The sequence below is a fragment of the Priestia sp. TGN 0903 genome, from assembly GCF_050846855.1.
Classification (GTDB): Bacteria; Bacillota; Bacilli; order Bacillales; family Bacillaceae_H; genus Priestia; species Priestia zanthoxyli.
Genome location: NZ_JBOZGL010000004.1, coordinates 576,717 through 618,197, shown reverse-complemented (window position 1 = coordinate 618,197; position 41,481 = coordinate 576,717). Strand labels below are relative to the sequence as shown.

The following is a 41,481-nucleotide window of genomic DNA, read 5'->3' as shown; positions in this document are numbered from 1 at the left end:
CAGTCACCGGTACAATATCGGCAACTGGTCGTTTAAAAGGTGTTTTGATCCCTGTCTCAAAAACAGGGGTCAGTCCCTAAAAACCGCAGCTTTTATTCGTTTAACCGAAAAAATTATGTGAGAGATGCTTACAAAGCAAGAGATTTTTCAGTGGGAAATTGATAAAGTAAAAATAAGAGAAATCAGTGGACAGAAAAGCTTTTAGCGGCTGGCCGCTTTTTATTCAATATGCAAGGGTTAGGTAGTGAGATTAAAAAAATAGCGATGAATACGTATTGTTATTGTAGATGAAGTGCTAAGGTCGCTCTATCTGCAATTATGTAGAATCTTCGCGCGCTTATAGTCTGTTTTACGGAACGAAAAAGCTGCGGAATTAGAAGAACTCCTTCTATTTCTGCGGTTTTTTTTATAAACAAGAAATAAATTCACTTATCGTACGGAGGCGATGCAGATGATTAAAGATTTAGTATTGGCTAAGGAATGGCTGCCTGCAGCTTATTCACATGATTTAACAGATCAGCCCTTGCAAGTAACGATTTTAGAAGAGCGAGTTGCGCTGTTTCGCACAACTAATGCCATTAAAGCATTTAAAGATTTGTGCATCCATCGCGGTGCAGCGTTATCTCTTGGGAAAGTAGTAGATGATTGCATTGTGTGCCCTTATCACGGATGGAAATACGATGGTGCCGGGGCTTGTGTGAAAATTCCTCAACAGCCGCCGGGAAGAGCGATTCCTTCAAAAGCAAAAGCACAGGTATATGATTGCGTTGAAAAGCATGGGATTATATGGGTGAAGATGAACAGCGAGGCAAGTGATATTCCTCTTCCTCAGTATGACGAATACCTTAACTCCGGATTTAAAACGGTTTGCGCCAACCCTCATACTCTGCAGGCAGCAGCTCCTCGTGTCGTAGAAAACTTTCTAGATGTAAGCCATTTGGCTTTTGTTCACGAAGGAAGCCTTGGACACTCGGATTACGCCGAAATTCCTGATTATAAGGTACATTGGAAAGATAACCGATACATTTCTGACGAAATCGCTGTGTACGCAGATGCAGATGGTACGGGTAACTTTGCGACTATTTATTATACTTTTGAAATTCTTCGTCCTGCCGTTGCAAGGTTGAAAAAAGTGAACTATGAAACGGGTGAAATCTTTTCGATGCTGTTTGCGGTTTTACCTGAAGAGGAAAGAAAGTCGACTGTGTTTGCATTGGTTTCTAGAAACTATTCGTTTGATGCACCTGATCAATATTTCCGTGATTTTCAGCAGCTTATTATTGAACAAGATACGAGCATTGTAGAAAGTCAAAAACCCGAAGAGCTGCCGCTTGACTTACAAGCAGAGCTTCATTTGAATCCGGATCGACTGAGTATTGCCTATAGAAGATGGCTCGGTGATTTAGGAGTGACCTTTGGAAGTGACGTAGGAACAAGATTAAAAAAAGCTGCTCAATAAAAAAGAAGAAAGGAGTCTCCTTTCTTCTTTTTTATGTATGTTCACGGATAAGCTGATGATAGCTATTAAAAAGGGTAGGATATGTTAAGCGGCTTAAGATGACGCAGGAAAGCGTAGCAGAGGCTAGGATAGTAAAAACGATGAGCAGCTGGAATTTGACTGCTTGTATCGGATCTGCCCCTCCAATAATCTGGCCTGTCATCATGCCGGGAAGCTGAACGAGTCCAATTGTTTTTTGGCTTTCTACAGTAGGAATCATGCTAGCTTTGATTGCGGCATTTAAAATACTATGAATAGCTTGTTTAGGAGTTCCGCCAAGCGCCAGAATCAATTGAATTTCGTCTCGCCTTCTATTTACTTCAGCGTCTAACCGATTTAAAAATAAATTGGCCAAAATCATCGAATTTCCAATAATCATACCGCTGACAGGAATGACATATCGCGGAGTAGCAGGGATAATATGTAGGCCCAGCATAACGCTTTGGGTCAGGATTTCTACAATAAAAAGAGTGACAAATACACGAAAGAAAGCTTTAAATCCCTGCTTTTTTTTCTTTACAACATTTTGGGAAGCGACCGTCAGCATCACGAATAAAATGAGAATCATAAAAGCTGGGTGATTCGCGTCAAAAATAAAAGATAAAACATATCCGATCACTAACAGCTGAACGGCTGCTCGAATACTGGCAATGATAATATCTTTCTCGAGTCCTATACGAAAAGATTTTGATAAAAAAAGAGCAATAAAAACAAAAACGATGGTAAAAATCAGTGAAAGTGAACTCATAGAAAGGCTCCTTCAATAAATTGTTTTGTTTCAGCTTTTACAGGAGCATGAAAAAAGGTCTCCGTCTTCGCTTTTTCTACAATCACTCCGTTCATTAAAAGCCAGACTTCCTCTCCTAAACGTTTGGCTTGTTCTAAATTATGGGTAACCCAAATAATCGTTTTATTCTGCTCTTTATGTAAATGAGAAATAAGCTGTTCAATTTCATGAGCAGAAGTGGCATCCAAAGCGGAAGTGATTTCGTCTAAAAGCAAAAGGTCAGATCCGTTCGACAGCGTGCGCGCTAATGATAACCTTTGTCTTTGACCACCGGATAAATCTCTTGCATCCTGCCCTAACAAGTCAGGGGAAAGACCGGTTAAGGCACAGAGTTCTTCAGGCATAATATCCTGTTTGCCGTGCAGCTTTTGAACAAGCATCATATTATCTCGCACTGTTCCATCAATAACAGGAGCTGATTGAAAAGCGATGCCCACTTTTTTTCGCAAATCAGAAATATTCCATTTGCTAATGTCTTTTCCATATACTTCAATACTTCCTTCATCAGGTGCAGAAAGTAAATTGCACATGGAAAGAAGGGTGCTTTTTCCGGATCCTGATGGTCCTACCATCATGACGAGCGAGCCTTGCATCACTGTACCCGATATGCCTTTTAAAACACTATGTTCTTTATCTTTAAATGTTTTATGAACGTCTGTAAATGTAATGGCAGGTATTGAATTGAACGTGTTCATAGTAACTCCTTTTTCATTCGTTTTGTTTATTGTAGCATAAGCGAAAGTATAAAAAGTTATTGGACGATATAAAAAAAAGCTGTGAAAAACCACAGCTTTTAAACAGTTGTATTCACTTTTTGGCTGGCTTTTAAGGCATAATCTAAATCTTCAAGAAGGTCGTCGATTGCTTCTGTTCCAACCGACAGACGAATGAGTTCTGGCGTCACACCCGAAGCTTTTTGTTCGTCTTCAGATAGCTGTTGATGAGTGGTGCTTGCCGGGTGAATAATGAGTGATTTAGAGTAGCCAATATTGGCTAAATGAGAAAATAACTGAACCGAATCAATTAACTTAGCCGCAGCGTTTTTTCCTCCCCTGACACCAAAGGTTAAAATGGCTCCTTGTCCTTTAGGCAAATATTTTTGTGCCAAAGAATAGGAAGGGTGGGAAGGAAGCCCCGCATAATTTACCCATTCTACTAATTCATGCTGCTCTAAAAATTTCGCTACCTTTAATGCGTTTTCGCTGTGACGCTCTAATCGCAGATGGAGTGTTTCTACTCCTTGAAGAAGTAAAAAGGAATTAAAAGGTGATAAAGCAGCTCCAATATCTCGTAAAAGCTGAACGCGCGCTTTTGTAATATAAGCAGCTTCACCGGCAGCTTCTGTGTATACGAGGCCATGATAACTTGGATCTGGAGTTGTTAAGTCTGGAAATTTTCCGCTCGCTTCCCAATTAAATTTTCCACTGTCTACGATAACACCGCCAATTGCTGTTCCATGCCCTCCAAGAAACTTAGTAGCAGAATGAACGACAATATCTGCTCCAAAATCGATGGGGCGAAGAAGGTAAGGGCTTGGAACGGTATTATCAATAATAAGAGGAATTCCATGTTCGTGGGCAATGTCTGCAACTGCCTCGATGTCTAGCACATTTCCCTGTGGATTTCCAACGGATTCAGCATAAATTGCCTTTGTTTTGGAAGTGATTGCACTTCTAAAATTTTCTGGATTATCGGCGTTTACAAATTTGACGGTAATGCCCAGTTTAGGAAGCGTAGACGAAAAGAGGTTATACGTTCCCCCATATAAACTGCTTGCTGATACAATTTCATCTCCTGCGGAAGCGATATTCAAAATGGAAAAGGTAGTAGCCGACTGACCTGAAGCTACTCCTAGAGCACCAACTCCGCCTTCTAACTCAGCAATTCGCTGTTCAAAAACGTCCGTAGTAGGGTTTACAATTCGAGTGTAGATATAGCCTTGTTCACTTAAATTAAATAAAGACGCAGCATGCTCCGTATCTTTAAATCCAAATGAGCTTGTTTGATAAATAGGTACGGCACGCGAAAAAGTAGCTGGGTCAAGCTGTTGACCAGAATGGATCGCTTTTGTTTCAGGACGAAATGGTTTCTTAGCAGACATTGAAACTCCTCCTTGGATATAAAACTTATAAAAAACATAGGAATAATAAACTTTAATCATAATATACGAATTCTATTGAATGATGTCAAATGATAATTAGAATATTTAGAAAATATAAAAAATATTAATAATGTAATTTATCATTAAGACATCTCTTTAATTGTTAAAAATACCATAAAAAATATTAAATGTAAGAAAAATGTAAATTAATTTGTATAATTATGTTAGAATATTAGGTGTTTGAGAGTTTCTTAGAGAGCCAATTTTGCTAGAAGACTTTAAAAAATAGTAAAAGGTGGGTCTTAAGAGCTACTAACGAAACAAAATAAAAGGAGTTTGATTATGAGCACAGAAGTCAATGTATCTTCGGAAGTTCAAGAGAAAGGAAAGCCTTCTATTTTTGGTTTTATTACGAGTCCGGTTGTACAGTTTGAGAAAATGAAAAGCAATCCGGTCATCTGGGGACCTCTTTTACTTATCCTCATCTTAACAGCTGCAACAACGATTCTAGCCGTCTATACCCCTCAGGCACAAGAGGCGCTGCAACAGCAAAAAGAAGCTGGTATTGAAGTGAATTCAACATTTAGTATGATTGGCGGAGCGATTGGCGGAGTTATTGCAGTAGTTGCTACACTGGCATTCACAAGTTTGATTCTGTTTTTAATTGCAAAGTTAGGAACTGGAAAAACAACGTACCGCCAAATGTTTAGTTTGAATTTGTTTGTTACGTTCATCACAGTAATCGGTCAGCTAATTAATACGGGAGTCGCTGCACTAGCACATACTTCAGCGAATGTGACTTCGTTAAATGGAATGGTTGATGCTAAAGGTGCTATGGGAGGAGTATTTAACTCCATTGAAATCTTTTCTATCTGGGGACTTATTCTGACAGCAGTAGGACTACAAAAAGTGGCGAATGTATCAAAAGCTGCTTCTATTATTACAGTGATTATTTTATTCATCTTAGGAGCGGCTATTTCAGGAGTTGGAGGAGCTGCTTCAGAAGCGCTTAAAGGAGCAGGGTTGTAAATGAAAAAAGGAATAATTATTACAGCTGTAGCAGTTGTTATTGTTGCGGTTATTGGGATTAACGTATATCGTGCACAAAGTGTAAGTGGAAAAGCAGTCAATGTTCACGTAGCCAATCTAAAGGAAAAAAAGTTAAGAAATACAGTTATGGTTCCGGGTACGTTAAAGCTTGCTGATGAGCAATATGTCTATTTTGATGCTGAAAAAGGCGAGGTTGAACGATTTCACGTAACAGAAGGCTCCCGTGTACAGCAGGGAACTTCTCTTGTAACGTACGAAAGCGATGCGCTTGATTTAGAGCAAGAACAAAACAAATTAGAAAAAAAATCCAGTCAACTGCAAATTGACTCCGTAAGCAAACAGCTTTCTAATTTAAATAAAAAACAAAAAGAATTGGAAAAAGAAATGAGTAAGCAAGAAGCGAGAGATCAAATTGACACAGAGCGTACGCAGCTCAATCTCGATTTAGAGACCGCTAAAATTGATTTAGAACGAAACAAACTAGAAGCCAAATCAATTGCTAAAAAAGAACGTAATTTAGACGTAGCGAGTGATATTAATGGGACGGTGCTAGAAGTAGATAAAGAAGCGGTTAATAACACAAGTGACGTTCAAAAACCGCTTATACATATTGGTAATACCGATGAATACTTGGCTACTGGTGTGCTGTCTGAGTACGATGCGTTAAAAATTAAAACCGGTCAAGCTGTCAAAATTACATCAGATGTTTTGCCTGATAAAGAATGGGCAGGTAGCGTAAAACAAATTGACTATCTACCTCAGCAGCAGGCATCAGCAGAAGCCGGCAATGATGCGGCTAATCAATATCCAGTTGAAGTAAAAGTAGATGACCAAGATATCACGATGATTAAGCCGGGATTTAAGCTGCTGCTCGAGATTGAAACAAGCAGTAAAAAAGCTTCATCACTGCCGATAAAAGCAGTTGTAAATGAAGACGGAGAAAAATTTGTATACGTCGTGAAAGATAAAAAGGCGGTTCGTAAGGAAGTAAAGATTGGAGAAACAACAAATAAATTTATTGAAATTAAAAGCGGCGTATCTTCTAAAGACAAAGTTATTACAAATCCTTCAAAGGACTTAACTGACGGTGCGGAAGTGACTGTTCAATGATTGAGCTTGTAAATATTCATAAAAGCTATCATCTTGGCAAAGAGGAAGTACCGATTTTAAAAGATATTAATTTGAAGATTTATGACGGTGAGTTTGTTGCGATTATGGGTCCTTCAGGCTCCGGAAAATCAACGCTCATGAACATTATCGGATGCTTAGACCGCGCTTCTTCAGGCTCCTATTTATTAAATGAACAAGAAATCTCTACTTACAGCGATGAGCAGCTGGCAAAAGTAAGGAATATCCATATCGGCTTTGTTTTTCAGCAGTTTCAGCTGCTGCCGCGTTTATCAGCTGTCGAAAACGTAGAGCTTCCAATGGTATATGCCGGCGTATCGCGTAAGGAAAGACGAGCCAGAGCAGAAGCTGCGCTTGCAAAAGTAGGGCTGAGTGAGCGAATGAAACACTTGCCGAGCGAGTTATCAGGAGGGCAAAAGCAGCGTGTTGCTATTGCTCGCTCTATTGTTAACAATCCGACGCTTATTTTAGCCGATGAACCCACAGGAGCCTTAGATACAAAAACGAGTGCTGATATTATGGAGCAATTTTCTAAGCTAAATGCAGATGGGACAACAGTTGTAGTTATTACTCATGAACCTGAAGTGGCAGAGTACACATCGCGTACAGTTATCGTTCGTGACGGTAAGGTATTAAGTCATAGCGACAAGGAGAACGATAGCTTATGAGTTTAATAGAAAATATTCGTATGGCTTTTTCCTCGGTTCTTGCTCATAAAATGCGCTCTATTTTGACAATGCTTGGTATTATCATTGGCGTAGGGGCGGTTATTATCGTTGTTGCTATCGGCCAAGGCGGAGAACAGATGATTAAGTCAGAAATAACAGGAGCAAGCAATACAGTTGATGTCTACTATCAGCCTCCTGAAGACGAGATGCAAGCTGATGACCTTTCCATGACGGGGGAGCCGATCTTTACAGAGGATGATATTAAAGCTCTTTCGACTATTCCCGGCGTGAAGAATGTGGTGGCTTCTAGCTCAATGGGAATGGGAATAAGATATAGAGACAAAGAATCAGATACGACTGTTAACGCAATTAATGAAGGGTATATTGAGGTTAATCAGCTTGAAGTTTCAAAAGGAAGAATGTTAGACAGCTCTGACTTTTTATCAGGTAATCGAGTAGGTGTGATCACAAGCGATATGAAAAAAGAGCTGTTTGATAAAAAGGAAGCCCTTGGACAAGTAGTATGGGTTCAAGGACAGCCTATCAAAATTATTGGTGTGACAAAAAAGCCAACGGGCTTTTTAGCATTTGAAATGCCAACTATTTATATTCCAGATAATACGTATAAATCAAGCTTCGGTAAGCTTGACTACACAAACCTTAGCGTTCAAGCAAAAAGCTCTGATCAACTGAAAAAAGTAGGCAATGACGCAACGGATTTGTTAAATAATTTGCATGATGCTGAAGATGCTTACCAAGTGCAGAACTTAGAAGAAATAGCAGATAGCATTGGAAATGTAACGCGAATTATGACAACGATTATTGGATCGATTGCAGGCATTTCCCTGCTTGTTGGCGGGATTGGCGTTATGAACATTATGCTGGTTTCTGTAACGGAACGTACAAGAGAAATTGGTATTCGTAAAGCATTAGGAGCCTCTAAAAGACAAATTTTAACTCAGTTTTTAATTGAATCTATTACGCTCACGCTTATTGGTGGTTTGCTTGGCATCGGCCTCGGCGCAGGCGGGGCAGCTCTTGTTTCATTATTTGCTGGATGGCCATCATTAATTTCGTGGCAAGTGGTGCTCGGAGGAGTATTGTTCTCCATGACGATTGGTATTGTATTCGGTATGCTTCCTGCAAACAAAGCGGCGAAGCTAGATCCAATCGAAGCATTAAGATATGAATAAAGACATGCGTTCGCATGTCTTTATTTCAATTTAACGAGAACCAAGAAGATTTCTCGTTTTTCTTATTTATTACTTACTAGGGTTGATACGGGCTACGTTAATAATATCATGTATTTTCTCTACCAAATCGAGCATGAGAAATCCGTTTCCTTCAGAGCTTTTTCGATATCCAAGAGGAAGCGTCCTTCTTACAAGTTGAGCATAGATTTCGGCTTCGATTAGAGAGCGGCCAAATTCCTTCTCACATAAGTTAATTAATAAAGCTAAAGCTCCTGCCACGTGAGGAGTTGCCATTGAAGTTCCTGAAAGAGTCGCATATTTACCTTCTAAAAAAGTAGAGATGATGTTAACTCCCGGTGCCACTAAATCCACTTCTTCATTGACGTTGGTAAAAGGAGCCAAGCTTAAGCTGTTGTCCACTGCTCCTACTTGAATGACTTCGTTGTAACTTCCTGGATATGAATATTCAAAAGTTTCTTCGCGATCATCACCTTCATTTCCAGCCGCAACAACGACAGAAACATCTTTATTCACAGCATTTTGAACAGCTTCGTGCAGTTCTGGAACGTCTTGTGGTCCCCCGAGTGACATGGAAATAACTCGTGCTCGCTCATTGTTAGGACCTCGCCATTCGACGGCGTAGTTAATAGCGTCAATAATCCATTCGTAATTTCCCGATCCTTCACCGGTAAGTACTTTTAAGCTTAGGATTTTTGCTTTGGGTGCCACCCCTACTACCCCTTCATTATTGAGCGCAGCAGCAATGGTACCAGACACGTGAGTGCCGTGCCCATTATTATCTTCAAATACAGAAGAATCTCCGTCATAATCCGAAGTGAAGTTTCTTCCTCCGATAATACAATCTTTTAAGTCAGGATGATTTGTGTCAACACCAGTGTCGATAACTGCAATTACAATGCCTTCTCCTTGATTGCTTTGTTCCCAAATAGCAGGTGCTTGAATTAAGCTTACTCCTTTAGGCGTTTCGTTTGTTGAGTCGATAATCGACTCAATTGTATAAGGGATTAATTTGACTTGTAACGGTTGTTGAGTCATAGTCATCCTCCTTAAAATGAATTCCATAAAAAATGGAAGTTACTTAATTATAAATTCCCAACTATTGCTATAAATTAAACGCTTTTAATGTGAATCCTTTCTTTTTGAATAAAAAGACTCACAAAAGATGTGAGAAGAGGAAAAAAGACCCTGAAGACAAGCCCGATAGAGATTTTTAATGTTATCTGTGTATTCACTTTTAATGTTTATCTCACACTATATAAGAAAGAAACTCCAAGAAAAATCACATAGGACTGGTGACTTTTGATATAATTACGAACGGTATGACATTCTCAAAATACATGATATTTATAAATATATATTAATTTGCAAATTACGAAGGGGCTGAGGATAGTGTCAACTTTAACGTCTCAATCCGTCATTAAATGCGGAAAGTATGAGCTGAATTATGCGGATCGTACGCTTATTATGGGGATTTTAAACGTAAACCCGGATTCATTTTCAGACGGCGGAAAATACTACGATGTAGATAAAGCAGTTGCTCATGCTGAGGAAATGGTAAAGCAAGGAGCAGATATCATTGATATCGGAGGAGAATCAACTCGTCCTGGTTATACAAGAATTAGCGATGAAGAAGAGATTAAACGGATTGTGCCCGTTATTTCTGAAGTGGCTAAGCGCGTAGAGGTGCCGATTTCCGTAGATACATACAAATCGGAAGTGGCCAAACATGCGCTAGAAGCAGGAGCACATATTATTAATGATATATGGGGTGCAAAAGCCGATCCTAAAATGGCTCAAGTTGCAGCTGATTATAATGTGCCCATTATTTTAATGCACAACCGTCATGAGCCCAACTATACAAATCTGATTACAGATATGATAAGTGATTTAAAAGAAAGCATCTCCATTGCAAAAGCTGCCGGAGTTCGCGACGATCAAATTATTTTAGATCCAGGCGTTGGCTTTGGAAAAACGGCTGCCCATAATGTAGAAGCAATTCAGCATTTAGATCAGCTGACGAATATGGGTTATCCGGTGCTGCTTGCTACTTCTCGTAAAGGATTTATTGGACAAATAGTGAATGCTCCTCCTACGGAAAGAATGGAAGGAACCGCAGCTACTGTATATGCTGGGATTGCACAAGGCGTTCAAATAGTTCGTGTTCATGACGTATTAGAAATCAAGCGCTTCGTAAAGATGGCAGATGTACTGGTAGGAAAACATGTCTTTCAGTTTTAATAATCATTAAAGCAGATGCGTAAGCGCTGCTTTTTTATTTTTCCTTGATTTATCCGGATAGAATACATGCCTTTAGATAAATTTAAGTAGCATCAAGGTTTCAAAACTGGAGGGTGAAAATGAAAGCGGTAACGTATCAAGGGCCTAATCAGGTAAAAGTAGAAGAAGTAGAAGATGCGAAATTAGAGAAGAAAGATGACATTGTCATTAAAATAACGTCAACGGCTATTTGCGGTTCTGATCTGCATTTATATCAAGGAAGCATGCTATTGCCTCACGGTTATATTATTGGTCATGAACCAATGGGAATTGTGGAAGAAGTAGGGCCGGATGTTACAAAAGTAAAAAAAGGCGATCGCGTTATTATTCCGTTTAACGTAGCGTGCGGACAGTGTGCCTACTGTAAGGATGATTTAACGAGCCAATGTGACAATTCTAATCCACATTATGATTCTGGGGGGCTATTTTGGATATACTGAAAAGTTTGGAAATCATCCAGGAGGTCAAGCTGAATATTTAAAAGTGCCGTTTGGGAATTTCACACCGTTTGTGATTCCAGAATCGTGCGAATTAGAAGATGAATCGCTTCTTTTTTTATCAGATGTGCTTCCAACTGCTTATTGGAGTGTAGAGCATGCGGATGTTAAAAAAGGAGATACCGTTATCGTACTCGGCTGTGGGCCAGTGGGGTTAATGGCTCAAAAGTTTGCTTGGATGAAAGGTGCCAAACGGGTTATCGCAGTAGATCATGTTCCATACCGAATGCAGCATGCAAAGAAAATGAATGCCGTAGAAACCTTTGATTTTACAGAATACCCAGATATGGGAGAGCATTTAAAAGAAATCACAAAAGGCGGAGCTGATGTGGTGATTGACTGTGTAGGTATGGATGGCAAAAAGTCGCCCCTTGAATACATTGAACAAAAATTAAAGCTTCAAGGCGGAACGCTCGGACCTATTCAAATTGCGACAAAAGCCGTTCGTAAATGTGGAACCGTCCAAATCACCGGGGTATACGGAAGCAACTATAACAGTTTTCCGTTAGGAGCATTTTTTGCTCGAAATGTAACTCTCAAAATGGGGCAAGCTCCTGTCATTCCGATTATGCCAAAATTATATGATCAAATTGTAAAAGGAGAATTCGATCCAAAAGAAATTATTACTCATAAAGTCGCTTTAGAAGACGCAGCTAATGCCTACAAAATCTTTAATGATCATCAAGATAACTGCATTAAAGTCATTTTAAAACCTTAAAATGTCATGTCTATTAGATAAAGATTCCTGAGCAGTGAAGCTCGGGAATTTTTTATGTATGTAAAGTGGCGGAGGAAAATAATGCACGATTGGATGGTTGATTTTACATAATTTAGCTTTATGATAGAAAGAGAAGATATAGCGCTTTCATATTCTGATTAAATTGTGCTGCTTAAAATGAAATAAATAACATCTTGGTATTTAGTCTTATTCAATCACCGAAATATGGAGGAGAGAAGAATGAAATTAGCATTGCTTCTTGTCATTATTATCGGCGTTGCTGCCCTTGCAGGTACTATCAGTGCTGCAAAGAAAGTAGATGAAGATTACGGGAAATCTAAAAAGAAAAGTATAGTGAATTTATCTATTATTTACGGAGTTGTATTCATAGGATCAATCGTAGGAGTAGCATGGTATATTGCAGTGAGACCATAAATAAAGAGGTTGAGACATAACTAAATGAACCGAATCTAAAGACGAACAAATGAGATACATGAGTTGGACTGCTTATTACACCGCAGTTGATTTCCGGGCAAGGCTTCGCTTTCCGCGGGCGGACGCTGAGCCTCCTCGTCGCTTGCCCTCCAATCAACTACTAGAAAAAACGAAACAGGTAAAACGATGTTCACCACAACAAAAAACGAACCATTAATCAAATATGTTGATTAATGGTTCGTTTTGCAATTGAGTTAAAATACTTTTGTCCTAGCCTCTTTATTTTGATTCCAAGGTTAATTCTCCGCTTGAAACAGCTATATCGATAGGGTATTTTCCATTTCCGTATTTTCCTTTTAATACATTCTCTGTTATCGTTGCATTGTTTAACTTAAAATTGTTGTTAATGTCACCGCTGCTTACTTTTCCATTCATTTTAAAACCAGCGCTTTTCGGAAGAACCAGCACGGCATCTCCGGATCCTACATCTACAGAAACGGCCTCTTCTAGCTTTTTAAAATCCATATAGAGATCACCAGATCCAATGCGCGCCTGAAGTTTTCCTTGATAGTTTGTTCCTTTAATTTCCCCAGAGCCGACAGCAAATTTAGCCGTTTGGGTCTCGACATTACTCAGCTGTAAATCTCCAGAATTAACATCCGTACGAAGAGAGGTGCTCATCAAGTTTGAAATGCTTGCATTTCCAGAACCTACTTTAATCGAAACATCTTTCAGCTGAAGCGCTTGTTCAGGATGTGTAGCAATTTGAAGGTCCCCCGAACCTACGTTAAGCGCAAGGTTATGGTGATAATCTTTAGGAATGTAGATTGTTACTTTTGTGTTTGGAAAAATAGAAAGCCATTGAAAGGGACTTTTTTGATACGCGACAACTAGGGTGTCTCCATTTTGCTTTACATCTATTTTTCCTTTACCTTCTACTTTTGTTTTAATATCTTGACGATCTTGCGGAACGACCGTTGTACTAATGCTTGGAGAGTCGATTTGAATACGCTGAATATCACTTGATAATGCCGCTTCAGACTTGGACGTCTTGAATGAACTTAACGACCAGGAGGAAGGCGCAAACGCAGTAGAAAAGAGGACTGCCGTACCACCTATCACTAAAATAAAAGCCAATATTTTTTTCACGTTATAACCCGCTTTCTATCTATAATTAAATTTGTTTTCTTCTACCATAAAGTGTAAAATGAAAACCGGTTAATTTCAACGAACAGCAGGATTATTTTTTTCTACGTCTCAAGTCGTAAAAATGAAATGTTTTTTGTGAGGAGTTAAATGAAAAGCGAAGTAGAGATTTAAACATACTCATCAAAGAATTAATTTCTTTATTTCAAAAACAGGAAAATAATTGAGTTAAAAGAATGATTAAATTCACTTTTTTTGTGTGATTTTCCGATGAGTAGTTCAAAAGAAGTAATAAATAAATAGAATTTTCATACCAATTTTATTATTCCGAAAAACTTTTAAAGTGTTGATTATTAAAAAAATAAAGGGTAGAATTTGTTCATATCAATTGAATACAGCTAAGATTACGATCTTGTATATTATCAGTAATATGGTCTGATAGTCTCTACCTAGTAACCGTAAAAAACTAGACTACAAGAAAGTTTGGATATAAGCAGCAAAAAGAAGGGCGTATTATCATAGATACAGCCTTCTTTCAAAGCTCTTACTTTTCATACTTTCTGTTATTGTCAGAATTTATGAAAAGTAAGAGCTTTTTTTGTTTTTCAAATACACACCTGGGAGTGGCTTGCATGTACTTTTTATTAAATTTATTAGGCGTTTTTGTAGTAATGGGCGTCGTCTTCTTATGTTCTCCTAAAAAGAAAGAAATAAAGTGGCGTCCGATTGCTTCACTATTAGTCGTTGAAGTCCTCATTACTTGGTTTATGTTAGGAACTTCAATCGGAACATGGATCATTAATAAGATTGCTTCGTTCTTTACTTGGCTGATTTCCTGTGCCAACGATGGAATTGCCTTTGCGTTTCCATCCGTAATGGGAAATCAAACGGTTGACTTTTTCTTCAGTGCATTACTGCCTATCATCTTTGTCGTGACGTTCTTTGATATTTTATCTTACTTTGGTATTTTAACGTGGATTATTGATAAAGTAGGCTGGGTCATTTCGAAAGTTTCTCGCTTGCCTAAATTAGAAAGCTTTTTCGCTATCCAAATGATGTTCTTAGGAAATACGGAAGCATTAGCAGTTATTCGTAATCAGCTTTCTGTGTTAAAGGACAACCGTTTGCTTACGTTTGGAATTATGAGTATGAGCAGTATTAGCGGATCTATTATCGGTGCTTATTTAACGATGGTTCCCGCTACGTACGTGTTTACAGCAATTCCACTGAACTGTTTAAACGCGCTTATTTTAGTGAGCTTATTGAATCCAGTTCATGTTACAAAAGAAGAAGATATGATTTACGTACCGCCAAAGTCAGAGAAAAAAGACTTTTTCTCTACCATTTCAAACAGTATGTTAGTCGGAATGAACATGGTAATTGTTATTTTAGCGATGGTTATTGGATATGTAGCTCTTACATCTGCGCTTAACGGTATTTTAGGCGTTATTGTAGACGGCTTGACTGTACAAAAGATTTTCTCTTACATCTTTAGTCCATTTGCATTCTTACTAGGGCTAACGGGACATGATGCCATGTACGTAGCTCAGCTGATGGGTATCAAGCTAGCAACAAATGAATTCGTGGCGATGATGGATTTGAAGAAAAATCTAGATACACTTCCACCGCATACGATTGCAGTTGCTACAACATTCTTAACATCTTTTGCTAACTTCAGTACGGTGGGTATGATTTATGGTACGTATAATTCTACGTTATCAGAAGGTAAATCAACGATTATTGGAAAAAACGTATGGAAACTGCTTGTGAGCGGTATCGCTGTTTCTTTATTAAGTGCTATGATTGTTGGATTGTTTGTTTGGTAAAAAGTGAAAAAGCTGTGCTTTCGTCTTCGAAAGCACAGCTTTTTTCTTGTTGTATCATCTATTCATTTGAAGAAAAACGCTTATGAATATCAACAGTAAAAGGAAATCACACTATTCAAGAAAAATTCATTTTACTTTTGCAGAAAAACATTTTAAATCTAGTGAGCATTATGTTAAGATTACAAAAGGTTGTTTCATTTAAATTGAGAACACCGCATAAATATGTAAGTAAATATGCATAGAAAACAAAGGTTTATTAATTTTTTCTAGGTAATATCTCGTAATAAATAGGTTGAAAGGAAATGTCGTTAATATGATAGAAGGACAACAGCAAACAAATGAATTAAAAAAGACGATGAAAAGCAGACATTTGTTTATGATTTCGCTCGGCGGGGTTATCGGTACAGGTTTCTTTTTAGGAACAGGATACACGATTAGCCAAGCAGGGGCGATTGGAGCTATCCTTTCGTTTATCGTAGGTGGCTTCATTATGTACTTAACAATGCTTTGCTTAGGGGAACTTGCAGTAGCAATGCCAGTTTCTGGTTCGTTTCAGACATATACAACAAAATTTATTGGCCCTGGCGTTGGTTTTGCTTTTGGATGGTTATATTGGTTGGGCTGGGCTGTAACGGTTGCATTAGAATTTTTGTCAGCAGGTCAGCTTATGCAAAGATGGTTTCCTGATTCTCCTGTATGGATCTGGTGTGCTATATTTGCGCTTTTATTATTTTCATTAAATGCACTGTCAGCTAAAGCGTTTGGTGAAGCGGAGTTTTGGTTCGCCAGCATTAAAGTGTTAGCTATTATTTTATTTATCGTACTTGGTGGAGCTGCTATGTTTGGTTTTCTTCCATTAAGCAATGGAGACAGCGCGCCGCTTTTCTCTAACTATACGGCTCACGGCGTGTTCCCTCACGGAATTAGTGCCGTGCTGATTACGATGATTACAGTTAACTTCTCATTTCAAGGTACGGAGCTTATCGGTGTAGCTGCTGGGGAAAGTGAAAACCCAGACAAGACTGTACCAAGAGCCATTAAACAAACGGTATGGAGAACGCTTGTATTTTTTGTACTAGCTGTAGCTGTCTTAGCGGGGATGATTCCGCTTGAAAAAGCAGGCGTAGTTGAAAGTCCATTTGTTGTTGTATTTGACCAAATTGGTATCCCATACGCAGCGGACATTATGAACTTTGTTATCCTAACGGCACTGTTATCTGTAGCTAACTCAGGTCTTTATGCAGCAACGCGTATGCTGTATTCATTGTCAAAAGATAACATGGCAAGTTCAGCTTTCATGAAAGTAAATAAACGCGGTGTGCCGATGAACGCCTTGCTTTTAACATTAGGCATTGCACTTTTATCTTTGCTTTCAGGATTCTTTGCTCAAGAAACAGTATTTGTATGGCTTATTTCTGCAGCGGGTTTAGGTGCACAAATTGGCTGGATTACAATCGCTGCATCACTGCTTGCATTTAGAAAAAGATATATAAATCAAGGAGGGCAAATCGAGGATTTAAAATTCAAAGTCCCTCTTTACCCGGTATTACCTTTAATCGCATTAGTATTAAATACGATTGTACTTGGAAGCATGGCATTTGATGCAGAGCAGCGAATGGCACTGTATGTCGGTATTCCACTAGCGCTGCTGTTTTATGCTTATTATCATGCACGTGTAAAAAAGAAAGTTGATTTATCTATCAGCCGTCAAGAAGTGCAGCTTAAAGACGACAAAAAGGTAATTTTATAAAAATCAAAAAGACGCAAAAGCCCAGGTTTTTGCGTCTTTTTTTATATCTTATTTGTAAACTTAAATTAAAATTAAGTTGACAAATAAAAAGAGATTATTGCAAACTTAAAGCAGCGAACAGAGAAAGGAGGGTGAACATGAAAACGAGAACAATGGCGTATGTTTCTTTATTTGCTGCTTTAACGGCGATTGGTGCATTTATAAAAATTCCTATTCCCTACATACCGTTTACTCTTCAAATTGTTCCTGTCTATTTAGCCGGGGCGCTGTTAGGACCGCGTTTAGGTTTGTATAGTCAGCTATGCTACATAGGTATCGGGTTAATCGGTGTTCCGGTTTTTGCAGAAGGAGGAGGTTTAGGGTATATCTTCAAACCAACGTTTGGCTATTTAATTGGCTATGCTGCAGGGTCATTTATGAACGGCTACCTTATTCAAAAATATGACTTAAAGAAACCTTTTTCTATCTTTTTAGCCAACTTATCTACATTGGTTATTGTGTACGTATTCGGGTGCGTTTGGCTTTACGGAGCAATGAAATGGATAATTGAAAAGCCACTTTCACTGAGTGATACACTTCTTTTTGGAGCTGTTTTGCCAATGCCTGGAGATCTTTTATTGTGCATTTTATGTTCAGTGCTGATTCACCGAATGAAGCCTCAATTTAGCCGTTTATCATCAAAGCGGGCTAAAGCGGGGTAATGAAGACATAGAAAAAAGAGGAGGAAAGAAAGTGGGCAAAGCGTATTTTATTACGGGAACTGGAACAGATATTGGTAAAACGCTGGTGACAAGCATTTTGTATAAAGTACTTAGCCGTCTAGGAATAAAAACGACAATTTGCAAACCGTTTCAAACCGGCTACCAAGATGAAATCGGAGGTTATCCAGATATTCACTGGTTTGAAACAAGGCTCGGAGTAGCAAATACAGGTATTTATCAGTTAAAGCCAGAGACGTCTCCTCACTTGGCTATTAAACTGAGCAATAGGCAAGTAGAGCCTTCAATCGTCTTAAAGCGCATTAATGAATTAAAAAAGGCATTTGACGTAGTACTCGTGGAAGGAGCGGGAGGACTTGCCGTACCTTTAATTGAAGAGGAAACAACGTTTTATATGACAAAAGATTTGATCCTAGATGCACAAATGCCGGTTATTGCTGTTGGAACAACGGAATTAGGAGCTATTCACGATGCGCTTTCTACCTTTTCATATGCAAGTGAGCATCATCTTAAAATCAACGGACTCATTTTTAATCGTTTTAATCACAGCAGTATCATTCATAAAGACAATGTTCGAACGATTGAAAAGCTGCTTCAAGTCTCTTCTTTAATGACTGTACCTGTATTTACTCATATCGATGAAGAGTTAGAAGCATATATTGAGAAATTGGTGAGGCAAAAAAGTGTGATTCAACATATTGAGGAGGTGTTTGACTGTGTCGTATCAAAAAGCTGAGCTGGAAAAATGGGATAAAGAATATGTATGGCATCCCTTTACACAAATGAAAGCTTACCGTGAATCGAATCCCCTTATCATTGAAAGAGGAGAGGGAAGCTATTTGTATGACGTAGCGGGAAACAAATATTTAGATGGATACGCTTCTCTATGGGTGAACGTGCATGGACATAATGATCCGGAATTAAATACAGCTTTACATATACAAGTGGAGAAATTAGCGCATTCTACACTGCTTGGATCGGCAAACGTTCCATCCATTTTGTTAGCTAAAAAGCTAGCGGAAATTACTCCTGGCAGCTTATCGAAAGTATTCTATTCTGATACAGGCTCTGCCGCTGTTGAAATTGCGTTGAAAATTGCCTATCAATATTGGCAAAATCTCGACTCTGCAAAGTACAAAAACAAAAGTAAATTTATCTCATTGAATGAGGCATATCACGGAGATACAATCGGGGCAGTCAGTGTAGGAGGCATGGATTTATTTCATCGCATCTTTAAGCCTTTACTGTTTGAACGCATTCCCACACCTTCTCCTTACATCTACCGTATGGACGGGTTCGAAACCGAAGAGCAAGCTTCAGCTTACTGTATTCACCAGCTGGAGAAGCTCTTGCAGAACAACGGAGAAGAAGTAGCCGGCTTGATTATTGAACCGCTTGTGCAAGGAGCAGCGGGTATTATTACTCATCCTCCCGGTTTTTTAAAACAAGTAGAGCGTCTGTGCAAAGCGTACGGGGTATTGCTCATTTGTGATGAAGTAGCTGTCGGATTCGGGCGAACAGGAACGATGTTTGCATGTGAACAAGAAGACGTAGTACCAGACATTATGTGTGTAGGAAAAGGGATCACAGGAGGATATATGCCGCTTGCTGCTACGTTAACAAGCGAACAGATATTTAATGCTTTTTTAGCTCATCCAGATGAAAATAAAACGTTCTTTCATGGACATACGTATACGGGAAATCAATTGGCCTGTACAGTAGCGCTTAGAAATATTGAACTGATAGAAGAAAGAGAGTTAATCCGTAGTGTAAAAGAAAGGTCGAAAGTTTTTAAACGTTATCTATTAAAGCTTTATGAACTGCCTAACGTGGGAGACATTAGACAAAGAGGATTAATGGCAGGAATCGAGGTTGTCAAAGACCGCCAAACAAAGTCTATTTTTGAAGATAAAAAAGTGATGGGAGATATTATTTTAGCGGCTCGCCAAAAAGGTTTAATTATCAGAGAGCTAGGTCCTGTAATTACGATGATGCCTATTCTTTCAATGACGGACGAAGAATTAAAAACAATGGTTGAAATTGTATATGAATCAATTAAAGAAGTAATCGCACGCTATACAGTGAGTTAAATAAAAAGAGACTAAGACAAAAATATTTTATTTAATTGAAAAAAGATCCGAACGATTTATCGTTCGGATCTTTTTTCAATCAATAAATGTTTTTAATACTTGATAGTCGCAGTGATCGCACATGCTGATTTTCATCTTTTAATAGAAGAGTTTGTTCGAGCAAGTTTAAGTTTTGAATATAACCTTTGACCGTTTGAACAAAACCGTTGTTTTGATAGTTAATAGTTAGTAATTTATTCGTTTTTAATGCTTTTAAAATCATACCTGTTTTCTCCCTTCTTATATCGCAGTTGACGAAAAACTACAAAATAATGAAGAAGCATTGGAGGCTTGTATTATTTATAAAAATTACTCTATTTTTTATAAATGCTCTCCTGCTACTAATAGTAGAGAATGATGGTGAAAAACAGATGAAAGATAAAGAATAAGGTTTGATTTATTGTAATGAACTGACTTTTCCTTTACAAATACCTATTTCAAATTTCTTTTTAGTGATAAAATACTGTTAGTGAAATAACTACTTCTTTTCATTAAAGGGTAAGAACGGGTTATATTGATAGAGTTTTAGTTCTCTATTTCTAGTAATGAAATAAGAGATAGAGAAATAGACTAATAAAAATCAATCAAGGAGTTTTTGTATGGATCAGAGTTTTATTTTAAATCTTTTAGAAATTTTACTCATTAACATTGTACTAAGTGGCGATAACGCAGTCGTGATTGCTTTAGCTTGTCGGAATCTTCCGGACGAGCATCGAAACAAAGCGGTTGTTTTCGGTACATTAGGAGCGGTTGTATTACGTGTAGGGCTAACGTTTGTCGCTGTATATTTATTAACAATCCCATTTTTAAATTTCATCGGAGGTCTGCTGCTTCTATGGATTGCGATTAGTCTTTTAAAAGGGGAAGATGACGGAGATATTAAAGCGAATTCAACTCTAGCAGGTGCTATTAAAACAATTATCATAGCGGATCTTGTTATGAGTTTAGATAACGTAGTAGCGGTTGCGGGTGCGGCCAACGGCAGTATTCTACTCATTATCCTTGGTCTTGTTATCAGCATTCCGTTAATCATTTGGGGAAGTCAGCTTTTAATGAAAATCATGGAAAAATTCCCGATTATCATCATTGCCGGAGCAGCGCTTCTTGGCTATACTGCTGGTGAAATGATCTTTAAAGACAAAGCGGTAGGACATGTATTAGAAGGGTTAAATCCGCATTTGCATACAATTGTTCCTATTTTGTTAGCTATTTTAGTTGTTGTTGTTGGGAAACTTAGCGGACGTTCTAAAAAAGAAACTCATTAATCCTAAAAAAGAGGCTGGGACAAAAGTATTTAAGATGAAATGAAAAACGAACCACTAATCAATTTTGATTGGTGGTTCGTTTTTTTGTTGTGGTGAACGTAGGCTTCATTTGTTTAGATCCTTCTAGCAGTTGATTGGAGGACAAGGCGAAGACTCCTGCGGGAAAAGCGGAACAGATGAGACCCCGCAGGAGCGTACGCGACGAGGAAGCTCATCGGCCGCCCGCGGAAAGCGAAGTCTTGTACGGAAATCAACTGCGGTGTCATAAGCGGTTCAGCTCATGTATCCCATTTATTCGTCTTTAGATTGGATTCATTTGGCTATGTCTCAACTTCTTTTTTATTATTTAGCTAATGGAGGTGCGGAATTAACGTCTTGTATCGTCTCTACAGGAGGATGAAATTCATTTTCCATTTTCGATACAACTACAGTTGCTACACCATTTCCAATTAAGTTTGTAATGGCACGAGCTTCCGACATGAAGCGGTCTACCCCGATTAACAGCGCGATTCCTTCAACTGGAATCATTGGGAATGCAGCAAGCGTAGCTGCTAGTGTAATAAATCCAGAGCCAGTAACTCCGGCCGCTCCTTTAGACGTTAGCATTAAAATACCAAGTAGCGTAATCTCTTGCATTAACGACAAGTCGACTCCATACGCTTGAGCGATAAAGATAGCAGCCATGGATAAGTAGATTGCTGTTCCATCTAGGTTAAATGAGTAACCAGTTGGAATGACAAGTCCTACTACAGATTTTGAACATCCGTACTTCTCCATTTTGTCCATCATTTTTGGCAGTGCAGATTCCGAAGAAGACGTACCTAATACAAGTAGAATTTCTTCTTTAATAAAAGCAATGAATTTAAAAATATTAAATCCATAAATCTTAGCGATGGTTCCAAGTACAAATACAATAAATAAGAACATAGTAATGTAAACAGATCCCATTAAGAAACCGAGTTTTTGAAGAGAGCCTATTCCAAAGTTACCGATCGTATAAGCCATCGCTCCGAACGCCGCAATAGGTGAAAGTTTCATAATCATATTAACAATGCCAAAGAAAATATCTGTACAGCGTTCAAAGAATGTAATGACAGGAGCCGCTTTTTCGCCGAGTGTAGCTGTAGCCATTCCAAATAGTACGGCAAAGAATAAGATTGGCAATAATTCACCATTTGCCATTGCGCCAAATACGCTGTCTGGAATAATTCCCATGATAAACTCCATAAAGCCATGCTCCGCTTCAGCTGCTTGCTGCGTATATTGAGTAACATCAGCTCCGCTTGCGCCATTGATATTAAAGCCAGCCCCAGGCTTGATAAAGTTTACAACGATAATTCCAATTGCTAAGGCAAAAGTAGTGACAATCTCAAAGTATAAAAGAGCTTTACCTCCAATTCGTCCCACTTTCTTTAAATCTCCCATGCTTCCGATACCGATGACCACTGTTAAGAAAATAATTGGGGCAATCACCATCTTAATTAATTTAATGAAGATATCAGCCAATACTTTTAATTTAGCTCCAAATTCAGGAAACATAAAGCCAATTGCAATACCAAGAAGGATACCAATGACAACTTGAACGGTTAGGTTTTTAAAACTTAATTTCATATGTAATGCTCCTTTCGAGAATGTTTTTGTTAACGCTTACATTATTATTATCCTTATATTAACTGATAATTTTAACTATTTATATTTCTGGTGATAATGTTCTTTTTGGTCATTTTGGTCAAAAAAAGTGATGAACATATAGTCATCACTTTTTGCTTTCGATATTTTTTATTTGCTGAATGATATCAAGCGTTTGTTTTGTTGCATTGGCTTCAAACGATTGATAAAGAGAGTTAAACTGCTTTTTCCATTCGGCTTTCTGTGTATCATTTAAGTAATAAACGCGCATGCCAGATTTATTTTTTATTTGCTGCAGCTGTTCATCGTTCATCATTTTTGATTGAGTCCAAATCCAGTTCGTTGTTTCTACCATGGCATCACTTAATAGTTGTTTTACATCTTCAGGGAGGCTGTCCCAATATTTTTGATCCATTAAAACAGCATAGCCCAAGTATCCATGGTTGCTGATGGTCATATATTTTTGCAGCTCGTACAAACGTTTTGAATAAATATTAGAAATCGTATTTTCCTGTCCATCAAATTCCTGTCGTTCAAGGGATTGATATACTTTATTAAACGAGACAGCCTGAGGCTTAGCGCCAAGAAGTTCGAATTGTTTTTTGATTACTTCACTTGGCATAATGCGAAATGTTTGACCTTGAAAATCTGCTGGATGGAGCAAAGGTTTTGTATTGCTGGTCATTTGTTTAAAGCCGTTGCTCCATAAAGCAAGCCCTTTAATGTTTTTCTCTTGCAGCGTACTCAACAAATCCTGTCCGATTTTCCCGGTAAACACTTGTTTTGCCTCGCTGTAATCATCGAAAATGAAGGGGAGATCAAAAAGTTGCCACGTAGGGGAAAGGTCGGTTAGCTTTGAAATAGAAGGCGCAATCATTTGTACATCGTTTCGGCGCAGAGCGGCAAGTTCTTCGTCGTCTGAATACAACACACCGTTTGAATATACTTCAATTTTAACTTTACCATCCGATTTTTGATTAACGATTTCAGCGAATTTTTGAGCGGCTAAGCCTTTTGGAGTGTTCTCAGCTACAACGTGGCTAAAATTAATCACAATTTGCTTATTTAATCCTTTTTGCTCATCGTCATGATACACATTATCCTGATTTATAACCGTATACTGCAAAAAAACATAGATCATCAAGAAAACGCTAACAATGATACTTGCCCCTATAAACATCTTCAAAATGTCCAACCCCGCGATTCAATAATTTTTCTCTACAAATATTCTAACACGCAATTTCTCAACGTGGTAAAATTAAAATAAACTTCAATCAGCAGTAGGTGTTCCGCTATGATGCGCTTATCGATGCAAACGAAAATGACGGGGCTAATCTTTTTTATCGTGGTCTTTTCGTTGTTTTTAGCAAGTATTGTCGTGATTAATAATTTTGTGCAGTCAAAAGAAAATGATTTAGAGCAAAGGGCTTTGATCACTTCGAGAACAGTTGCTGAAATGCCTGAAATTCGAGAAAAAATTGAAAAAGATAGCAAGAACATTAATCAAATTGTAGAGCCGATTCGCATTATTCACGGTGCTTATTATGTAGTGGTGATGAATATGAATCACGAACGTTTGTCTCATCCTTTGCAAAGCATGATTGGGAAAATTTCTAAAGGAGAGGACGAGGGCCAGGCGTTTGCAGAACATACTTATACTGATAAAGCAAAAGGAGAAGGCGGGATGGTCATTCGTTCTTTTGTTCCCGTTGTAAACGATCAGCATGAACAAGTAGGAGTCGTTGTCTCAGGCTACCTTCTTCCGAAATTTACAGAGGTTATTTTAAGTTTGAAAAAAGAAATTTTTCTCATCTCAGGTCTCGCTCTTTTTTTTGGAGGATGGGGAGCGTGGGCGCTTGCATCTCGTATTAAAAAAGAGATGTTTGAGCTTGAGCCTCATGAAATTGCTCGTTTGTTTGTAGAACGAACGGAGACTTTTAATGCCATGCATGAAGGAGTCATTGCCATTGATAAAGAGGAGAACATCACTATTTTTAATCATAAAGCGAAAATTATGATGGATGTACCCGATGAGGTAATTGGGAAAAAGATCTATGATGTGATTCCAGATACAAGACTGCCAGAAATTCTGCAGCTTAATCAGCCTGTTTATAATCGAGAGCTTCAAGTTCGCAATTTAAATATTTTAAGCAATCGTGTGCCGATTAAGGTTAATAATCACACAGTCGGTGCGGTCGCTATTTTTCAAGACAGAACAGAAGTTAAAAAATTAGCTGAAGAGTTAACAGGGGTTAAATCATTTGTAAGCGCTCTTAGAGTTCAAAACCATGAATACATGAATAAACTTCATACCATTGCAGGGCTTATCCAACTTGGAAATAAAGACAAGGCTCTTCAGTACGTTTTTCAAGTGTCTGAACAGCAAGAAGAGCTCACCCAGTTTCTTCATAAACATATTAAAGATGAAAGTATATCGGGATTGCTGTTAAGCAAAGTCAGCCGTGCCAAAGAACTTGGAATTGAGTTAGCTATCGATCGCCACAGCGAGCTTCACTCATTTCCTCCTTACTTAGATCATCATGATTTTGTGATTATTATTGGTAACTTAATTGAGAACGCTTTTGATTCGTATCATCATATGGAGCGTCGTGAACGGAAGGTCTATATAAGTATGGAACAAAATGACGGCATTCTTTCTATATTAGTTGAAGATAACGGATGTGGCATGAATGAGGATCAAGCAGAGAGAATCTTTGATGAAGGTTTTTCAACCAAAGCAAAGGAAACTAGAGGAATTGGTTTGCATTTAGTAAAACAAATTGTTGAAAAAGGAAACGGTCAGATCGAAGTAGAGTCAGAATTAGATGTTGGCACGACTTTTATCATTACATTCTTTTTATAGGGGGAGTGGGAAATGAATAAAAAAGAATGGACGGTGCTTCTCATAGAAGACGATCCTATGGTACAAGAAGTGAACCGCCAATTTATTGAACAAGTTGAAGGATTCATCGTTATCGCGGCAGCTTCGAATGGTTTAGAAGGTATACAGCTCATTAAACAGCATCAGCCTGATTTAACGATTATTGATATGTATATGCCTAGTCAAGATGGCCTAACCACCTTACAGCAAATTCGAGCAAATGGCTATAAAACAGACGTGATAGCAGTTACGGCTGCAAGTGATATTGAAACCGTACGAAAAGTTCTTCAGTACGGCGCGGTGGATTATATTATGAAACCGTTCAAGTTTGAACGAATGAAGCAAGCGCTTGAGCAGTATCGTTCGTTTCAAGTTAAAATAAGTCAAAAAGAATATATTACTCAGTCTGAATTAGATTCTATGCTGTTTCAGCAATTCGAAGAAAAGGCCGATTTTCTTCCAAAAGGGCTAAATGCGGTTACGTTAAGGAGGATACAACAATATCTTTCCGAACAGAAGCATCCGATTTCTGCTGAAGAAGTGGCGGACGGCGTAGGAATTGCGCGTGTTACGGCAAGAAGGTATTTAGAGTTTTTAGAACAGGAAAACGAGCTGAAATTATCAGTTGAATACGGCAGAGTGGGGAGACCTATTAATCGCTATATGTTAAAAATAAATTAAATCATACAGAACAGCTTTTATTTGGAAAAGCTGTTTTTTTGCGTTAGAAAGTATATCTTTTTCTCTCCTAGAACAAATTAAGGTATACAGTTTTCGCTATCCAAAGAATACTTCGTGCGGTCATTAATTCATAAAATGTCCCTGAAAAAGGATTAATGGCGGAAAAATTGGGGAATATGCATTTTGACATTTAATTTTAGCACAGGAAGGTTTTGAAACATGGACATATTTTTAGCTGTCTTACCAGCCATATTTTGGGGAAGCATTGTGCTTTTCAATGTGAAACTAGGCGGAGGACCTTATAGCCAAACGCTTGGAACCACGTTGGGAGCTTTGATTTTCTCTATCGGTATTTATATTTTTGTACACCCTACGCTTACACCTTTAATCTTTGGCGTTGGAGTTGTATCGGGATTATTTTGGGCAGTTGGACAAAGTAATCAGCTGAAAAGTATTGATTTAATCGGAGTTTCTAAAACGATGCCTATTTCAACTGGGCTTCAGTTAGTTTCCACTTCATTATTTGGAGTAATTGTGTTTCACGAGTGGTCTACAAAAACTTCAATTATTCTTGGTGTGCTCGCTCTTATCTTTATTATTGTAGGGATTGTTTTAACATCACTTCAAAGCAAAGAAGAGAAAGAGGCTGAAGAAGGAAAAGGAAACTTCAAAAAAGGAATTGTTATTTTATTAATTTCAACCGTTGGTTATTTAGTTTATGTTGTAGTAGCCCGTCTATTTAATGTAGACGGATGGTCGGCTTTATTACCTCAAGCAATTGGTATGGTTATTGGAGGAGTATTGCTGACGTTTAAGCATAAGCCATTTAATAAATATGCAATTCGCAACATTATCCCAGGTCTTATTTGGGCCGCTGGTAATATGTTTTTATTCATCTCGCAACCTAAAGTAGGCGTAGCGACAAGCTTTTCGCTTTCTCAAATGGGAATCGTCATTTCAACACTAGGCGGGATCATTATTTTAGGTGAGAAGAAAACGAAGCGTCAGTTAGTTGGGATTATTATTGGAATTATACTGATCATCATAGCAGGAGTCATGTTAGGGCTCGCCAAAAGCTAACTAGGAGGGTATTAACAATGTATAAAGATTTAGAAGGAAAAGTAGTGGTCATAACAGGTTCATCTACAGGTTTGGGAAAATCAATGGCGATTCGTTTTGCGACAGAAAAAGCCAAAGTAGTTGTGAATTATCGTTCTAAGGAAGACGAAGCTAACAGCGTTTTAGAAGAAATTAAAAAAGTTGGCGGAGAAGCAATTGCTGTCAAAGGTGATGTAACAGTTGAGTCTGACGTTATCAATTTAGTTCAATCTGCTATTAAAGAGTTTGGAAAGCTAGACGTTATGATTAACAACGCAGGGTTAGAAAATCCGGTTTCATCTCATGAAATGTCTTTAAGCGATTGGAATAAAGTCATTGATACGAACTTAACGGGAGCTTTTTTAGGCAGCCGTGAAGCGATTAAATATTTTGTGGAAAATGATATTAAGGGAACAGTTATTAACATGTCGAGTGTTCACGAGAAAATTCCTTGGCCATTATTTGTTCATTATGCAGCAAGTAAAGGCGGTATGAAGCTTATGACTGAAACACTGGCATTAGAATACGCTCCAAAAGGTATTCGTGTAAATAACATTGGACCAGGAGCGATTAATACACCGATTAACGCTGAGAAATTTGCTGATCCTGAGCAGCGTGCAGATGTAGAAAGCATGATTCCAATGGGATACATCGGAGAGCCGGAAGAAATTGCAGCAGTTGCTGCATGGCTAGCTTCTTCAGAGGCGAGTTATGTAACAGGAATTACGCTCTTTGCTGACGGCGGTATGACACAGTACCCATCATTCCAAGCAGGACGCGGATAAGAAAAAACGCACTCTATGATAGAGTGCGTTTTTTAGTTTTCCTGAGCTTTTTTTTGGTTCTTAGGAGCTGACTGGTGTTGAATGCGTAAGAAAAGCAAGATTAAAACGATAACGCCAGTGATGCTGTACATCCCAAGAATAAGGGGCTGCTGTGTATCTGTTCCGGAAGTAATGCCGTGATACAGTGCTAGCAAATAGCCTGGAAAAGCAAGAAAATGAATGGCTTTCCATGCTTTTCTCCCAAGCTGTTTTATAAAGTCGGATGTAATAATTAGTACCAATAAAATGTAGAGTGAAATAGTACCAAGACCTGTACTAATCGGTTTGTAATCGGAAGTGAACGGAATTAAAATGTCAGAAAGTGAAAAATGAACAGATTGATCAAATGATAAAACAAGTCCGTGAATCATGCCAAACAATAACCCAAACCACCCTGATGATTGATGGACCAGCAAAAGCTGTTTTTTTCGTTTTGGTTTAAAAAACGAAAAGCTGTGAGAAATGCCAGCGGCAACCGATACAAACATTAGTAAATAAGAACTTAAGCCGGCTGCCCGAATGGTGTTCCATACGGGAAAATGAGCACTAAATTGCGCGAGGAGAGTAGCCATAATGGTATACCTGACCTTTCACATGTTTTTCGATTAGTACGTTGCCTTCTTTTGTAACCGCAATTACTTCTAAAGAAGGGTGATGCATTTTAGCTAACCTTAATCCAGCGTCCCAGCCGAGAATAAGTATGCACTTTGCATAGACTTCAGAAATGGTCAAGTCTTCTGAAACGACCGTTACTTGCAGAAGCTCTGATGAACTAGGCTTGCTATTTCTGCCGTCAATAATATGATGGTGAGTGTGTCCGTTCACTTTCCACGAACGCTTGCCTACACTGCTTGTGGCAATACCGCTGTTGCTTTTTACTTTAATGGTCGTGAGCTTTTTTGATGCATCAAATGGATGAGAGAGAGAAATGGACCAGTGCTTGCTAGCGGGCCCCCACGTTACAATATCTCCGCCTCCATCGATTGCTCCAAGTGAAGTTCCTTTTTTCTTTAATTGATTCGCCATTTGCTGAATGCTCCAACCTTTTGCGATTCCTCCTAAATCCAGACCGATATTAGAAGCAAGCTGAATACTTCTCATTCCTTTATGAATCATAATAGGGTTAACAGCATCAAAAGCTGCTACTTCTTGAGGTAGCTGATTGTTAGGCAGTTGTTCAAAGCTTTGGTCATATCCTAGAGTTTGAATAGAATGATACAGAAATGGGTTGAAAATTCCGTTTGTCTCATTGTAATAGTAATAGGCTGCTTTTACAGCTTCATACAGCATTTTTGACGGTAGAAATAATCTTCCGTTCAGCGAATTAAGCTGTGAAAGCTCGCTTGTTGGAAGAAAGCGGCTTAGGGTTTCTTCTACAAGATAACACCAGCTCTCTACTTTTTGGCTGACAGATGTTTCAAGCTGATATACATTAAATGTGGTATTCATCGCTTTAAATGAGTAGCTCATTTCATCACATCCTTAAGAAGGTCTTGTTTGCATAGAAGAATCATTATTGTTGCCCCAATTATCCTGACCATTTGTGGAATCATCATTTGACCACTGATCATCTTCACTGCTTGAATTATCGTCTGACCACTGATCATCTTCACTGCTTGAATTATCGTCTGACCATTGATCACTTTGTTTGCTAGAACTGTCATTTGACCATTGATCTTGCCCGTTAGTTCCATTGTCCGTATTGGAGTCAGATCCTGAATCTGGAAATAGATCCGTCTCATCTTCCGTTTGAGTTTGCGATGAATTATTGGCGGATGTATCGTTATTTAGTGCTGTAGATGTTGAATTTGTTTGATCATATTTTTGAGAAAGCCCTACAAATGTTGTAAATGCAGCAACGCTCGATAAACCAACCATCCATTTTGTCCATTTATTAGCTGCCATTGATATGCTCCTTTTATCTTTCCTATTTTGCAACTGAACACTGAAGAAAAACTGAAGTGGAAGGTAACATACATCGTTCAATTGTTATAGTTCAATATAGACAGAAAAAATGAAAAAATAGTGAAATAGATGTAGGTTGGATTATTTTTGTGGGGAATTCAATGAATTATTAGATTAAAAAAGGGTTGTTCTTTTTAGAACAACCCTTTTTTATTCAGCGATAAATCTTACTAATTGATACGTAATAAACCGTTAACTGTACAAGCAAAAGAAGCAAAATAACGGCAACGGGGTAAAAGCGAAAAGAATTCGATAAGAGCGGATAGAGAGTCATCAAACCCCCACCAATAGGAAAGGAAAACAAAAGAAAAACAAAGGCTTTTTTACAAGCTTCTGCTGTCATCATTTTTTCACGCTCATCATCTTCTGCAAACTCAAACGGAAATAGTAAAAGGGAAACGTTCTTTGTCTTTTTACGTGCGCGGTAATAAAAAAATATCACGATTAAAAGAGCAATAAAAGAAGCGAAGGAACTTATAGACATAGTAGCTTCCCAAGGCGGCTCAGGGTGCTTCATAATTTCACTTAATTGAGCATTTAAATTTAGCACATCATACAAAACCCAACCTGCACATAACAGAGACACTACATTCAACAAATAAGATTTAATAACATTACTCAACATTTTTCTCCTCCTTTTGAAGTGTAAAAACATCTTCCATTTTTAATTGAAAGACATCACAAATTGTTAAACCAAGTAGTAGGGAAGGAACGTAATTTCCCTTTTCAATAGCTGCAATGGTTTGGCGAGTGGCTCCAACTTTTTCAGCTAAATCTCCTTGCGTATATCCATGTTTAGCTCTAAGCTCTTTTACGTGATTAATAAGAGTCAATATGATCACCCGCTGCCTTTTTAATAAATTTGTTAAGTTGATTTAACATTATGTAAAGTTAATTTAACATCAATTGGATGATTTTTCAATATATAATGGATAAAAAATACAAAAAAGATCCTAGAAGAATTCTTCAGGATCTTTTTTGTTAATAAATTTCTTTAATGCCAGACAAACGAATGGAAAAAATGTTTTGTTTTTCATCTCGTAGGGAGAGGGTTTGGTCGGTTAGGTTTAAATTTTGGATTTTTCCTTTGAAGGTTTGAAGCAGGCCATTTTCGTAATAATTCACGGTTACATGTTTGTTTTTCTTTAACGCTTTTAAAATCATTTATTCATCTCCTTTCATGTGTGCATCTGTTATGAAAAGAAAGCTGTGGCTTAAGCATAAGAATTTGGAGAATGCTCAAGGCAGAATTATTATTATACAGCAAGATGAGAATAGTTTGTAGATAAATTGTGAAAAAATGCACAAGTTTGCAGTGCGGGTGTTGCAACAGAATACAGTATATGAGGAGAGGAGGGGTTTTATGATAAAAAAGGTGATTTTAGTTTATTTATTTGTGGGTATTAGGTAAACTAGTAGATGAATTTAAAGAATCTATCTATAGTTGTGAAGGCTAGGATTTCATTTAATTTTCATTTTCTATGAGTATAATGATAAAGGTTTTCTATATGTTCTTTGTGAATCTACTCATAAACTAATCGAGAAAGGAAAATCAAAATGAAGCGAATCGTTTCTAAGCCGCTGCACTATTTCATATTAGCCGCTGTTTTAATGTGGATAAAGTCGTATGTGGCTTATAAAACTGAATTTAACTTAGGCGTAAGCGGCGTAATGCAGCAAATGCTGCTGTTTATAAACCCTGTAAGTTCAGTGCTGATTTTTTTAGGAATCGGCTTATTTTTTAAAGGAAAGAAAGCAGGAGCTTGGATTCTTGCAGGCAGTTTCATTATGACGCTGCTGTTGTACAGCAACATTCTCTATTATCGTTTTTTTAACGATTTTGTAACTCTTCCCACACTGTTGCAGACAAGTAATGCAGGAAGTATGGGTGGAAGCATTATGGATTTATTAAAAGCACATGATGTTTTTTATTTTGTTGATTTTATTATTTATCTTTTCTTCTTTTTTAGTAAAAAAATTGACTGGCATAATGAAAAAGTATCGGTTAAGAATGCTGTAACCATTCTTTCTTTAGGATTCATGTTTTTTTCTGTCAACTTAACATTAGCAGAAATTGATCGCCCGCAGCTTCTATCTCGAACTTTTGACCGCAATTATCTAGTAAAGTATTTAGGCGCCTATAATTATACGATGTATGACGGTGTTCAGACTGCTCAAAACTCTAAACAGCGAGCTTTTGCAAGCAGCAATGACTTAACGAACGTCGTTAATTTTAAAAACAGTCACTATGCGGAGCCTAATTCCGTTTACTTCGGAAAAGCTAAAGGGAAAAATATTATTAAAATTCATTTGGAATCATTTCAGTCTTTTTTAATTGATTACAAATTAAATGGCCAGGAAGTGACACCGTTTTTAAATTCGTTGGCCCATGGAAATGACTTTACGTATTTTGATAACTTCTTTCATCAAACAGGACAAGGAAAAACATCAGATGCTGAGCTGATGATGGACAACTCTCTATACGGCCTTCCTCAAGGTTCTGCCTTTGTACTAAAAGGAAGCAATACGTATCAGGCAGCACCAGCTATTTTAGATCAAAAAGCTGGCTATACGAGCGCTGTACTGCACGGAGACTATAAGACGTTTTGGAACCGTAACGAAATTTACAAGCAGTTCGGTGTGGATAAGTTTTTTGATGCAAGTTATTACAATATGACGGGTGAAAATAAAATTAATTATGGCTTAAAAGACAAACCGTTCTTTAAAGAATCTGTTCCAATGCTGCAGTCTTTACCACAGCCGTTTTATGCGCATTTAATTACGTTAACAAACCATTTTCCATTTTTACTTGGAAACAATGAGGCAAGCATACAGCCAGCTAACACGGGCGATGCGACAGTTGACCGCTATTTCCAAACGGCTCGTTATTTAGACGAATCATTGCAATCTTTCTTCCAAGAACTGAAAGCTTCTGGGCTTTATGATAATTCTGTGATTATGATTTATGGAGATCACTACGGTATTTCTGAAAATCATAATGCGGCAATGGAAAAAGTAATGGGAAAAGAAATTACACCTTATGAAAATGCTCAGCTGCAGCGTGTACCTCTATTCATTCACGTTCCTGGAGTAAAAGGCGGAGTTAATCATACGTACGGTGGAGAAATTGATGTTGTGCCAACTCTTCTTCATTTAGTAGGGATTGACAGCAAAGAGTTTATCCAATTTGGTACAGATTTATTTTCTAAAGGTCATGATGATGTAGTAGCGTTCCGCAATGGCAACTACGTATCTCCGAAATATACACTAGTGGATGGAACGTATTATGATTCTAAGACAGGCCAAGCGCTTAAAGAAAATAATCAAATGAAAGCTTATAAACAGAAGGTAGCGAAAGAACTGGAGTTATCTGATCAGGTGCTTTATGGAGACTTACTTCGTTTCCACAAGCTGAAGGATTTCCAAACAGTCGACCCTTCGAAATATATGTACGGGAAAGAAGAAACAGAAACATCAGCTAAATAAAGCTAAAATCAAAAGAACATGATGACTTCTGCAAAGCAGAATGAGCATCATGTTCTTTTTTACTGTAAACTATTCATCAATAAATTTCTTTAATTCCCGATAAGCGAATAGAGAAAGTATTTTGCTGTTCATCTTTTAATGAAAGCGTTTGGTCTGTTAAATCTAGGCGCTGTACTTTTCCTTTAAACGTTTGAAGCAAACCGTTTTTATAATAGTTAATTGTAACGGCCCCGTTTTTTCTTAATGCTTTTAAAATCATTTTCAAAACTCCTTCCATATTTAAAATGTGTATGATTAACGAGCTGTAACATTCATTTTCATTTGCATATTTTTATTATACACAAAAATAGAAAGCGTTTTCACTAAAAGTTTGAACACTTTGTGAAAACTTTAACAGAGAATGTGACAAATACATACAGAAACTGATTTATTTGTCGTATTCATCATAAAACACATTTATGAAAGGAGTGTTAAGAACGTGTTAAAACTTTATGGATGGAAAAATATTATAAGATGTCGTTTGAAATGTCGTAGTGAATCCATTCACCGTTCGTTACATTTCCTCCGATTTTTCTGTAAAGCGTTTGAGCTCTTGTATTATCATAAGCCGTTTCCCAAGACATGGCTGCATACTGATGTTCTTTTGTATACTGGTGACTAATCGAAAATAACTTTTCCCCAATTTTTTGACCTCTTGCTTTTTCAGTAACGTACAAGTCATTTAAAATCGCTACAGGCTTTACACGCGTGGTGCTAAATGTAAAATAAAGCGTTGAAAAACCTACTGCCTCGTCATTTTGAGTCGCGATAAACTGGACGCCAGTATCGGGACGTTGAAACAAGTGATCAATTAAATTTCTCAGCTGTTTTTTGGCAGGCTGAGGGCGCTTGTAAAAATCAACAATGTATTCGTTCATTAATGAAATAAGTGCTTCCATGTCAGCAGCATTAGCTTGACGAATTGTAATAGTAGTAGTCATTAAATCTTCTCCTTTTTAATTAGATGATCTACACTTATAGTAAAAGAAATGTATCCCCTCTAAAAGAGCCAGATTTAAAGAATAAGATAGGGACAGATGAAAGGAGCTAGCGTGAAGTTCACACCTTTATTAAACCGAAGGAATGATATGCCTTTATATCACCAGCTATATGAATATATAAAAAAAGAAATTGTATCCGGCAGGGTGAAAGTAAATGACAAACTGCCTTCTATCCGGTCTCTTGCTGATTACTTAAACGTAAGTCGAAATACTGTAGATATGGCCTATCAGCAGCTTTTAGCTGAAGGATATGTAGAAAGCAAGCCCAAAAGTGGACTGTACGTAACGAATACACAGTTTGATTTACTGCAAACAGATAGAAAGCCGACTGTATTTTTACAACCTCACTCAGAAACAAAGTCGTGTACCTATGATTTTCGGTATGGAAAAGTTGATAGCCGTTTGTTTCCCTTAAATGAGTGGAAAAAACGATACAATGAAAGTCTTCAAACTTATAAAGAAGCGCTGTTCACGTACCAAGAAACTCAAGGAGAAGAATCACTGCGAGAAGAAATTGCGACGTACCTTTATCAGTCAAGAGGAGTGGTTTGTTCGAAACATCAAATTATTATCGGAACAGGTACTCAGCAATCACTCAGTTTGCTAGCGCAGATGTTAAAGCCAAGCATCAGAGATATTGCCTTTGAAAATCCTTGCTATGACGGGGCTAGCTTTGTATTTAAACAGCATGGATTCTCCTTAAAACCTGTGTCACTTAATAACAGAGGCATAAACATCCAAGAGCTTTATGATAGCCAAGCACGCGCTGTTTATGTCACACCATCTCATCAGTTTCCATACGGAATGATCATGCCTGTTTCAAGAAGAATAGAGCTTCTTACATGGGCGAATGACTGCAGTGGATTTGTTATTGAAGATGATTATGACGGAGAATTTCGTTATAAAGGAAGTCCCATTCCTTCATTGCAAAGCTTGGATACTAAAGGGCGCGTCATTTATACAGGGACATTTTCAAAATCTTTTATGCCTTCTTTAAGAATCAGCTACCTTGTATTACCGGAAGTGCTTCTAAAGGAATATCATGAACGTTTCTCTTTATACGAGCAAGCTGTTCCAGCCCTTCATCAGTGGACGCTCGGACTGATGATGAAAAACGGAGAGTGGAGTAAGCATTTAAGAAGAGTGAGAACTGCTTATCAACTCAAACACGGTACTCTTTTAGCAGCTTTACAGAAGGAGTTTAACAAAAACATCACGGTGTCAGGAGAATATGCAGGTTTGCATATCCTTGTCCGCGTGCACAACGATATGAACGAACAGCAGTTAATTAACGCAGCTCAAAAGCAAGATGTCTCTGTCTACGGCACTTCTCGTTATTGGCTTACGGAATCACCTCAACAAAAGACTCATCTATTATTAGGTTTTGGAAGTTTGGAGAGAGAAGAAATAGAAGAAGGAATAAGGAGGTTGAAAAATGCTTGGTTATAAGCCTCTCCTCATTTCTTCGATTTCTTGACAAAAGCTGCCTAGTCCTTTAGACTTTTTTGCATATATTTTAAATTATCTGAAAGGAGGATAGGGTAATCGAAGCTAACTGCTAGTGGACAACCCTAGATCAAACAATGAATCCTATCCAACAAATTTTACATACATTTCCTGTGATTGTACTAGATGGTGCAATGGCAACTGAACTGGAGAGATATGGCTGTGATTTGAACGACAGCTTATGGTCTGCAAAAGTGCTTATGGAGCAGCCGGAATTGATTAAGAGAGTGCATCAAGATTACTTTGCAGCAGGAGCTGACTGTGCAATTACTGCAAGCTATCAAAGCACGTTTGAAGGTTTTGCAAAACGTGGTTTAAGTGAAGCAGAGGCGCGCGAGTTAATTCAAGCATCTGTAAAAATTGCGGCTGAAGCAAGAGATGAATTTTGGCAGAAAGAAGAGAATTGTCTTAATCGCCCAAAACCAATTGTCGCCGCTTCGGTAGGTCCTTACGGAGCATTTTTAGCAAACGGGTCGGAATATACTGGACAGTATGACGTAACAGAAGAAGAGTTAATGGAATTTCATCGTCCTCGTATGAAAGCATTAATTGAAGCAGGAGCAGATGTGTTAGCTTGTGAAACCATTCCTAATCTAATGGAAGCAAGAGCCATTGCGAGGCTGCTAGAAGAATTTGAAGGAGCGTACGCATGGATTACGTTCAGCGCAAAAGATGACCTGCACATTAGCAGCGGAACATTAATCTCGGAGTGTGCACGCTATCTGGATTCCTATAAGCAAGTAGCAGCTATTGGAGTTAACTGTACGCCGCCTCAATATATTTCTTCACTTATTAAAGAAATTAAATCTCAAACGGATAAGCCAGTCATTGTGTATCCAAATTCAGGAGAGCATTATGATGCTGAATCTAAAACATGGAACGGGACATCTGCAGGCGAAACGTATGGCTGCAGCGCTCACAGCTGGTATGAAGCAGGTGCTCAGTTAATCGGAGGGTGCTGTCGCACAACTCCAGATGATATCAAAGGCATTACAAAATGGGCTAGAAAATAACGGATTGAAAGAAAAGAAGATTCATTGTAATCTTCTTTTCTTCTTGTAAAATAAAAGAAGAAAAGTTGAAAAGGGTTTATTTTAACGAAAGAAGGGATGATGAAAGTGAAAGATATTAAAAATATTTATTGTGTAGGCCGAAACTACGCACTGCATGCAAAAGAATTACATAATGATATTCCAACATCACCTTTTTTATTTTCCAAACCTACTCACGCTCTCGTTGAAGCAGCTGGACAATCAATCACTCTTCCTCGCGACCAAGGAGAGGTGCACTTTGAAACCGAACTGATTCTTCATATTGGACAACTTTACAAAGAAGGTATAACAGTGGATGAACTTGTTGACGAGATGACGATTGGATTAGATTTGACGCTTCGGGATGTGCAGAGCGAATTAAAACAAAAAAAGCACCCTTGGCTGCTTGCAAAAGGATTCAAACATTCAGCGGTCGTGGGAAACTTTATTCCGTTTGAAGGAGTAGAAGCATCTAAGCAGAAAGACTTTTCGTTAGTGAAAAACAATGAACGCGTTCAGCTGGGAAATATCAAAGATTTGATTTTTGACTTACAAACGATTATTGATTTTACAGGAAAACATTTTGGTCTTGATAAAGGAGATCTTATTTTTACAGGTACACCTGAAGGAGTAGGTCCGCTTTCACATCAGGATCATCTTTCACTTAAATGGGGGCAGCAAGAGCTTGGTTCTTGCATCGTTTCCCTTCATTAACAAAAAGAGCTTGAAACAAAGGTAGTTTAGTTGAAGGAAGATCCGAACGGTGAATCGAGATTCTTGATAGAGAATCCAACTCGTTCGGATTTTTTATTGTGATGGTGAATGTAGGATTCACGTATTGCGTTGTTTCTAGAGGTTGATTGGAGGGCGAGACGAAGACTCCTGCGGGAAAAGCGGAACAGGTGAGACCCCGCACAGGAGCGGAAGCGACGAGGAGGCTCACCGGCCGCCCGCGGAAAGCGAAGTCTTGCACGGAAATCAACACAGGTGTAACAGGCGGTTCACCTTATTTATCTCATTTGTTCGTATTTAGATTGGCTTGACTTCGTTATGTCTCCATCTCTTTTTTTACGAAGTCTTAGTTTTTTAGCCTTCAGAATGAATTTAATATCCAATGGGAAAGCTGTTTTTATCTCCTATAGGAAACGAGGTCCTCATTATGGTGCTCTTAATCCTTACAACGGTGATTTCTATTCTGAGTGTACTAGTTATGCCAAAGCGCATCAGCTGGATAGAAATGTACACAACTTCTTTGTTTGTTATGTTTTTAGGATCGGTAGCAGATATATATCTTGATGTTAAATATAATCTTTATGGCTTTTTTAAAACAGGAGTAGATTTTGAATATCTTTTAGTCTTTATTTTTATTTATCCTGCGACGAATAGTGTATTTTTAAATTTTTATCCTGGGAGCAAGAGTTTGGCTAAAAAAGCTTTATACATTACAGTGTGGGTAATTCTTACAACACTGTTTGAATACATTTCTGCCCAAACAGAAGTGTTTTATTATAACGAATGGAAGACGCTATACTCGTTTTTTTGCTATCCTTTTCTTTATATAGCAATGGCTTTAAATTTAAAAATGATACGCAGGCTCCAGGTTATCGATAAGCAAAAATAGAAATAAAAAAAAGTAATGATAAATCATAAAAAAATGATATTTTATTAATGGCTACATATGTAATATAGTAAAAATAGAAAATAAACGAGGCAGCATATAAGCAGGGTTAAAAAACATCAAAACGGGAATCTTGACATTAACTTCATGTTTTTAACCATGTATTGTGAATGAATATACTTAATGCTAAATAATATGTTGTAGAAGGAATTTAGTAAAGGAGGGAAGAAGATGTTTAAGCGTAGTGAAAAAATCCAAATTCATGGCGTAACGTTTCATGGAGTCATGAGTGCGAAGCAAAAAGCGGCCCTGCACGAAATTGCTAATGTAACAGACGAAAAAGACTGGGATGGGCTAAAAGGTGTGTACTGCTTAGGCAGTGTAAAGGTGCAAGGAAAAGATGTGTTAGGTGTGTACTATGGCCAATTTAATGATAACCTTCCAAAGGAGAAGCGCAAACTTCAGTTTGAAATTGACTATATTAAATATACAGTAACGGAATGTCCCATTGTCTTTATCGATACAACAAAAAACAAAAAGCCTCATCAATTTGCTTTTATCATTCTGCATGAATTAGGCCATCATGTGGATCGTATGACAAATGGAACGCTTTTAAAAGAAGGAAATAGAACGCAAGAAATGTTTGCTAATACGTATGCCTTAGAAAAATATTCAAAAATAGAAAAGTTCCAAACAAAGAAGTTAAAAAAGATTCCATTTTTAGAGGAATCTCTTACTCAGTGGAATAAAACTCCTCATCCTGGAGCATATTCTCTTAGAGTTCAAATTGAATAATTCACGAGAATAGTTCCTCTCTCTCCGTTTTTTATTTTCCTACCTTTTTCCTCTTCCTGTCTTTTATCCTCCCAATGAACAAAAAGGATTTAATTACCCATAAAGTTTTAAAAGTTTTTATAGTACGAATTATTTACACTATACCCTCCTGTAAATTATGATTATTTTAAGAAAAAACAGAAAATTTTAAAGTTTTAAGGTACAACTTAATAGTGAACAAGCGATGTTGTAATCGTATAGACGAACTGGCATACATATGCGAGTCATACATACAAACGAATCGCTTCCACTGTTATGAAAGCGGATTCAAAAATAGGAGGGGTAATAATGTTAGCTATTCTTGGGTTTTTGATGGTTTGTACATTTATGTTTCTGATTATGACAAAACGATTAACGCCGCTTATTGCTTTAATGGTTATTCCAGTATTGTTTGCAATCATAGGGGGATTCACAAGCGGTATTGGAGAAATGGCTTTAAATGGTGTAAAAGAATTAGCACCTACAGGCGTTATGTTAATGTTTGCTATTTTATATTTTGGGATTATGATTGATGCTGGTTTGTTTGATCCAGTTGTAGGAAGAATTTTGAAAATCGTAAAAGGTGATCCACTAAAAATCACAATTGGTACAGCTATTTTAGTTCTTATTATCTCATTAGACGGAGACGGAACAACAACATATATGATTACGCTTTCAGCGATGCTTCCGCTTTATAAAAAGCTAAACATGAAGCCAATGATTTTAGCCTGTATCGCCATTATGGGTAGTGGAGTTATGAACTTAACACCTTGGGGTGGACCTACTGCTCGTGTGATGAGTGCATTGAAGTTAGATGCTTCACAGGTGTTTACACCACTGATTCCAGCCATGATTGGCGGAGCTGTTTGGTTGTTATTCACGGCTTACTATTTCGGGAAAAAAGAGCGCCAGCGCTTAGGTGTTATTGATATTCAAGACGTTACAAATGCTCAAGTAGCTTTTGCAGAAGCAGCAGCCGCTGAAGGAACCGAGTACAAGCGTCCGAAGCTTTTATGGGTAAACTTTGCTTTAACAGCTCTATTATTAGTAGGACTTATCACAGCAGTTATGCCGCTTCAAATTCTATTTATGATTGGATTTGCAATCGCTATCATGATTAACTATCCAAATTTAGAAGTTCAAAAAGAGCGTATTACTGCACATGCTGGTAACGTACTTGCTGTTGTGTCTCTTGTATTCGCAGCAGGCGTATTCACGGGTATTTTATCAGGTACCAAAATGGTAGATGCAATGGGTAATAGCTTAGTAGGATTAATTCCAGATGCGTTAGGGCCTTACATGTCTGTGATTACTGCCATCACAAGTATGCCATTTACATTCTTTATGTCAAATGATGCTTACTACTATGGGATTTTACCAATTATTGCTCAAGCAGCTTCAGCATACGGTATTGATGCTGCAGAAATTGGCCGTGCTTCATTGATTGGTCAACCTGTTCACTTACTAAGTCCTTTAGTTGCTTCTACGTATTTATTGGTCGGTATGGCAAAAGTCGAGCTTGGTGAATTTCAGCGCTTTACTTTAAAGTGGACGATTGGAACAGCTATGGTGATGCTTTTAGTAGCTATTATTACAGGAGTTATTACGCTGTAAAGATCAGGAAACTAAAAACTTATCAATTCCGCTTTTGGGATTGATAAGTTTTTTTGTCTAAAAAGCTTTTGGAATAAGGAGCGGATA

At 37.9% G+C, this 41,481-nt stretch carries 42 protein-coding genes, 1 pseudogene and 1 riboswitch; of the genes and pseudogenes, 27 read left to right on the top strand and 16 right to left on the bottom strand.

The genetic code is table 11. The features are described from left to right. Positions 1–451 precede the first annotated feature (451 nt). Positions 452–1,459, top strand: a complete 1,008-nt coding sequence (locus tag ACRPLY_RS17480) for an aromatic ring-hydroxylating oxygenase subunit alpha (protein WP_033578107.1) — start codon at positions 452–454, stop codon at positions 1,457–1,459. A gap of 31 nt (positions 1,460–1,490) precedes the next feature. On the opposite strand, the gene ACRPLY_RS17475 is transcribed toward ACRPLY_RS17480, so the two are convergent. The 3 genes from ACRPLY_RS17475 to ACRPLY_RS17465 all read right to left on the bottom strand — a co-directional run bounded on the left by ACRPLY_RS17475 (position 1,491) and on the right by ACRPLY_RS17465 (position 4,386). Next, on the bottom strand, positions 1,491–2,246 hold the full coding sequence (locus ACRPLY_RS17475) for an ABC transporter permease (protein WP_033578108.1): 756 nt from the start codon (positions 2,244–2,246) through the stop codon (positions 1,491–1,493). Further along, positions 2,243–2,980 carry an ABC transporter ATP-binding protein gene (locus tag ACRPLY_RS17470; protein WP_048020062.1) on the bottom strand — a complete coding sequence of 246 codons (738 nt, stop codon included), beginning with the start codon at positions 2,978–2,980 and terminating at the stop codon, positions 2,243–2,245. Before ACRPLY_RS17470 ends, ACRPLY_RS17475 begins: the two co-directional genes overlap by 4 nt. 98 nt (positions 2,981–3,078) lie before the next feature. After that, positions 3,079–4,386 (bottom strand): homocysteine synthase, encoded by a 1,308-nt coding sequence (locus ACRPLY_RS17465; protein ID WP_432232069.1) that lies wholly within the window; start codon positions 4,384–4,386, stop codon positions 3,079–3,081. 342 nt (positions 4,387–4,728) lie between these two features. On the opposite strand from ACRPLY_RS17465, the gene ACRPLY_RS17460 reads away from it, so the two are divergent. From ACRPLY_RS17460 to ACRPLY_RS17445, 4 genes are read left to right on the top strand one after another with little or no spacing between them, the layout of a single operon-like run. Continuing rightward, positions 4,729–5,415, top strand: a complete 687-nt coding sequence (locus ACRPLY_RS17460; protein ID WP_047751610.1) for a Yip1 family protein — start codon at positions 4,729–4,731, stop codon at positions 5,413–5,415. Next, positions 5,416–6,546, top strand: coding sequence for an efflux RND transporter periplasmic adaptor subunit (locus ACRPLY_RS17455; protein ID WP_274863290.1), 1,131 nt, complete (start codon positions 5,416–5,418; stop codon positions 6,544–6,546). Continuing rightward, positions 6,543–7,232, top strand: coding sequence for an ABC transporter ATP-binding protein (locus tag ACRPLY_RS17450; RefSeq protein WP_028412098.1), 690 nt, complete (start codon positions 6,543–6,545; stop codon positions 7,230–7,232). The genes ACRPLY_RS17455 and ACRPLY_RS17450 overlap by 4 nt, the downstream gene beginning before the upstream one ends. Beyond that, complete coding sequence (locus ACRPLY_RS17445) at positions 7,229–8,425, top strand: ABC transporter permease (RefSeq protein WP_048020066.1); 1,197 nt, start codon at positions 7,229–7,231, stop codon at positions 8,423–8,425. The genes ACRPLY_RS17450 and ACRPLY_RS17445 overlap by 4 nt, the downstream gene beginning before the upstream one ends. A 69-nt stretch (positions 8,426–8,494) precedes the next feature. Here the strand turns inward: ACRPLY_RS17445 and ACRPLY_RS17440 are convergent, their stop codons facing one another. Next, positions 8,495–9,481: a S8 family peptidase gene (locus ACRPLY_RS17440; protein WP_080754379.1), complete on the bottom strand. Its 987-nt coding sequence runs from the start codon at positions 9,479–9,481 to the stop codon at positions 8,495–8,497. Between the two features lie 354 nt (positions 9,482–9,835). On the opposite strand from ACRPLY_RS17440, the gene folP reads away from it, so the two are divergent. The 3 genes and pseudogenes from folP (at position 9,836) to ACRPLY_RS17425 (ending at position 12,373) form a co-directional block, all read left to right on the top strand. Then, positions 9,836–10,684 (top strand): dihydropteroate synthase, encoded by an 849-nt coding sequence (gene folP / locus ACRPLY_RS17435; RefSeq protein ID WP_080963425.1) that lies wholly within the window; start codon positions 9,836–9,838, stop codon positions 10,682–10,684. A 119-nt stretch (positions 10,685–10,803) separates the two neighbouring features. Beyond that, a pseudogene (locus ACRPLY_RS17430) lies at positions 10,804–11,938 on the top strand (zinc-dependent alcohol dehydrogenase). Positions 11,939–12,178: 240 nt separating this feature from the next. Beyond that, on the top strand, positions 12,179–12,373 hold the full coding sequence (locus ACRPLY_RS17425) for a hypothetical protein (protein WP_013055532.1): 195 nt from the start codon (positions 12,179–12,181) through the stop codon (positions 12,371–12,373). Between the two features lie 279 nt (positions 12,374–12,652). Here the strand turns inward: ACRPLY_RS17425 and liaG are convergent, their stop codons facing one another. Beyond that, positions 12,653–13,522 carry a LiaG family protein gene (gene liaG, locus ACRPLY_RS17420; RefSeq protein ID WP_165635494.1) on the bottom strand — a complete coding sequence of 290 codons (870 nt, stop codon included), beginning with the start codon at positions 13,520–13,522 and terminating at the stop codon, positions 12,653–12,655. 389 nt (positions 13,523–13,911) lie between these two features. Beyond that, a riboswitch (purine riboswitch) is annotated at positions 13,912–14,013 on the top strand. A 138-nt stretch (positions 14,014–14,151) separates the two neighbouring features. Here liaG and ACRPLY_RS17415 point away from each other — a divergent pair. The 5 genes from ACRPLY_RS17415 to bioA all read left to right on the top strand — a co-directional run bounded on the left by ACRPLY_RS17415 (position 14,152) and on the right by bioA (position 19,904). Beyond that, positions 14,152–15,345: a NupC/NupG family nucleoside CNT transporter gene (locus tag ACRPLY_RS17415; RefSeq protein WP_028412102.1), complete on the top strand. Its 1,194-nt coding sequence runs from the start codon at positions 14,152–14,154 to the stop codon at positions 15,343–15,345. Between the two features lie 313 nt (positions 15,346–15,658). Then, positions 15,659–17,095 (top strand): amino acid permease, encoded by a 1,437-nt coding sequence (locus tag ACRPLY_RS17410; RefSeq protein WP_013055535.1) that lies wholly within the window; start codon positions 15,659–15,661, stop codon positions 17,093–17,095. 137 nt (positions 17,096–17,232) lie between these two features. Further along, positions 17,233–17,796: a biotin transporter BioY gene (locus ACRPLY_RS17405; RefSeq protein ID WP_033578115.1), complete on the top strand. Its 564-nt coding sequence runs from the start codon at positions 17,233–17,235 to the stop codon at positions 17,794–17,796. A 31-nt stretch (positions 17,797–17,827) separates the two neighbouring features. Then, complete coding sequence (bioD, locus tag ACRPLY_RS17400) at positions 17,828–18,550, top strand: dethiobiotin synthase (RefSeq protein WP_047751605.1); 723 nt, start codon at positions 17,828–17,830, stop codon at positions 18,548–18,550. Further along, the gene (gene bioA / locus ACRPLY_RS17395) at positions 18,531–19,904 is read left to right on the top strand and encodes an adenosylmethionine--8-amino-7-oxononanoate transaminase (RefSeq protein ID WP_028412105.1); all 1,374 of its coding nucleotides are present in this window, start codon (positions 18,531–18,533) and stop codon (positions 19,902–19,904) included. The genes bioD and bioA overlap by 20 nt, the downstream gene beginning before the upstream one ends. Before the next feature lie 79 nt (positions 19,905–19,983). On the opposite strand, the gene ACRPLY_RS17390 is transcribed toward bioA, so the two are convergent. Then, positions 19,984–20,166, bottom strand: a complete 183-nt coding sequence (locus tag ACRPLY_RS17390) for a YolD-like family protein (RefSeq protein ID WP_013081858.1) — start codon at positions 20,164–20,166, stop codon at positions 19,984–19,986. A 376-nt stretch (positions 20,167–20,542) separates the two neighbouring features. On the opposite strand from ACRPLY_RS17390, the gene ACRPLY_RS17385 reads away from it, so the two are divergent. Then, on the top strand, positions 20,543–21,208 hold the full coding sequence (locus ACRPLY_RS17385; RefSeq protein WP_028412106.1) for a TerC family protein: 666 nt from the start codon (positions 20,543–20,545) through the stop codon (positions 21,206–21,208). 130 nt (positions 21,209–21,338) lie between these two features. Then, positions 21,339–21,476, top strand: a complete 138-nt coding sequence (locus ACRPLY_RS17380; protein ID WP_165573229.1) for a hypothetical protein — start codon at positions 21,339–21,341, stop codon at positions 21,474–21,476. 74 nt (positions 21,477–21,550) lie between these two features. Here the strand turns inward: ACRPLY_RS17380 and ACRPLY_RS17375 are convergent, their stop codons facing one another. Both ACRPLY_RS17375 and ACRPLY_RS17370 read right to left on the bottom strand, forming a co-directional pair. After that, on the bottom strand, positions 21,551–22,819 hold the full coding sequence (locus tag ACRPLY_RS17375; protein WP_013055541.1) for a dicarboxylate/amino acid:cation symporter: 1,269 nt from the start codon (positions 22,817–22,819) through the stop codon (positions 21,551–21,553). A gap of 145 nt (positions 22,820–22,964) precedes the next feature. Continuing rightward, positions 22,965–24,023: a DctP family TRAP transporter solute-binding subunit gene (locus ACRPLY_RS17370; RefSeq protein ID WP_033578117.1), complete on the bottom strand. Its 1,059-nt coding sequence runs from the start codon at positions 24,021–24,023 to the stop codon at positions 22,965–22,967. Between the two features lie 108 nt (positions 24,024–24,131). Here ACRPLY_RS17370 and ACRPLY_RS17365 point away from each other — a divergent pair, with 108 nt between their 5' ends. The 4 genes from ACRPLY_RS17365 to gdh all read left to right on the top strand — a co-directional run bounded on the left by ACRPLY_RS17365 (position 24,132) and on the right by gdh (position 28,282). Then, positions 24,132–25,700, top strand: a complete 1,569-nt coding sequence (locus tag ACRPLY_RS17365; protein WP_098113700.1) for an ATP-binding protein — start codon at positions 24,132–24,134, stop codon at positions 25,698–25,700. Between the two features lie 12 nt (positions 25,701–25,712). After that, complete coding sequence (locus ACRPLY_RS17360; protein WP_098113701.1) at positions 25,713–26,399, top strand: response regulator; 687 nt, start codon at positions 25,713–25,715, stop codon at positions 26,397–26,399. A 219-nt stretch (positions 26,400–26,618) separates the two neighbouring features. After that, on the top strand, positions 26,619–27,479 hold the full coding sequence (locus ACRPLY_RS17355) for a RhaT/GlcU family sugar-proton symporter (RefSeq protein ID WP_098113702.1): 861 nt from the start codon (positions 26,619–26,621) through the stop codon (positions 27,477–27,479). Positions 27,480–27,496: 17 nt separating this feature from the next. Next, positions 27,497–28,282, top strand: a complete 786-nt coding sequence (gene gdh / locus ACRPLY_RS17350; protein WP_033578120.1) for a glucose 1-dehydrogenase — start codon at positions 27,497–27,499, stop codon at positions 28,280–28,282. Positions 28,283–28,314: 32 nt separating this feature from the next. Here gdh and ACRPLY_RS17345 read toward each other — a convergent pair whose 3' ends face one another. From ACRPLY_RS17345 to ACRPLY_RS17320, 6 genes are all read right to left on the bottom strand, one after another. Beyond that, positions 28,315–28,893: a ferric reductase-like transmembrane domain-containing protein gene (locus ACRPLY_RS17345; RefSeq protein ID WP_028412113.1), complete on the bottom strand. Its 579-nt coding sequence runs from the start codon at positions 28,891–28,893 to the stop codon at positions 28,315–28,317. After that, positions 28,868–29,791 carry an FAD:protein FMN transferase gene (locus ACRPLY_RS17340; RefSeq protein ID WP_028412114.1) on the bottom strand — a complete coding sequence of 308 codons (924 nt, stop codon included), beginning with the start codon at positions 29,789–29,791 and terminating at the stop codon, positions 28,868–28,870. Before ACRPLY_RS17340 ends, ACRPLY_RS17345 begins: the two co-directional genes overlap by 26 nt. Before the next feature lie 12 nt (positions 29,792–29,803). Next, on the bottom strand, positions 29,804–30,226 hold the full coding sequence (locus ACRPLY_RS17335) for a hypothetical protein (protein WP_028412115.1): 423 nt from the start codon (positions 30,224–30,226) through the stop codon (positions 29,804–29,806). Between the two features lie 214 nt (positions 30,227–30,440). Next, positions 30,441–30,911 carry a hypothetical protein gene (locus ACRPLY_RS17330; protein WP_028412116.1) on the bottom strand — a complete coding sequence of 157 codons (471 nt, stop codon included), beginning with the start codon at positions 30,909–30,911 and terminating at the stop codon, positions 30,441–30,443. Further along, positions 30,901–31,119 carry a helix-turn-helix transcriptional regulator gene (locus ACRPLY_RS17325; RefSeq protein ID WP_013081870.1) on the bottom strand — a complete coding sequence of 73 codons (219 nt, stop codon included), beginning with the start codon at positions 31,117–31,119 and terminating at the stop codon, positions 30,901–30,903. The genes ACRPLY_RS17330 and ACRPLY_RS17325 overlap by 11 nt, the downstream gene beginning before the upstream one ends. A gap of 148 nt (positions 31,120–31,267) precedes the next feature. Next, on the bottom strand, positions 31,268–31,450 hold the full coding sequence (locus ACRPLY_RS17320; RefSeq protein ID WP_013081871.1) for a YolD-like family protein: 183 nt from the start codon (positions 31,448–31,450) through the stop codon (positions 31,268–31,270). Positions 31,451–31,843: 393 nt separating this feature from the next. Here ACRPLY_RS17320 and ACRPLY_RS17315 point away from each other — a divergent pair, with 393 nt between their 5' ends. Further along, a complete protein-coding gene (locus ACRPLY_RS17315; protein WP_289578726.1) occupies positions 31,844–33,772 on the top strand; it encodes an LTA synthase family protein in 1,929 nt (642 codons plus the stop codon). Positions 33,773–33,848: 76 nt separating this feature from the next. On the opposite strand, the gene ACRPLY_RS17310 is transcribed toward ACRPLY_RS17315, so the two are convergent. Beyond that, positions 33,849–34,049, bottom strand: coding sequence for a YolD-like family protein (locus ACRPLY_RS17310; RefSeq protein WP_074893948.1), 201 nt, complete (start codon positions 34,047–34,049; stop codon positions 33,849–33,851). 229 nt (positions 34,050–34,278) lie between these two features. Next, entirely contained in the window at positions 34,279–34,752 is a 474-nt protein-coding gene (locus tag ACRPLY_RS17305; protein WP_432232068.1) for an N-acetyltransferase family protein, read from the bottom strand. A 147-nt stretch (positions 34,753–34,899) separates the two neighbouring features. Between ACRPLY_RS17305 and ACRPLY_RS17300 the strand changes: the two genes are divergently transcribed. The 7 genes from ACRPLY_RS17300 to ACRPLY_RS17270 all read left to right on the top strand — a co-directional run bounded on the left by ACRPLY_RS17300 (position 34,900) and on the right by ACRPLY_RS17270 (position 41,394). Beyond that, complete coding sequence (locus ACRPLY_RS17300; RefSeq protein ID WP_223546323.1) at positions 34,900–36,261, top strand: PLP-dependent aminotransferase family protein; 1,362 nt, start codon at positions 34,900–34,902, stop codon at positions 36,259–36,261. A 134-nt stretch (positions 36,262–36,395) separates the two neighbouring features. Beyond that, positions 36,396–37,331 carry a homocysteine S-methyltransferase gene (mmuM, locus tag ACRPLY_RS17295; protein WP_098999800.1) on the top strand — a complete coding sequence of 312 codons (936 nt, stop codon included), beginning with the start codon at positions 36,396–36,398 and terminating at the stop codon, positions 37,329–37,331. A 99-nt stretch (positions 37,332–37,430) separates the two neighbouring features. Next, positions 37,431–38,063: a fumarylacetoacetate hydrolase family protein gene (locus ACRPLY_RS17290; RefSeq protein WP_098113707.1), complete on the top strand. Its 633-nt coding sequence runs from the start codon at positions 37,431–37,433 to the stop codon at positions 38,061–38,063. Between the two features lie 142 nt (positions 38,064–38,205). Further along, the gene (locus ACRPLY_RS17285; RefSeq protein ID WP_176521449.1) at positions 38,206–38,382 is read left to right on the top strand and encodes a hypothetical protein; all 177 of its coding nucleotides are present in this window, start codon (positions 38,206–38,208) and stop codon (positions 38,380–38,382) included. Positions 38,383–38,508: 126 nt separating this feature from the next. Further along, positions 38,509–38,970 carry a CBO0543 family protein gene (locus ACRPLY_RS17280; RefSeq protein WP_272816096.1) on the top strand — a complete coding sequence of 154 codons (462 nt, stop codon included), beginning with the start codon at positions 38,509–38,511 and terminating at the stop codon, positions 38,968–38,970. A gap of 228 nt (positions 38,971–39,198) precedes the next feature. Then, on the top strand, positions 39,199–39,762 hold the full coding sequence (locus tag ACRPLY_RS17275) for an ImmA/IrrE family metallo-endopeptidase (protein WP_028412123.1): 564 nt from the start codon (positions 39,199–39,201) through the stop codon (positions 39,760–39,762). 327 nt (positions 39,763–40,089) lie between these two features. Further along, the gene (locus tag ACRPLY_RS17270) at positions 40,090–41,394 is read left to right on the top strand and encodes a CitMHS family transporter (RefSeq protein WP_432232067.1); all 1,305 of its coding nucleotides are present in this window, start codon (positions 40,090–40,092) and stop codon (positions 41,392–41,394) included. Positions 41,395–41,481: the final 87 nt, after the last annotated feature.

Coding starts and splice junctions, on each gene's coding strand:
- ACRPLY_RS17480 (WP_033578107.1), top strand. CDS start 452: ATGATTAAAGATTTAGTATTGGCTAAGGAATGGCTGCCTGCAGCTTAT.
- ACRPLY_RS17475 (WP_033578108.1), bottom strand. CDS start 2,246: ATGAGTTCACTTTCACTGATTTTTACCATCGTTTTTGTTTTTATTGCT.
- ACRPLY_RS17470 (WP_048020062.1), bottom strand. CDS start 2,980: ATGAACACGTTCAATTCAATACCTGCCATTACATTTACAGACGTTCAT.
- ACRPLY_RS17465 (WP_432232069.1), bottom strand. CDS start 4,386: ATGTCTGCTAAGAAACCATTTCGTCCTGAAACAAAAGCGATCCATTCT.
- ACRPLY_RS17460 (WP_047751610.1), top strand. CDS start 4,729: ATGAGCACAGAAGTCAATGTATCTTCGGAAGTTCAAGAGAAAGGAAAG.
- ACRPLY_RS17455 (WP_274863290.1), top strand. CDS start 5,416: ATGAAAAAAGGAATAATTATTACAGCTGTAGCAGTTGTTATTGTTGCG.
- ACRPLY_RS17450 (WP_028412098.1), top strand. CDS start 6,543: ATGATTGAGCTTGTAAATATTCATAAAAGCTATCATCTTGGCAAAGAG.
- ACRPLY_RS17445 (WP_048020066.1), top strand. CDS start 7,229: ATGAGTTTAATAGAAAATATTCGTATGGCTTTTTCCTCGGTTCTTGCT.
- ACRPLY_RS17440 (WP_080754379.1), bottom strand. CDS start 9,481: ATGACTCAACAACCGTTACAAGTCAAATTAATCCCTTATACAATTGAG.
- ACRPLY_RS17425 (WP_013055532.1), top strand. CDS start 12,179: ATGAAATTAGCATTGCTTCTTGTCATTATTATCGGCGTTGCTGCCCTT.
- ACRPLY_RS17415 (WP_028412102.1), top strand. CDS start 14,152: ATGTACTTTTTATTAAATTTATTAGGCGTTTTTGTAGTAATGGGCGTC.
- ACRPLY_RS17410 (WP_013055535.1), top strand. CDS start 15,659: ATGATAGAAGGACAACAGCAAACAAATGAATTAAAAAAGACGATGAAA.
- ACRPLY_RS17405 (WP_033578115.1), top strand. CDS start 17,233: ATGAAAACGAGAACAATGGCGTATGTTTCTTTATTTGCTGCTTTAACG.
- ACRPLY_RS17390 (WP_013081858.1), bottom strand. CDS start 20,166: ATGATTTTAAAAGCATTAAAAACGAATAAATTACTAACTATTAACTAT.
- ACRPLY_RS17385 (WP_028412106.1), top strand. CDS start 20,543: ATGGATCAGAGTTTTATTTTAAATCTTTTAGAAATTTTACTCATTAAC.
- ACRPLY_RS17375 (WP_013055541.1), bottom strand. CDS start 22,819: ATGAAATTAAGTTTTAAAAACCTAACCGTTCAAGTTGTCATTGGTATC.
- ACRPLY_RS17365 (WP_098113700.1), top strand. CDS start 24,132: ATGATGCGCTTATCGATGCAAACGAAAATGACGGGGCTAATCTTTTTT.
- ACRPLY_RS17360 (WP_098113701.1), top strand. CDS start 25,713: ATGAATAAAAAAGAATGGACGGTGCTTCTCATAGAAGACGATCCTATG.
- ACRPLY_RS17355 (WP_098113702.1), top strand. CDS start 26,619: ATGGACATATTTTTAGCTGTCTTACCAGCCATATTTTGGGGAAGCATT.
- gdh (WP_033578120.1), top strand. CDS start 27,497: ATGTATAAAGATTTAGAAGGAAAAGTAGTGGTCATAACAGGTTCATCT.
- ACRPLY_RS17345 (WP_028412113.1), bottom strand. CDS start 28,893: ATGGCTACTCTCCTCGCGCAATTTAGTGCTCATTTTCCCGTATGGAAC.
- ACRPLY_RS17340 (WP_028412114.1), bottom strand. CDS start 29,791: ATGAGCTACTCATTTAAAGCGATGAATACCACATTTAATGTATATCAG.
- ACRPLY_RS17335 (WP_028412115.1), bottom strand. CDS start 30,226: ATGGCAGCTAATAAATGGACAAAATGGATGGTTGGTTTATCGAGCGTT.
- ACRPLY_RS17330 (WP_028412116.1), bottom strand. CDS start 30,911: ATGTTGAGTAATGTTATTAAATCTTATTTGTTGAATGTAGTGTCTCTG.
- ACRPLY_RS17320 (WP_013081871.1), bottom strand. CDS start 31,450: ATGATTTTAAAAGCGTTAAAGAAAAACAAACATGTAACCGTGAATTAT.
- ACRPLY_RS17315 (WP_289578726.1), top strand. CDS start 31,844: ATGAAGCGAATCGTTTCTAAGCCGCTGCACTATTTCATATTAGCCGCT.
- ACRPLY_RS17310 (WP_074893948.1), bottom strand. CDS start 34,049: ATGGAAGGAGTTTTGAAAATGATTTTAAAAGCATTAAGAAAAAACGGG.
- ACRPLY_RS17305 (WP_432232068.1), bottom strand. CDS start 34,752: ATGACTACTACTATTACAATTCGTCAAGCTAATGCTGCTGACATGGAA.
- ACRPLY_RS17300 (WP_223546323.1), top strand. CDS start 34,900: ATGCCTTTATATCACCAGCTATATGAATATATAAAAAAAGAAATTGTA.
- mmuM (WP_098999800.1), top strand. CDS start 36,396: ATGAATCCTATCCAACAAATTTTACATACATTTCCTGTGATTGTACTA.
- ACRPLY_RS17290 (WP_098113707.1), top strand. CDS start 37,431: ATGAAAGTGAAAGATATTAAAAATATTTATTGTGTAGGCCGAAACTAC.
- ACRPLY_RS17280 (WP_272816096.1), top strand. CDS start 38,509: ATGGTGCTCTTAATCCTTACAACGGTGATTTCTATTCTGAGTGTACTA.
- ACRPLY_RS17275 (WP_028412123.1), top strand. CDS start 39,199: ATGTTTAAGCGTAGTGAAAAAATCCAAATTCATGGCGTAACGTTTCAT.
- ACRPLY_RS17270 (WP_432232067.1), top strand. CDS start 40,090: ATGTTAGCTATTCTTGGGTTTTTGATGGTTTGTACATTTATGTTTCTG.